We start from the raw sequence: 57,671 nt of genomic DNA on the forward strand, positions 1-57,671 counted from the left end.
GACTCTGAACGCCAACGACGCGTACGAGTATCCAACACAATGACTTTGGGTGAGGTATCTATTGTGTAATGCCACTCTTCAAAGCGACTCAGCATTTCAATAAAGGCTTGATGCTTGTCTGGCTCGATATTGCTAACAGAGTGAGTAGTCACTGCATTGCCGGCTTCATTATGCGCTTGTTTAGTAATGAGCGGCTGTTTAGTAATGAGCGGTTGAGCGACAAAAAGCTGTTTTGCTTGCTCGATAAACGTTTCGTCGAAGCTCTCCGGTTTGTTACCCCAACCCTGACACATCCAGTAAGCCGCGAGGCCGTTACCAATGACTTGAGTGGCGAACTGGTTTTGGTCGACAGCATGTTCCCAACCCACGGTAAGGTTCCAATCATCGGTAACATCGTGATCATCGAAGATCATGTAAGTCGGAATATGAGCGAACAGACGCTGCACTTGCGGTAAGCCTGCAATGAAATCATCCATGATGACGTTTTCATCACGCCACTGTTGCTGCTCAGTCGGTGTTAATTGGCGTCCACCTTGAGTGAAGTTATTCTCAATTAAACGCTCTCGATTGACGCATTGCCACAGTGTCGGAGACCAAACCAATAAGTACATCGCGATAAACTCAGACAGCGTGACCAAGTGGTTTTCACAATCGGTAGAGCTAAAAATCGGCACGCCACGGTTCGGGAATAACTTATCGATCATCGATTCTGAAGCTGTGTGGTGCGGCAAATAGTGATGACGCTGGTATAAGTGGTATTCACTGTTATACAGAGCGTCACTGTTGTTGATTTGTTTAATTTGCGAGTCAGTCGGTAAGCTTTCGCCTACAAGGCCAAGCAGGTGAATCACTTGTTGAATAGCATCAAGTGTTGGGCCTGCCACATGGTCGGCGTAGATCTGATCGCCGCTCATCATCAGCATGTCGGGTCTTTCAGCGACGGTTTGATCGGCCATCTTGTTATCGGCTGCAACTAGGCTGTCTTTGCTTGGATGATGCGGGTTGCGGCAAGAGCCATGAAGAATGTAATCAGCTGAGGTCGATATCTTAAACTCAACGCGAGATTTACCGTTGTAAACAAGGTGAGGGGCGAGCTCTTTTAGTGAACCTGACTCTGTGTGAATGTCATATTCAAGCAGCGTATTAGTCGGAAACTCACCTTGTAAGCGAATTAGCGTTATCCACGCATGTGTACCGATTTGAATCGAATCATGTTCTTCAAGCGATGAGGTATAAAACGGCTGGTCTTGTGCTGCTTCAGAATCGTCTATTTCTTGAGTATGAAGCTCGGCTCTGCCTGTAAGAGGCGAGCTGGTGGCTAACCAAAGTACCACTTCAGTCGCGGTGGTTTTTCTTAAAATGGGTCCGGCGAGTAACAGGGGAAGAGATGATGTCGTAGAGGGTTTCAATACGGTACCTAAAATCGTTGGTGGCTAGTCGTCGTGGTGTTCTTTTGTTTCGATCTTATTTGTGTCTGGCTTTGTGGTTTCAAGCGTTGATGCTTCAAGTTCTACTGAGTCAGATTCTGTTGTTTTAAACTCTGCAATCTCAGGCTCTGCCATTTCAGATTCTGTTGATTCAAGAACTTCGATAACTTCTGAGCTAGAAAGTTCATGGCCCATTAGAAATATTGCCAAAAGGGCATCGGCTTTGGTCTTGGTATCGGAAGGCTCGTCTAATAACAGTTCGAGCTTTTCTCGAATCATAGCAATCTCGTGCTCAACAAAGCCACGGCCTTCTTCATCCCCTTGATTGTCTTCAGGGGCATTATCGAATTCAAGAAATAGCATGTCACCGTCTAGGTTGGTATCCACCAAACGCTCAGGCAACCACGCCTCACCCATAACAATATCTGGATCGGAATCTTTGGGTAAGTGATCTATAATGTTTTGTAATTCGGAGACTTTCACAATACTTTCATTTAACCGAGAATATTCTACATTGTAACGGTCAATGCCGAGCAAACCTAAAAATAGTTAGCCGTCATGGTTAATAAATGTCTAATCAGTAACACAATATTTTTTCAAAGAGTAATTACACAAGAATGAAGCTCAAATATTTACCGACTCTTCCTTCATCTGGATTGGTTTTACTAGGTAGCGCTTTCCTAAGTGGCATTTTCGTAAGTGCTAATGCGTGGGCCGCTGAAGAGCAAGAGTGGGGCATCGCTGCAATGTTCCGTACAGCAAGCATCCCTTATGACACGTCTGGTGGCGACCAATCGGTTAGCTCATTCGTACCGATGCTGTTTTTCAAGAACGATTATGTGTTTATTGACGGTACTGAGATGGGGGCATACCTCTATCAAACTGACGATGAGAAGTGGTCTTTCAATGCTATCTCTCGCATGCGCTTTATTGATATTCCTGCATCTGAGCAGAACGCGATTGAAGGCGATACGGCGGACTTTGGTGCTCAACTGACCTACCAACTTGATGATTCTTGGTCTGTCGAGACGGAGTTAATGAGCGACAGTGAATACAACTTCCACGGTAACTTACGAGCTAAAGCCAAGTATGAAACTGGAGATTGGGAGTTTTACCCGAGCGCGACGCTGCGTTATAAAAGTGCTGATTTCAACAGTGAGTATTACTCCGCATCTAATGAAACCATTGGTGCTGGTGTTGACTTAAATGTTGGTGTTGAAACGCGTTACCATGTGGTTTCTAACTTGTACTTATTGGGTTCAACCAGTGTGACTCGATTGGACGATAACGCTTACGATTCTTCGATTGTTGAAGACCGTTATCAGGGGGAATTGTACCTTGGCTTTGGTTTCTTTAACGACAAAGAGAAAGCGCCAAAACCTAAACTGAGCAATGCGCCGTACTTACGTGTCGCACACGGCTGGGGAACGCCATCCAATATTGGCGACATCATGAAGTTCAATCGAGAGAAAGACGAATACAACAACCAGTTGACCTCGTTCTTCTATGGACACCCATTAACTGATGAGATCTTCGGCTTGCCATTGGATATCTATTTGACCCCAGGTATTGCCCACCACTGGAGCTCAGACGTTCAATCAAGCAGCACCGAATACATTATCGCAATCAAGGCGTACTACACCTTTGATTGGCCAACTCAGTGGCGTTTTGGTGTGGCAGAAGGTATGTCTTACATCGATTCGATTACCTATATCGAAGGCTCTGAGATGGACCGTAAAGGTTACACCGCAAGCCATCTATTGAACTACTTAGACTTCTCATTCGATGTCAACGTTGGCGACTTGATTGGCAAGAATGACTTGAACAACTTATGGTTCGGTTATTCATTGCATCACCGTTCTGCAATCTTTGAAAAATCCTCTCAGTATGGTCGTATCAAAGGCGGTAGTAACTACAACACGGTTTACTTCCAATATGAGTTTTAAGCGCAGTTTTTAACGTTAGCTTTAAACCAGAGTTGACTAAGTACGACTTACATTTGACCGCGCTTTCATAGCTCCTGCGAGTGTTAGCGAGATTAATCAGCCTGATAGCTAAAGGTTTTCCCTTTGCTGTCAGGCTTTTTTGTTTGAGACTTGTGATATAATCGCGCGAGTTTAATAAGTACAAGAATAGGACACGCTTTGACTTCGTCTCCGGAAAAAGCAGATAACAACAAGAATGCAGCACAGCCAAGTTCTTCACAGAGCAAAGCCAAGCCAAACCAAGCGGCATCGAAAAAGTCTGCTGAACAATCAAATACCAAAAAAGCTGATCAATCAGCGACAAACAACAAATCATCTCAGAATAGCCCAGCCTCTCTTCGTAAAGCGCTCAACGAATGTATGATGCGCGATCGCTTCCGTTTGAGTAAGCGAATTGCTGGTGCGAGCAAAATTAAGAACGAACAAGCTAAGCACGCTGTCTTTGATGAGATTGCGTTAGACATTGCTAAGTCGATGATGACGGCAACTCAGCGTGCGGCACAGAAACCAACGATTGAATACCCAGAAATTCTCCCGGTTAGCCAAAAGCGCGAAGACATCGCGAAAGCCATCGCTGAAAACCAAGTGGTTATCGTGGCGGGTGAAACGGGTTCGGGTAAAACCACTCAGTTACCGAAAATCTGTTCTGAGCTTGGCCGCGGCCGCTTTGGCTTAATTGGTCACACTCAGCCTCGTCGTCTTGCGGCACGTTCGGTTGCGAACCGTATTGCTGAAGAGATGGAAACGCAGCTGGGTGAGTTTGTTGGTTATAAGGTTCGATTCAACGACCAAATTTCTGACAACACCCAAATCAAATTGATGACCGACGGTATTCTACTGGCGGAAATTCAACACGACCGATTCTTAAATCAGTACGACACCATCATCATCGATGAAGCGCACGAACGTAGCCTGAACATCGATTTCATCATGGGTTACCTGAAAGAGTTACTGCCAAAGCGTCCTGATCTGAAAGTGATCATCACGTCGGCAACCATCGATCCAGAGCGTTTCTCTAAGCACTTTAACAATGCACCGATCATTGAAGTGTCTGGTCGTACTTACCCAGTTGATACGCGTTACCGCCCATTAGGTGGTGATGAAAGTGATTCAGACCGCGACCAAATCGAAGGCATCTTTGAAGCCGTTGATGAGCTGTGTGATGAAGGCCTTGGCGATATCTTGATCTTCATGAACGGTGAGCGAGAAATTCGTGATACCGCAGATGCATTGAGTAAACGTAACCTTCGCGATACTGAAATTGTTCCGCTTTACGCGCGTCTATCGGCGGGTGAGCAGAACCGTATCTTCCAGTCTCATACTGGTCGACGCATCGTGCTGGCAACTAACGTGGCAGAAACCTCGTTAACCGTACCGGGCATCAAGTATGTTATCGACCCGGGTACGGCGCGTATCAGCCGCTACAGCTACCGTACTAAAGTACAACGTCTACCGATTGAGCCAGTGTCTCAAGCGAGTGCAAACCAGCGTAAAGGTCGTTGTGGTCGTGTTGCAGAAGGTATCTGTATTCGTTTGTACTCTGAGGAAGATTTCGAGTCACGCCCAGAGTTTACTGACCCAGAGATTCTTCGTACTAACCTAGCATCGGTTATCCTTCAGATGACAGCGCTAGGCCTAGGCGATATTCAAGCGTTCCCATTTGTTGAAGCGCCCGATAAGCGCAACATTCAAGACGGTGTAAGGCTGCTTGAAGAGCTTGGTGCGATCGCCACCGTTGAACCGTCAGCGAACAAAAACAAGAACCACGGCGACGACAAGAAGAAGCTAACCGCGATTGGTCGTAAGCTGGCAAAACTGCCTATCGATCCACGTTTAGCGCGTATGGTAATTGAAGCGCCACGTAACCGATGCCTACACGAAGTGATGGTGATCGCGTCTGCGTTGTCGATTCAAGATCCGCGTGAGCGTCCATCAGATAAGCAACAATCGTCTGATGACAAGCACAAGCGTTTCTTCGATAAAGAGTCTGACTTCATCACGTTTGTGAACTTATGGGATTACATCAAGCAGCAGCAAAAAGCATTGTCGAGTAACCAGTTCCGCAAACAGTGTAAGCAAGATTACCTCAACTATTTACGTATCCGTGAATGGCAAGATGTGTACTTCCAAATTCACCAAGCAATGCGTGAGCTAGATACTAAGTTGAATACAGAACCGGGCAGCTACGATGGCATTCACATGTCACTGCTATCAGGTCTGCTTTCGCACATCGGTATGAAAGACCAAGAGAAGAATGAGTATCAAGGTGCACGTAATGCACGCTTCCACATCTTCCCTGCGTCTGGCCTATTTAAGAAACAGCCTAAGTGGATCATGTCTGCGGAGCTGGTAGAAACCTCAAAACTTTGGGGCCGTGTTATCGCGAAGATTCAACCTGAATGGATTGAACCGCTAGCGAAACACCTGATTAAACGCAGTTACAGCGAACCACATTGGTCGAAGAAACAAGCAGCGGTAATGGCACACGAAAAAGTGATGCTTTACGGAATCCCAATCGTACCTAAGCGCCTTGTGAACTACGGCGCGATTGATGCCACCGTCAGCCGTGAGTTGTTTGTACGTAGTGCATTAGTAGAAGGTGAGTGGGAAACCAAACACGCTTTCTTCAAGCAGAACCGTAAGCTTCTACAAGAAGTCGAAGAGCTAGAGCATAAATCGCGTCGTCGTGACATCTTGATCGACGATGATGAACTGTTCGATTTCTATGACCAGCGTGTTGGTGAAGAGGCGGTTTCTGGCCGTCACTTTGATACATGGTGGAAGAAGACCAGTCAGAAAACCCCTGAGCTGCTTAACTTTGAAAAATCGATGCTGTTCCGCGGTGATGCTAGCCACGTTACCGATCTGGATTACCCGAACTTCTGGCACCAAAACGGTATCAAGCTCAAGCTGAGTTACCAATTTGAGCCGGGCGACGATAACGATGGTGTAACGGTACACATTCCGCTGCCTATCTTGAACCAGATCGACCAGAACGGTTTTGATTGGCAGATCCCGGGTCTACGTCAAGAGCTAGTAATTAGCTTGATTAAGTCGTTACCTAAAACGCTACGCCGTAACTTTGTACCTGCGCCAAACTACGCAGATGCATTCTTGGCACGTGTGACACCGCTTGAAGCACCGTTACTGGATTCTCTTGAGAAAGAGCTACGCCGCATGACGGGTGTGGAAGTGGTACGTGATGACTGGAAGTTAGACCAGATTCCAGAGCACTTAAAGGTAACATTCCGCGCTGTAGATCATCGCAAGCGTAAGCTGAAAGAACAGAAAAACCTGCATGAGCTAAAAGAAAGTCTGAAAGACAAGGTTCAAGAAACGCTTTCTAAGGTTGCTGACGACGATATTGAACAACAGAACCTGCATACCTGGAGCTTTGGTGAGTTACCAAAAGTGTATCAGCAGAAACGCGGCGGCTACGATGTTAAAGCCTTCCCAGCGCTGGTGGATTCTAAAGACAGCGTAGAGATCAAACTGTTCGAAACCGAGCAAGAGCAAATCTCGGCAATGAAATCGGGTCAGCGTCGTTTAATCTTGTTGAACGTGCCATCACCGATCAAATACTTGCACTCGAACCTGCCGAACAAATCGAAACTTGGCTTGTACTTCAACCCATACGGACAGGTACTCGATCTTATCGATGACTGTATCGCTTGTGGTATTGATAAGCTGATTGAAGAGAAGGGCGGTTTGGTTTGGGAACCAGAGCAGTTTGAAGCTATGAAAGAACACGTACGTGCAGAGCTGGGTGATACCGTAGTAGAGATTGCTCAACAGGTTGAAACCATCCTAACCACGGCATTCAGCATCAGTAAAAAGCTGAAAGGACGCGTGGATCTTTCTATGGCATTCGCACTTTCTGACATAAAAGCTCAAGTAGAAGGTTTGATTTTTAAGGGTTTTGCCACAGAATGTGGGTGGAAACGCTTGCCGGATATTCTACGCTATATGAGAGCGATTGAACGCCGCATGGAAAAACTGCCAATTGACCCGAACAAAGATCGTCTTCACATGATCAAAGTTGAGTCAGTAATGAATGATTACAAAGAACTGCTGAATAAAATTCCAAAAGGGATCGCGGTTCCAGAAAATGTAAAAGAGGTGCGTTGGATGATAGAAGAGCTTCGTGTAAGCTTCTTCGCACAGCAGCTCGGTACGCCTTACCCAGTATCAGATAAGCGTGTTAAAAACGCGATTGATGCTTGCTAAAGGAATAAAGCTAGACGCAATGGCAAGGTTTGGGTATAAATCTTGCTTATTGCATTACTAATTGAATAGTTATTACATACAGGGCGACTTGGTGGCAATTTATTACCACTCAAGGCCTGCCACTAGGACGAAAAAGGTCGAATATGAAAAAAACGTTATTGGCACTAGCACTACTAGGTGCATCTTCAACAGCAATGGCTGACTCTTGGTTGTACGGCGGTGTAATGGGTGGTCAAAACTCATTCGCTGGTGAAGATGAAAACGCGGTGGGCATCCACGTAGGTACAGGTATCCTTCCACTAATCGGTGTTGAAGCGGGTTACTGGGATCTAGGTTCTTTCGACAACGTTAGCTACGGCAACCGTGCTAAACAAGGTGTTGACGTAAGCACTGCTTACCTAGCGATCAAACCAAGCATCGACTTCGGTCCTCTTCACGTATACGCGAAGGGTGGTCTTCACTCATACGAAGTGAAAGGCGATAACTTCAAGCAAGACGATGTAGACGTAATGTACGCTGTAGGCGCTGAATACTTTATCTTTGGTCCACTATCTGTAGGCGCTAGCTACCAAAACTTCAAAATGAAAGATGACGACTCTGGCGTTTTCTCTCTAAACGCAACTATCCACCTACTGTAATTAATCAGTAAGGCGATCGTAAATAACGGTCGGATAGTCGTTAAAGAGTTCGTTAGAATTCATAAAAAATGCCAGCTTGATAGCTGGCATTTTTGTATCTGTTAACCGTGTAATCGCTACTCTGTTTTCTTATAACAGATAGCAAGCGGATGGTTATTTTTTACTGTTCAGAATACGCTGAATTCTTGGGTTAATCGCTTTACCGTGCTGGCTTTCGTACTCTTCACGTTTTAAATCGTTTAGGTTTTTCACTGAGTTAGCGGCAAGCAGGAATTGCGGCAACTCCGTTTCCAGCAGGCCTTTCTCATCTAAACGTTTTGCTTCCAAGTAGTACTTCTTAAACAGACCATCCAGCTTGTTTTCAGCCGTACGCTTCAAGTCATACAGTTTGTTCTGAATCAGCCATTTTTCAATTTTGTTGGCAGCGGTGCGAGACAACACACGGATACGGCTATCCAGCAACTCTTCTTCAGTTAAAGAATCTTTCAGGATCCACAGCTCACCCATTTGCGGCGGCCAGCTGTTGCCAAGCTGAATACGTTCGTGGCAGTGCATTAAAACGCGGTTAAGGCCGTCTGAATCAACAGAGTTGGCAAACTCAATGAACTTACCGCTTGGCTCACTACCGTACTGATATTCCCACTGCGTTTCGTACACGCTCAAGAAAGAGCCGAACACGTGAATACACCAATCGGTTAGTTCCAGCTCTGCAGGATCTTGATCAACAACAGGTACTTGTTGAGACGCACCAGAATCCGCAGCTTGTGCAGCCGCTACTTTCACTTCGGTACTTTGCGCTTCAATCACTTCAGGTACTAATGGACCTGTAGCGTCAGGTACAACAGGTTGAGCTGGCTCAGAAGGTTGGCTTTTTGCCTTTTTGAATGAGCTGCTGCCTGAAGCGTTCAGATGGGCTAAGCTTTTGTCTATACCCATTTCCTTGAGCTTGTCCTGCATTTCCTGAATATTGAGAGGTCTTCTGCTGTTGTTGTCTTTCATTTTGCTTCTCGTTAACTAGCCAGTACTGCAGCTTGGATTCAATCCGAGATAATGGCATTAATTCATTGGCTTTGGCTTTATACCAGAGGACAAATTTCTTCCATACTAAACTATGGTCACCGGTCAAACCGGAGAATTTAAACGCACGTTCTGCCCATGATGGTATCTCTTCTTCGTTGAGATCATGAGTAGAGACGGTGTTGCTGTTCATTGAGCCTCGACCTTGTGGGCGAGGGGCCTGCTGCATGTGTTGCATTGGTGCCGGAGCAGGCTGAAACTTAGGTGCAGGTGCAGGTGCAGGTGCAGGTGCAGGTGCAGGTGCAGGTGCCGTAGAGTAGACCGGAATACTATTGGTCGGTTGAACCTCAACGTGCGCCGCAGTTTGCTCTTGCTCAATGAGCATTTTGAAAACGTGAATCTCTTTTTTATCCCGATAATCTACTTTTACCTTATCGAGAAAACCTTGGTCGACTAAACACTTAAGACAGTCGGCTAAACCAAACGTAGAGAGAGCACAAAGTTGACCTGCTGTTTGTAGGCACACATTGGTGTAGCCGAATTCGTCAGCACCGTCTGCAAGCATCAATAAAACCAGCTTTTCTGCAGGGCTAGAAGTATTCACTTGCCAAGCTAAATAAGAATATTTGGCGCTCAATATCGTGTTCTCAAAAAAGGTAAGTCGTTGTCACTATTGTAAGTCACCCCTTACCGAATTTATAGCAACTTAACAGAAAACGGCATTAGTAAGCCAAATATTGACCATAAGGAGACGTCTGCCCCATAAAGTAAGCCTACAGTCATTCATTCTTGTGGTTTAAGCTAGGAATCATTGGGCATGAATACGCATAGCAGCTTAAAGTGCCTACATTCTTTGTTAGGTTAAGAATGCCCAATTCGCGTCCACATTCTGTTGGTCACAATACAGGTCTTCTTTTAAAGTCTTCTCTTTAGGTCAACTATTGATGATTTTCTTAGCTATATCCCATTTATTCTCTTTCCATTCACAAAATGTATTTAATTTATAAAACCCCTTGATATGATCAATACTTGCGCTATTATGACGATAAGTCAGAAATGACGAAGCGTCACAAAATGGTTAACTACATGAATTTACTATTCGTGTTAATATATTGGATAGGAGTGTTTTAAATACTGGCGAAGCTTAGATAACGGCTAAGCTCATATACGGACTAAAAAATTATGTTTGGCTTTGGTTGTAAAGGCGATAAACAAGGTATCTTTGGTTGCAAAGGCGTGTTGTCTAAAAAGCAGCAGTCTATTGCAGACCGAGAAGTAGAGTTGATGTTGTTAGCAAAAGATCTGGTTCGAGAACAAGGGTTCGGAAACCTCACGATGGACAAGCTAACGGCAGCGAGCTCTTATTCTAAAGGTACGATATACAATCACTTTTGCAGCAAAGAAGACGTCGTTTTAGCGTTATGTATTCACTCTCTCAAGACAGAAGCAATGATGTTTGCTCGCTCTGGAGAGTTTGAAGGCAACACACGTGAAAAGATCGTCGCATTGCACGTTGCTTACCGAATCTATGCTCGCATGGAACCGGTACTATCAACCTGTGCGATCATGGCTAAAAGCCCGTGGGTACTAGAGAAAGCGTCTAGTGCACGCGTCGCCGAGATGAATGAACTGGAAGAGTTGGTGATTGAACAATGCGACTCTATGGTTAACCAAGCGGTAGAAGCGGGTGACCTAAAGTTCTCTTCTGGCGTTGGCTCAGATGCCATCGTTTTTGCTAACTGGTCAATCGCATTTGGTTCAAATGCCTTGTCACAGAACGCATCAAACAGTCATTGTATTAAGCGGTTACAAGACCCGTATTCAGTATTACACAACGCGAACATGATTCTAGACGGCCTCAATTGGCAGCCCCTTTCTAGTGACTGGGATTACCGCAAAACTTGGCGTCGTGTAGAACAAGAACTGTTCAGTGAAGAGATCGCTTACTTAGAGTCTGTAGGTCGATAGCTTCCGTTAAGCCCACACATGTGGGTTTATTAATAACCATTTTTGACGATTTGTCACAAACTTGAGACTGACCGACTGTGGTTGCTGTTTTCTTGAGTGTTTGACTAAGCATTGTGTCTTTTGTCAGCTTCGGCTGGCTTTTTATGACACAAATATGACGAATCGTCACAAATGGAGACTGTGATGAAACATGACAGCCAGAAGCCCACGTTCGATCAGCAAAACCGAGATAACCCTAATGCTGATAGCGCAAACACAGATCTAAACAGTTGGCACTCAATACCTACCAAGCGTTCGTTTATCGTTCTGCTGGTGGTGTTTTCAATCATCATTTTCTCTGCATTAGGGGCTAAGAACCTCTACTTTAGAGGGGACTACAACATCTTCTTCGAAGGCACCAACAAGCAGTTGATGGCGTTCGATGAAATCCAAACCACCTTTGCAAAAACCGACAACCTTGCGATTGTTGTCGCACCTGAAGATGGCAATGTCTTCACCCCTGAAACTCTCACCCTGATTCAAAATCTCACGGTTGATGCGTGGCAGATCCCGTATTCAAGCCGTGTCGATTCCCTTGCTAATTATCAGCACACCGAAGCCATTGAAGATGATCTTTTGGTAGAAGACTTGCTGTATGAAGAGTACGAACACACACCAGAACGCATCGCCAAAGTAAAACAGATCGCCCTTAACGAGCCGTTGCTCAAGAATGCCTTGGTGTCGGCCTCTGGCGATGTGACGATTGTGAACGTCACCGTGCAACTGCCAGAAGTGGACAAAACCGCAGAAGTGCAAGAGGTGATTGCGGCAATCAATACCATGATCGGCAAGTACCAAGCTCAGTATCCTAATGTCGAATTCCATAAAGCGGGCATCATAGCCATGAACAACGCATTTATGACTTCGGCTCAAGAAGACAGCTCAACGCTCGTTCCCTTAATGCTGTTGGTGGTACTGGTGTTCCTGACCTTTATGCTGCGCTCGTTCTTTAGTGTGGTGGCGACGCTCATTGTGATCATCTCTTCGATTGTTGCCACCATGGGATTGTCTGGTTGGGCAGGGATGTTCTTGAGTACCGCAACCGTGAATGTGCCAACCTTGGTTTTAACTTTGGCGGTGGCTGATTGTGTTCACGTGATTGTGACCATGAGACAAGCGATGCAGCGCGGTATGGAGAAAGCACAAGCCATTCAATACAGCATCAAGCTCAATGCGATGCCGATTCTGATCACCTCGGTGACCACTGCGATTGGTTTCCTGATGATGAACATGTCGGACTCACCAGTGCTGCGTGATTTCGGTAACTTATCGGCACTGGGTGTACTTATTGCGTGCTTCTTGTCTGTGACTATGTTGCCAGCGTTGCTAAAACTGCTGCCAGTCAAACGTCTACCTGCCAACCCTAAGGCGGCAGACAAAGTCACCTTCATGGATAAGCTGGGCGATTTTGTCGTAACTAACCGTAAAGCACTGCTGCCGATTTCTACGCTAGTGATTGTTGGCGCTGCCGCGTTAATTCCGCTCAACAAAGTCAACGATGAATCGGTGAAGTATTTCGATACCTCAAGTGAATTCAGACAAGCGGCTGACTTCATGGAAGAGACCGTAAGCGGCATGACAACCCTCAGTATCGCAGTGAAAACTAACGAGTCTCAAGCGATTGCTGATCCTGTGTTCTTGCAAGCAATTGGTGACTTTACTAAGTGGCTACGCGTTCAACCAGAAACTGACCATGTCGCCACGCTTTCTGATGTTTACATGCGTTTGAACAAGAATATGCATGCCGACGACGACAGCTACTACAAGCTACCGCTGAACCGTGAACTTGCCGCGCAATATCTGCTGCTTTACGAAATGTCTCTGCCGTACGGCTTGGACTTGAACAACCAGATCAACGTCGATAAATCATCGATCAAAATGGTACTCACCGTCGATAACCTTGGCAGCGTTGAGCTAGTCGAACTCGAAGAGCGCATTTACTCATGGTTTGCAGCCAATGCACCGCAATATGAAGTGGTGGCTTCGAGCCCGTCACTGATGTTTGCTCATATTGGCGAAACCAACATGGCGAGCATGCTATCAACTTTGCCTATCACCCTAGTGCTTATCTCTGGCTTGATGATCTTTGCATTGCGCTCGGTTCGCTTAGGCATGATCAGCCTAGTGCCCAACATTGCGCCTGCGATCATTGGCTTTGGTTTATGGGCGCTTATCTCAGGTGAAATCAACCTAGGTTTGTCAGTCGTGGTCACGCTCACGTTGGGTATCGTGGTTGATGATGCGGTGCACTTCTTGAGTAAATACCAGCGCGCAAGAATCGAAGGGAAATCAGCAGAAGAAGCGGTTCGATACGCTTTCCACACCGTTGGACGCGCCTTGTGGATCACCACTGTTGTGCTAGTGGCCGGTTTCTCTGTACTGGCGATGTCGAGCTTCAGACTCAACTCCGACATGGGCTTACTCAGCGCGATTGTGATTTTCATTGCGCTGGTGGTCGATTTCATCTTGCTACCAAGCTTACTGATGATCTTCGACAAACAGACCCACTATTCAGCTAAAACTCAGCACGAATCAAAGCCAGATACCAAGTCGCAGCCTAGATCGACAGCCGAACTGACTACTTCGACCAAATAAGGAAACGTCGGCCTGCTGCGGTGGGCTGACTCAAGGAGATATTTATGAAAAGCGTTAAACAAACATTCGCTACTACATTACTTACTGTTAGCTCGTTGGCACTGAGCACATTCGCCGCTTTCCCAGCGTTAGCAGACCCTGCGAAAGGCTTAGAAATTGCCGAGCAACGTAAAGCGGTCGATGTCGGGTGGGGCGATTCTGTCGCAACCATGGAAATGCTACTTCGCAACAAACAAGGCGAAAGCAGCTCGCGCCTAATGCGATTGAAGTCGTTAGAAGTGGATGATGATGGCGACAAAGGGCTGACCATTTTTGATGAGCCGCGTGACGTAAAAGGCACGGCTTTCTTGAACCATTCGCACATCACCAAATCCGATGACCAGTGGTTGTATCTTCCTGCACTCAAGCGTGTAAAACGCATCTCTTCACGCAACAAATCTGGCCCGTTTATGGGCAGTGAATTTGCGTATGAGGACTTAAGCTCGTTTGAACTTGAAAAGTACACCTTCAACTACATTGAAGACGCGAAACTGGAAGGCGTAGACACCTTTGTTTTAGAGCAAGTACCGACCGATAAAAACTCAGGCTACACCATGCAAAAGGTATGGCTAGACCAACAGCACTACCGCCCAATGAAAGTCGAGTTTTACGACCGCAAAGGCGCACTGCTTAAAACTCTATCGTTCCAAGATTACAAACAGTACCTAAACCAATACTGGCGCGCACACACCATGGCGATGCAAAACCATCAAACAGGCAAAAGCACCGTATTAACCACGACAGATTTAGTGTTCCAGACCGGTCTTAAAGACAAGGATTTCCAAAAGAACACACTAAAACGTGCGAAATAAGGCAGGAATATGAAAAGGATTGTGGCAACAGGAACCCAATTATCCTTAACCTTGGCGGCGACCGTCGGGCTTATGCAGGTGTCGTTGCCTTGTGTGGCGGCAGGCTTTAGTCCTGATATCGCAGGGCAGGTTAACCTTGAACATAGGCAGTTCTTTAGCGACGGCTTACAAGGGCAAGACAAAGGACAAAGCTCACTGGTGTTGCAGCCAGAGTTTTACTGGGAGCAACAAGAGGGCAACGGCAGCATTACCTTCACCCCGTTTTATCGCCTAGACAGTGAAGACGATGAACGAACTCATGGTGATATTCGCGAAGCCTTGTATTTAACCTATTGGGATGATTACGAACTGCGAGCGGGTGTTGGAAAGGTATTTTGGGGCGTAACCGAATCGGCGCATTTAGTGGATGTGGTAAACCAGACCGATGCCATTGAATCGGTCGATGGCGAATCCAAGTTAGGTCAGCCTATGGTGCACTTCACCTCGATAAAAGAGTGGGGCACCATAGACGCCATGTTACTGCCGTATTTTCGTGAGCGTACCTTCGCAGGCGAAGACGGTCGATTAAGGCCAACCGTGCCAGTATCGGACGATGCGCTTTACGAATCTTCACGAGAAGAAAAACACGTTGATGTGGCATTGCGTTACAGCCAAATGTACGGTGATTGGGATGTCGGTTTAAGTTATTTAGGTGGTACGAACCGTGACCCTTATTACCGTGTAGAAGGCAATCAACTTAAGCCATACTACGCCCAAATGCAACACTTCGGATTGGATGTTCAAGGCATTATCGGTGACTGGTTATGGAAGCTGGAAAGCATTTATCGCGACAGCTACGACAACCATACCGGCGTGGCGACAGGCTTTGAATACACTTGGGTAGGGGCGCTTGAATCGTACTGGGACATCGGCTTCATCGCTGAATACCTGTATGACAGCCGAGGCAACAATGCCCAAACCATCGGCCAAAATGATGTGTTCCTTGGGGCACGTTTCGCTTTGAACGATGAAGACGGCACCGAAGTGCTTACTGGTATCACTCAAGACTTAGATAACAGTGATGTCTACAGTGCCAAGCTAGAGGCATCGAGCCGTATTAACAACAATCTCAAGTGGCGACTGAATGCTTGGTTGTTTGAGAACGAAACCCCAGAGGACTTGTTGTTCTTCGCACGCAAGGATGACTTTGTTGAGATGGCGTTGGAATATTATTTCTAATGTTAGCTTCGTGGGGCGTTCCTGTTGGGGGGGACGTCTCAAATTTAAGATGAGCCATATTTAGAATGTTCAAAGTCGTCTTTTTATAAAGTGGATCAAACAATCGAATAAACCTACAGGTAAAATGGTTATATTTTTTCAGTATCTATAACCTCCGAATATGCATGTAAATCGTGCTGGTGGTATCGGCCTTAAGGGATTTATGAATTCATTTAATTGGGATAAAAACTTTGAAACAGGCATTGGTGTTGTAGATGAACAGCATCAATATCTTGTTGGTATTATCAACCACTACGGAAATCTGTTGTCAGAGAACACTATCTCTATCGACGACATAAACGTCGCTTTACTCGATCTCACATGCTATGCCGAATTTCACTTTAAAGAAGAAGAATCTTTGATGAGAGATTGCGGTGTGTATGAGCGACACATTGAAGAGCATATCAAAGTGCATCGTGTATTTATGCAAGATATCTACAGTATGCAAGCTTTCATCATGGAAGAAGATCAGTCGTCAGCACGGCAGTTACTTGATTTATTGATCCACTGGCTTGCTTACCACATCCTCGGCATCGACCAAAACATGGCGCGACAAATGACGGCGATAGAAGAGGGCGCGACACCTCTGCAAGCCTTTGAAGCGGAAGAAAAGCAGCAAGATTCTGCGACTGTCCCGCTGTTGGCTGCGCTTAACGGCCTGTTTGAACAAGTCTCTGAACGAAACAAACAGTTGTTACGCTTCAACCAGTTACTCGAAGATAAAGTTGAGGAACGTACGGCAGAATTAAAACGAGCGAATAAGAGACTTGAAGAACTGTCATTAACCGACTCTCTTACTAATTTGCATAACCGTCGTAGTGCTTTTAAACAGTTAGCGCTGCATTGGCAAGACTCCAAAGAACTGGGCATGCCTTTAGTGTGTATTATGATTGATGCCGACCACTTCAAGCGCATTAATGACACCAGCGGCCATGATGCAGGCGACTTGGTGCTACAAACCCTCTCGCGTGAACTGAAAAACACGTTCCGTAATGATGATATTGTTTGCCGGTTAGGTGGCGATGAGTTCTTGGTTATTTGCCCAAACACCGACCTTAAAGGTGGGATGTACATCGCGGAAACCGCTCGACAGAAAGTGTCTGAATTAGAGGTTGAAACCAGTCATCAAGTTTGGATTGGCAGTATTAGTGTCGGTGTCGCTGAAATGACCCAAGAATTCGAAACCATGAACGAATTGATTAAAGCGGCGGATGAGTCCGTCTATTTAGCAAAAAACGCAGGGAAGAACAGCGTTTGTTCTATTCAGATCTAGCCTTCAGGTCATTTCCAAATTAAGAAGTGGAACCTGTAATTGTTCCACTTCTTCCTACTCCTCATTAATATCCTGTTAAATTTGCCGTGTTTTTAGGCAATAACTTGTTCTTTTAGCGATTCAATTTGGCATTGGTTGCGTGTTTGATTACTATGTGTAGCTATCTAAAAAAACTAATCATCCGATACGGACACTACCAACTGGTAGATGAGGAAATGATGCAACATCTAGAAGAGATCATTGCTAATGCAACGACTGCTATTGATACAGCAGATTCGTTAGTCGCACTTGATGAAGTGCGAGTTCAGTATTTAGGTAAGAAGGGTGAATTAACTCTTCAACTACAAAGCCTAGGTAAACTTCCACCTGAAGAGCGTCGCACTGCTGGTCAAGAGATCAACAAAGCGAAAGGTGCTGTTCAACAAGCGATCGCAGCTCGCAAAGACGCACTACAACGTGCAGAGCTTGAAGCGAAACTAGCTGAAGAAACTATCGATGTGAGCCTACCAGGTCGTCGCATTGAGAACGGTGGTCTTCACCCAGTTACTCGCACTGTTGAGCGTATCGAACAGTTCTTTGGTGAGCTTGGCTTTAGCACTGAGTCTGGCCCTGAGATCGAAGATGCATTCCACAACTTTGATGCACTAAACATCGCAGACGATCACCCAGCTCGTACTGATCACGATACTTTCTTCTTCAACCCTGATCTAATGCTACGTACGCACACTTCTGGTGTTCAAATCCGTACGATGGAAAACGGCAAACCGCCATTCCGCTTCATTGCTCCGGGTCGTGTTTACCGTAACGACTACGATCAAACTCACACGCCAATGTTCCACCAAGTGGAAGGTATGTTAGTGGATGAGAACGTAAACTTCGCACAACTTAAAGGCATTCTTAACGATTTCCTTTGTAACTTCTTTGAAGAAGAAGTTGAAGTGCGTTTCCGTCCTTCATTCTTCCCGTTCACAGAGCCTTCAGCTGAAGTTGACGTGAAACGTAAAGATGGCAAATGGCTAGAAGTTCTAGGCTGTGGCATGGTTCACCCTAACGTACTTCGCTCTGTTGGCATCGACCCTGAGAAATACTCTGGTTTTGCATTCGGTATGGGTGTAGAGCGTCTAACGATGCTTCGTTACGGCGTAAATGACCTTCGTGCGTTCTTCGAGAACGACCTTCGTTTCCTTAAACAATTCAAGTAATCCGGGGCAGTCAAAACTATGAAATTCAGTGAATCTTGGCTACGCGAGTGGGTTAAACCTGCAATTAACAGCGAAGAGCTAGCTCACCAAATCACTATGGCTGGTTTGGAAGTTGACGATGTAGAACCTGTTGCTGGTGAATTCACCGGCGTTAAAGTAGGTAAAGTGGTTGAGTGCGGTCAGCACCCAGACGCAGACAAACTACAAGTTACAAAAATTGATATCGGCGAAGAAGAACTTTTAGACATCGTTTGTGGTGCATCTAACTGTCGTCTTGGCCTAACTGTAGCAGTAGCAACAGTTGGCGCAGTACTTCCTGGTGACTTCAAAATCAAGAAAGCAAAACTACGTGGCGTTCCATCGCACGGCATGCTTTGTTCTTTCTCTGAGCTAGGTATCGACGTAGAGTCTGACGGCATCCTTGAGCTGCCAGAAGGCACAACGTTAGGTATGGACGTACGTGAGCTTCTAGAGCTTAACGACGTAACTATCGACGTAGACCTAACAGCAAACCGCGCAGACTGCTTCAGCATCCGTGGCCTTGCTCGTGAAGTTGGCGTACTAAACCGCGCAGACGTTACAGAGCCAACAGTTGAAGCTGTTGCAACAAGCATTGAAGACACAGTATCTGTTGAAATCAAAGCAACTGATGCTTGTCCACGTTACCTTGGCCGTGTGGTTAAGAACGTAAACGTGAAAGCGGAATCTCCAATCTGGATGCAAGAAAAACTGCGCCGTTGTGGTATCCGTTCAATCGACCCAGTTGTAGACATCACAAACTACGTGATGCTAGAGCAAGGCCAACCAATGCACGCATTTGATCTAGCTAAGATCGAAGGCGGTATCGTGGTTCGTCTAGCAGAGCAGGGCGAAAAGCTAACACTTCTAGATGGCAACGAAGCTGAACTAAACAGCAACACGCTTGTTATCGCTGACCACAACAAAGCACTAGCAATCGCTGGCATCTTTGGCGGTCAAGATTCAGGTGTTACTACTGAAACAACAGACGTACTTCTTGAAGCAGCATTCTTCGCACCGGATCACATCCGTGGTCGCGCGCGTGCTTACGGCCTTCACACTGATTCTTCTCTACGTTTCGAACGTGGTGTTGATTCAACACTACAAGCAGCAGCAATGGAGCGTGCTACACAGCTTCTAGTTGAAATCTGCGGCGGTGAAGTTGCGCCAGTAAACGGCAGCGAATCTGAATCTGATCTTCCTAAAGCAAACGTAGTAGTTCTACGTCGCGCTAAGCTAGACAGCCTACTAGGTCACGAAATCCCATCTACAGACGTAGTGGAAATTCTTACTCGCCTAGGTTGTGAAGTTGAAACGACTGATGCTGGTTGGACGGCAACGTCTCCATCTTGGCGTTTTGATATCGCAATCGAGCAAGACCTAATTGAAGAAGTAGGTCGTATCTACGGTTACGATAACATTCCAAACCAAGCGCCTAAAGCGGCACTTAAAATGAATGACCACAAAGAAGCTGACCAACCGCTTAAGCGCGTTCGTGACCTTCTTGTAGACCGTGGCTACCACGAAGCAATCACATACAGCTTCGTAGAACCAGAACAGCAAAAACTTGTTGTACCTGGTGTTGAGCCGCTAATCCTGCCATTCCCAATCTCTGCGGACATGTCAGCAATGCGTCTTGGCCTAATCCAAGGTCTACTAAACACAGTTGTTCACAACCAGAAGCGTCAACAGTCTCGCGTTCGTCTATTCGAATCAGGCCTACGTTTCATCCCTGAAGCAACGGCTGAAAACGGCATGCGCCAAGAAATGATGCTTGCGGGCGTTATCTCTGGTACTCGTGGCGAAGAGCACTGGGACATTGCAACTAACACTGTAGATTTCTTCGATCTTAAAGGTGACCTAGAAGCAGTTCTTGAGCTTTCTGCAAACGAAATCGCATACAGCTTCAAAGCAGCTAAGCACCCAGCACTTCACCCAGGTCAAACTGCGGCTATCGTAGTAGACGGCAAAGAAGTGGGTATCATTGGTACTGTTCACCCAGAACTAGAGCGTAAGTTTGGTCTTAACGGCCGTACTATCGTATTCGAAATCGAATGGGCAGCTATCAACACTCGCGTGCTTCCAGAAGCAGTAGCAGTATCTAAGTTCCCTGCAAACCGTCGTGATATCGCCGTTGTTGTTGATGAAGCAGTTGCTTCTGGCGACATCGTAGAAGCGTGTATCGCTGCTGGTGGTGAATTCCTAACAGGCGCTAAACTGTTCGACGTATACGTTGGTCAAGGCGTTGAAGAAGGTAAGAAGAGCCTAGCAATCGCACTTAGCCTACAGTCTGTAGAGCGCACACTTGAAGATGCAGACATCGCTGGTTCAGTAGATGCTATCGTAGCTTCAATCTCAGAGAAATTCGGCGCAGCACTTCGCGACTAATCTCTTCTGATAGATAGAAAACCAAAGGCCTCGCATTGCGAGGCCTTTTTTGTTGGGGAGTGTTGAGTGAACTACCTTTAAAATAAGTACAACTGTCTATGCTGTCTCTAAAGCATTGAGCTTTCTTGTTGCTCTTTATCTTTTTTCTCACTCTCAGTTTGAGTATTAAAGGCTCTCAAAAGGTCAGAGTGGATATAATTCATAGATAGTTGAAAGCTCATATGCGGCGCCTCCAAAGTAATTTCAGTCTCACCATCTTTGTATGTTGCTGATTTATTACCAACGAAAGGGATCTTTTGGTTTACCAGTTGGTATTTTTTCGCAAGAGCACCATTTAAGTAATCGAATTTGTTTTTTGGTAATTCTGCTAAAACTGCAACCAGTTTGTTCGACTTACTAAAGATGGCTGTCACATCATTAATTCCTTCAAATTGGATTTGGCTTTGAGGGATCTTGAACATATCACCTTGGCTGTACTTGTTAATACCTTGATGAGATATATTGTATTTGCTTTTTAGTTGTTGAACCGTAGTTTCGCCAATCGTTAATCCAAATACCGTAGGGTTGGCGAGTGCCGATTGACATATAAAAAATAGCGCAAAGATAAAATTTTTCATTTTAAAATCCATTTCAGTAAAGGTGAGTGTTGTTTAAGTAGCCAATAGTGTGATTCTTGGGGATATAAACTTCAGTCCAGTTACTTCCAGAGGACAAAACATAAACACGCTGACCTTGTGGCAATGCCAGCAGTTCTTGACTGTCAAAATTACCTTCTTTATAAACTGAAGCTTTTTTGATCTGAACGGTTTTGGTTCCAAGCTTATTGAGTATGTCACTTAGGTTTGATTGTGCTTGTTTGTAATTTTGTTGTGCCGACTTTGCGTACCAGAACGCAGCTAGTTGATTACTTTTCCGTACACCTTTGCCGAATTCATACCGAATGCCTAAGTTACTTTGAGCAACATCATCACCTTGCTTTGCTGCTTTTTGATACCACTTAAACGCTTGATAGTCATCCTTTTCTACTCCATTGCCCTCTGCATACATAACACCAAGGTTGTTCTGAGCAACGGTATAACCTTGTTCGGCTGCCTTCTTATACCATTTGAATGCCTGTCTTGAATTTGCAGTAACCCCTTCGCCATTACTTAACATCCAGCCCAGCCTGAATTGAGCGTCAACATCTCCTTTCTCAGCAGATTGAAGATACCATTTATAAGCTTGTGTTAGATTCTTATCTCTACCTAACCCTTTATAATAGTGTTGAGCAATAAAATAATCTGATGCAGCAGAATCTGATTTACTTGCTATAGAGTACCAGTCAAATGATTTCTGATAGTCCTGCTTTACCCCATTGCCATTAAAATACATCCCAGCTAAATGATATGCAGCGTTCTTACTCTCATTCGCAACCTTCGATAGTAGTTTAAATGCTTTATCTGTGTCTTTTTCAGTACCAATTCCGTACAAATAATACCTTCCTAACTCGGAAGTTGGGGTTGTCCAACCTGAAGAAGCTGCTTTTGACATCCAATAGAAGGCAGATTCCTTGTCTATATTCGTACCTTGTCCATTCTCATATAACCACGCTAGATTTCTGGCTGAGTCCTTGTTTCCGCCTTTTGCTGATTTAGAGTACCAATGAATCGCTTTCTGATAATCCTGAGTTACACCATATCCATTATTAAAAGCAAGTCCCATATAGAAAGAGCAATACGTATCGCTATCAACACATTGTTCATACCATTTTAGGGATTGCTTATATTCTTTTTTCGCCCAATATAGCTTACCTAGCTTCTTTATTGAGTCAGCGTCACTTTTTTCAGCTTTTAGCCATAGTGGGAACAGCTTTTTGTTCTTTTCTAGAACTCTGGATGCTCGGTCTAATTTGCTCTCTGATGCTTTAGTTAAGTATGTGTGTGCGTCTTGATATTTTTCTTGTTCAAGTGCATACATGCCATAATCATATTGAGCATCTATCAAATTAGAATCTGCTGCTTTTTTTAGCCAATCAATATCTTCCTTTGACGGACGATTTGTTGATGTGTAAAGACGATGCATAGAACGGCTATCACCTTCTAAAGCCAGTTTCTGCCAAGATTCTCTTGCTTCAACATGCTCACCATCTTGAAAGGCTTTTTCTGCCGATTCATATGTCGCTGCACAACCTGACAATATCAATGCGACCAAAGCAATAGCCAACTGCTTACGTTTTAACATTATCCCTAACCTCAAATTATTGTAAGAAATTATAATTACCAAGAGGCATGCTATAAATATTTAACATATGTTTCAACGTGTTAAACTCATAATGCTGCAGTGATCACTGCTTTTTTGTAGCAGATAAACAGTACATAAAGTAACAAATAATATGTTTTGTTGTGTATTTATAGTAAAAGCCACTGTTAATTTGTGGTTATTTCGATTTTATGTGCTGTAAAATAATAATTAGTCAAAATTTTCAAACTTAATATTGTAATCACTCGGTTCAATTAATAGCTTCACCACTTTATAGTGGCTATATTGATTGAGAGGTACGCTTTCTGTGTTCCCTCCAAAGTAAGTAAAGAGACACTATGAAACGTTTAATTCTGAACATCACGCTCTTGGTATTGATGGCTCATGATTCAACGGTTAAGTCAGTGAAGTAGGGCGGTTGTAACTTTTCGACGGATAAAACTAAGGCCTCGCAATTGCGAGGCCTTTTTGTTTCTTGGGATATCTCAACCTGAAAAGGTTATATGGTCGCATCTGTCTTAAACAGTAATACCTTATTATCCGAGTAGCGGTAAAGATATGGGTAAGGTGATGTATTCATTGCCTCTACATCGGCCTTGAATTTTTCAGGATTAGCTTCGTATGTTTTTTGTTTAGCTGAGTTCATCCAACCGAAGTAAGGTACGTAACGATAGAAGTGGCTTTGCTCTTCGTATGTCGCCATCATTTCATCAGAGATAGAATACACGAGGTAACGTTTTGTTTTGGGCACGCCCTCAATGAAATCAATCTCACCTTCTACAATTTTCTTGAAGTAGTTTGGTTTGCGTGTTGAAAGAAAGCAGTGGTCTAATTCATCTTCAACAAAAGTGGTATCAGGCGTAAATTCGGCAGATTGTCTAAACTCGGCACATTCTGGTTTGGTAATATCCATTGCGCTGACACTTGTATTTCTAACATTGAGAAAATCTTGCTCAAACTCAAAAATTTCCGCATTCGGATATTTTTGCTTCATCATTTGTTTTAAGCGATCTAAGTCTTCGCGATAGATTGAGTCGTAAGTGACATCATCGCCAATAGGCTCGATAGCAATATTGTGCTGACGTTTGAAGGCGTAAGGAAGTTTGTCTGCTGTTTGCGTGCCCAAAAAGAACGTCGCTATATCGAGGTTTGATGCCAGGTTGCCAATTAACATGGCTGCGGTTGCGGTGGTACTGACCGTGTTTTTGATTGCTACTTTATCGTAGTAATCTTTCGCCAGAACATCGGCATTACCTAGCTTAGTCGGCTCACGCTCTGTGTAAACATACATGATTTGCATTGCTTGGCTGTACTGATCGTAATTGTCATGCTGATAAATATCGAGATCTGAAGCCTGTTCAGTGTTGTCTACCATTGCTTCTCTATCGTGTCTCACCGTACAACCAGTGAGTAATAATGCAGTCACTGATGCTGCGAGTATCGTTTTATTCATTTTCTAGACCACTAACTATATAAATAAGATAATTATTCGATGTTAATTATTTGCTTTAGTTATTGAGTGTTAAAGAATTCTATTGAAAATAGATACTTAGCAAGAGGTATAAATGTGACTTGGCACGTTGTTATTGAACATTGAGCAAGGTCTAAAGCGAATACAATTGAAGACTCAGGCCACTTCCCAATGCTTGAGCAACCAAAGCAGTTCAACGCAACGTTGATGAAAGCGGTGAAGTCAGTGAAGTAGGGCAGTTGCACGCGAAAATAGGCTGACAATCCCCTCCTAACCTCCCCTTGGTTTACATCTCCAGTCTCTTGTTGGTAATGGGAAAGGGGAGGAACTGAATACCGATCGTGAAAAGTGCAGCTATATGTTCAGCGCCAAAGAATGTTCTCCCCCTCGATCGTTAATCTAAAGAGATCGGGTCACTCCATTCGAGGGGGAGCTAGAGGGGGAGGTTTTGGTCTACTAGAACTATTCAACGCAACGTTGACGAAAGCGGTTAAGTCAGTGAAGTAGGGCGTTGTAGTTGTTAAAAGATGGATGTAATCGGTGATAGATAAAACTAAGGCCTCGCGATTGCGGGGCCTTTTTGTGAGTTGGAGGTTTTGCTAGCTACATTCTTTCAATTTGCGAGTGATGATCGCATCGCTCACTCGTTTATGGTCCTTAAACGACGGCCTCATAGTTATATAAATGCTCTATCAACCACCTCTAGATGCGTAATTAGCGCCACTGTTATTAGCAAGGGCTGACCGAATCTAGGAGGTGCTTTCTGCTGATAATCACTTTAACTATGTGTTTAGGACGTCCTGCTATGGCTAAGAAAATCATATTCATTCATGGTCGCGCTCAAAAGCCCGATAAAGCTTCCCTTCAAGCACTCTGGTACGAGGCTATAGAACATGGCTTGCAGCGAGATTGTGGAGACTCAAGTTCATTACAAGCTTTTAAAGATGTCGATAAACGGTTTGTCTATTACGGTGAGCTATCAAATACATTGTTAGACAAACCAACGGAAGACCCTGCAAGTCGTCAGCAAGCGTTGTCTGAACTCAAAAAGTACAAGACAAGCCAGTTCAATAAAACAACGTATAACAAGGTATCTAAAATTGGTTTTCTGAAAGAGGCGCTAGCAGATACTTTTTCATCGCTATTTGGAACGCTAGGTGTGGCTGAGACACTCATAACGAAGGTCGCACCGGACATGGCGCATTATTGGAATGAAGATACCTATTTTGGCAGTGATGTCAGGCATAGGCTAATGGTTGAACTTAAGGAAGCGCTTGATAATCAAGATGATGTGATGATTGTATCTCATAGCCTTGGGTCGATGATCAGTTATGACGTGCTGTGGAAGTTGTCTCATTACGGAGAGTATAGACACGACTATGGTGCAGACAAGAAGGTCAACTTATTGCTGACGCTCGGGTCCCCGTTAGGCGATGAAAACGTAAAAGATAGGCTAAAAGGGAGCCGCTTGAAAGATGAGAAGAAGTACCCGTTAAACATTCAGCAATGGATAAACATATCGGCAGAAGATGATTTTATCTCTCATGACAGCAAAATTAAAAATGACTTCAAGGATATGCTCAAACTGGATCTAATACCCGGTGGAATGAAAGATATCCACCCGATTTATAACCTCAATATTCGCAACGGGAAAAGCAATCCACATGCTTCCATCGGTTATCTCATTAATCCTAAATTCATCAAAGTACTGGATGAATGGCTCTCGAGTTGATGTGGTTTACCATCACCAATTACTTCGGTGCTCGTTCATTGAAACTTAGATAAAACAAGGCCTCGCGATTGCGAGGCCTTTTTGCGTTCTTACTAAAACTAAATATTAATCGAGCTTAACGAAAACTCGGGATAATCGCTGGTATGCCCGGTAGAAGGCCAACCAGCGCCATTACGCCACTTAGCACAATAAACATAGTGCCAGGCAACACCCAGCGGCTCATTTTACTCAGTTCACTACTACGTTCTTTACAACCGACTAAGCCTAAGTTATCTAACAGCATGGTGAGAGCCCAGCCAAATGCAGGGTTAACGAGCGCTGAAGAGAACACAACAATCGCTGCCGACTGTGTGGTTTTTCCTTCACGCGTCATTTCCATTCCAGCTTCTAGCAATGGAACAAATACCCCAACAATCAGCGCCACACACAGTACAGGTTGCCAGATAGCTAAATCCATCGGGTAACCCCAAACTGCGGCGATGATACAGAACAGAGCTGTGAGCAGCGCGCCAGCAGGAATAGGGCGTTTAGCTATCGCCGCTGGTACGATGTAAGTACCCCATGAAGATGTAAAGTTAGTACCACCGAGCAGAGAACCGAACGTTTGACGAATTGAAGCCGTGGTCATGGTGTCGTCGATGTTCATATGTACTTTTTCGGTACGCTCTGGGTAGCTGATCTTTTGGAATACTTGATGGCCTAAGAAATCTGGCGACCACATCGCCACGGCTAGAATCGCAAACGGCAATACCACCATGAAGTGTTCAATCGTCGGCAGGCCTAGCATCCAACCTGTATCTTCGCCCCACCAATACATAGGGTTCATGTTAGGCAAGCCTGGCTCAGTGTGGAAAGCAAATGGGGCGCCCATGGCAAATGCAATCGTACCACCCAGCAAGCAGCTAAGAGGGACAGCTAGCCAACGCTTACGGAAATGTTCCAATAATGCGTACAAAATAATGGTGCAAAAGATCACGACAAAAGCAATGTGGCTCATACCGATTCCTTCAGCCCAAGCGAAAAGCTTTTTCACTTGAGAGGCGGTTCCAACAAAGCCGAGGTAGAGCAATAAGCCGCCACACACGCCTTTACTGGTGAGGTTGGCCAACATGCTGCCACCTTTACTGATGGCTAAGATGAGGCCAAAAGCGCCAATCAACAGGCCAAACGCCATCGGGTGTCCACCTGCTGCAACCACAATCGGAATCAAAGGGATAAGTGGGCCGTGGGTCCCTGCGAGGTTTGCAGTCGGCAATAAAAAGCCAGAGAAAATAATAATGAAAACAGAGGCGATGAGCAGTTCATAACGAACGTTTTCTAGAATGAAGTCTTCATTTAATCCGAGAGCCCCAGCAAAGGTGGCTGCAATCGCGCCCACCATAACCACTTTACCAATGGTCGCCGCCATCGCTGGGATGGTGTCTTCTATCTCAAATCGATAATCTTTAAACGGCAAATTTGGACGCCAGCGCTTAGGCGACATGATTTGCAATTCGTGTTCTAGATACTGTTCTCGGGATTCAAACTCTGAGCTTGGTTTATGTTGTTGTTCATAGGTGAGTTCATCCTCATTGGCTTGAGGCTTCTCTGTTTGTATATGTGCGGACTCTAAAGTAGTGCTCATTTTGATTCCTTTCGTTCACACTCTTAGGTGTGTTATTCCAACAAACGTTGTTGACTCACGGTATGAAGCGCAAACAATGCGTCAACTTATAATTAAAAACTCATTAACATTTAGTTGTTAGTACCTTATACCAAACCAAAAAAAACAAATAGACTCAGTCGGTTAGACATTAGTCGTAGAGTCGGACGACTAGTATTAGACCCTGTAGATAGTATGTGTCTGGTTATTTGTAGTCCCTTAATTTCTCCCACGTTCTGCACTTGATAGTGATAGAATCTCCGCATTAGAGTTATCGAGAAACTAGGTATTTATAAACAATGTTTATCCATCACGTAAATGGCATCGACTGGCTGGTAATTACAGCCTTTGAAGAACTGAAAACTATGTTTATCGAAGATGCAGGCCCAATCCCAGCTTGCTTTTCTACCGCCAGCGAGTTGAGCCTGATTGATCAAGCCAAACGCAGTTATGGATTTTTGCCTAAACTCCGCGGTGTGATCACCGATACCGGCACGTATCAAAGTGAAAATCTTGAAGAAGATTTGAACCCACAGCTAGCGTGTATAGTGGAAGGGCGTGGTCGGGTGTTTATCTATCACGGCGACTATGTGGCTTTTGTGGATGACGAGCAAACCTTCATTACCCGTATGGACTGAGAGTGGTTCGGTGAGTTGAGATCTGCGAATTGGTAAATCGGCGAGTTAGCTCCCCTAGAATTAAAAACTAAAGGATTAATACGATGGCAAAAACGGTCTCATTAGTACTTGGCAGTGGTGGCGCAAGAGGCTTGGTTCACGTTGGAATCATCCGTTGGTTAATTGAGCATGGCTATCAGATCAAATCTATCTCTGGCTGTTCAATTGGCGCACTTATCGGTGGTGTCTACGCGGCGGGCAAGTTGGATGAATTTGAAGAGTGGGTCACCAGTATCGACCAATCGGATATGGCTATGATGTTGGACTTTTCATGGCAATCGAGTGGTATGTTCAAAGGGGACAAGATCATCGACACTCTGCGTGGACTGATCGGCGAGATTTCAATTGAAGATCTGCCCATCCCTTATACCGCAGTTGCCGCTAACGTCGCCGATGAAAAAGAGGTTTGGCTGCAATCAGGTTCTCTGTTTGACGCCATTCGCGCCTCCATCTCTTTGCCACTGTTCTTCACTCCACATGTCATTAATGGTGAAGTGCTGATTGATGGAGGAGTGCTCAATCCCGTACCGATTGCGCCTACCTTTAGTGATAAGACAGACTTTACGCTGGCTGTGAACTTAGGTGGTGAACCTGAGATGCTTCAACAGGAAACGATACCGGTTTCCCTACCTACAAAAGAGAGCAATCTGCATGAGAAGGTTGTTCACTTTATCGATAATCTCGGTAGCAGTGTAAAAAGTAAAATGAGCTTCAACTTTGCTGCTTACGACATTGCCAACCAAGCGTTTGATGCGATGCAATCGACCATTGCTCGCCAAAAGTTGGCCGCTTACCCCGCCGATATCACGCTTGAGATCCCACGCAATGCTTGTGGCACCCTAGAGTTTGATCGCTCACAAGAGATGATCGACAGAGGCTACCACTTAGCACAGGCTAAACTGGGCAATCGACTTTAATGTATTTGCTGCTGAATGAGGGTAACTATGGAAACTGAACTCAAACTATCTGAACTCAAAGAATTGGTCACAACAAAAGATGTCATCGTGCTCACCAGCATAGAAGAGCCTGCTGTATCTTGGTTGATAGATTGCTATCAAGAGAATGCTGATATCCAAATTATCGAGAACGCACACCAACTAGATACTGAAGCGATTTTGTCGCAATGCAGAAGCAGCCTTAACGAAAGTAAAAAGGTCATCCTTACAGCGCAGTTTCGTAGCCAACTGCCTATCATCAATATCGCTTCACTGTGTAATGAGCAGCGCAAATCATTGATCAATATTGAGCTATCAGGCTGGGATGAAGACAAACGCGTTCCTCATTCTTACAGTAGTTTCTAGCTTATATTTGTTGCTAGCTTATATTTGTTGCTAGGTAACTGCAGTTTTTAGGTAACCGACAGCGTCTCTATAACCAGAGCAGTTCAACACAAGGTTGATCAAAGCGGTTAAGTCAGTGTCCGGAATTTGTTGACCACTACAGGGTGGTTGTATCGAATCAGGAGTAGAAAAGTCTCTTGAGATTTTACTTGTCTAAATTGTGCTTAATTATTTGTTCCACCACACCATTCATCGTCCTTGAGCTAATCTCCGGTTTCAAATACAAGGAATGATACTCAACTCCTGTTCGGTCTATATAGGCTGCTTGTAAGCCAGCGGATAGCGCACCATGAGTGTCCCAATCATGAGTAGCGACAAGACGAAGGTTTTCTACAGGCTCTTTTAAAGTTTCGGCTGCAAAGTTATACACATCTGAATTGGGTTTGAAACTGCCTGTTTCTTCAACGGAAATGACGGTGTCGAAATAATCTTCTAAGCCTGAGTTCTTGATTTGAGAAGTGATGAGATCGAGGGATGAGTTGGAAAAAGCGACGGTTTTAAACCCGTTCTCGCGCAATTTGAGCAAAGACGCTTTGATATCTGTGTGCGGTGGTAGATTGGCAAAAGAAGTTAACAAGGCACCTTTGCTTTCCGCCGTTAAATCACACTTGTACCGTTGTGCAATAGCGTTGAGCGCTGCATTCGCTAATTCAGAAAAAGTAGATTTTACGTTTGTTGCGATGCAAACCGTTGAAGAGTGTAAAAGCTTTGAAAACCAAAGTGATAATGCATCCTCCTTTCCAAACACCGCTTTAAATTTAGGCTGTAATGACTCCAAATTTAAAACCGTTTCGTTTATATCAAAAAGTATCACTTCTTTTTTCATGCAAAGCCCCCAGATTTAATTGAATTTTATGCTTACATAATCTGCTCTGACGATATGGTTTTCAACCTCCATTCAAGTAACTAAAGCTTTGCTCTCTAATTTGAAAAGAAGCTGGAATGCGTCAACGACAACCCGCCAACTCAAATCTGGCGTTGCTTTATGAGTATCATGCAACGCCAAATCTGAAACGATTTAGCTTAATTTGCGGCTTCGATGGTGCCTTTGAAAGTGCTGTCTAAAAAGTCATTGATCTCTTGTGAGTGGTAAATTGAGATAATCTTTTTATACGTTTCATTATTTTTGTCTTCTTCTCGCGCCGCAACAACCATCACTGCTAAAGGTGCGTCTTTTTTCTCTAAGTAAATGCCTTGTTTCTTAGGGTCGAGTCCAGCCGACATTACATAGTTCATGGTGATTGCAGCAGCATCTACATCGTCAAGAGAGCGGGGTAGCTGCGCGGCATCCACTTCAACAAATCGAATGTTCTTCGGGTTGCTAACAATATCGTTTAAAGACGCGTTGAAACCAGCGTTGTCTTTTAATGAGATCAGCCCTGCATCTTCAAGCAGTAATAGTCCACGCCCGCCATTCGTTGGATCGTTTGGAATCGCGATTCGAGCGTTTTCGGGAATAGAATCAAGCGAAGTGTACTTGTTCGAGTAAACGCCCATACGCATCAAAATTGAACGTCCGATAGAAACTAACTGGCTATCGTGATTGGCATTAAAGTTATCGAGGAATGGCTGATGCTGGTAACTGTTCAGTTGGATACTTCCATCATCTAATGCTGCGTTAGGGGTGATATAGTCTGAGAACTCGACGAGTTCAATGTTTATCCCTTGCTTTGCTGCTTCTTTGGCAACAGCTTGTACAACTTGTGCATGTGGGCCAACTGTCGCCCCAATCTTGATGACAGCCTCGTCTTTTTTTCCACATCCTGTTACACCGAATACGAAAGCTAATGCCAACAGGGATGCTGTGATTTTTTTGTAGCTGTTCATGATAACTCCATTTAATAAATAAAAGACATGTAGACGTCTAGCTATCTATATTATCTATTTGCGCGATCGGGTCAATAGGTTTGTTTGAAGCGAAGTTACATTGATGAGCGGTTAAGTCAGTGAATCAACGAGGCTTCTGTACGTGAGACTCGACCGACAATCCCCTTCTAACCCCCTTGGTTTACATCTCAAACCTATTGTTGGTAATGGGAAAAGGGAGGAACTGATTACCGACCAACAAAGGCCTCGCGAGTGCGAGGCCTTTTGGGTTTTGTAGGGAATAGGGCAGTCACTCGGAATCTAAAGAAAACGGGTTCAGTAAAGCTAACTATTAAGAAAGCTTTTGGTTAAAGAACTCAAGTGTACGTTTCCAAGCTAACTCTGCTTCTTCTTCAGCATAGCGGCCTGTTGAATCGTTATGGAAGCCATGGTTCACGCCGTCATAGATGTAAGCTGTGTAGTCTGCTTCGTTCTCTTTGAGTTCGGCTTCATAATCTGGCCAAGTCGCATTCACGCGTTTATCGATTCCCGCAAATTGGATGAGCAAGGGGCCTTTTACATTTTTTCTTAAATCTGGTGCGGCAGGAGTACCATAAAATGGAACGCCTGCATCGAGTTGCTCTGGCATGACAGCGGCCAACATATTCACGATATAGCCACCGAAGCAGAAACCGACTGCGCCTAGCTTACCGTTACTTTTTTCATGGGACTTCAAGAAGTTTGCCGCTGCGATAAAGTCTTCTTCGATTTTCTCTTTTGATAGCGACTTCTGCATCGTTCGACCTTCATCATCATTACCTGGATACCCGCCAAGCGAATAGAGTGCATCAGGTGCAAACGCAATAAACCCCGCCGCTGCGAGTCGTCTTGCCACATCCTTTATGTATGGATTGAGGCCTCTATTTTCATGAATGACCAATACAACAGGCGCATTGCCCTCTAACTCTTTGGGTACAACCAAGTAACCATAGCCTTCGCCGTGTCCTTTAGGTGAAGGAAACTTCTCGTAGGTTGCTTTGATGGAAGGGTCATTGAAAGAGACTTGCTCTGCCTGCGCATAATTAGGAATCAGTGCAGAAGTTAGCGTCGTCATGGTTAAGCCAAGTACAGCTAGCCCAGATAGACGAGCCATAAACTCTCTGCGATCAATCAGGCCGTGTGCATATTCGTCGTACCAATCAAATGCTTCTTGAGGGATAGATCGAGTCGGCGTTGATTGAGATTCGGTATTTGGATTCATAACTTTTCCTTGTTGTGAGTTGTTTGACCAATCAACTATAGTGGAAAATTTGATATAATTGAACGATCGCTCAATAATTTTTGAGCTATTTGTTATATCAAAGTACAAAAATTAGATGACAGTCCGATAAAACGATCACTTCGAATCGATTTCCATCGCTTTGGTTTGTTTTACGGAGCAATTCAATACAAGGTTGATTTGAGGGTTAAGTCAGTGAAGTCGGGTGTGATGATTGTTTGTTTTTAGGGAGGCTCTAAATCGAAGTTGGGCACATTAGAGCTAGGCTTATTTTCCGCAGACATGGACAAGTAAGTTTCAATGCAAAACGCTTGATTTTACTCTGGTATAATCTTTCCTTATAAGGGAAGCCATAGCGTTATTAGAACCGTTTTGATGAGAGATAAAAAATAGATGTTAAGACTTTTGCGTCAGATAGAAAAATGGAAACTTGCATCGTTTAGTTTACTCATGCTCATTGCCGCATTTTTTATCTACAACCAGATCGGTAATCGTATTTCCCGTGTCGATGAGGCAACATTTTTGATCGGGCAACTGAATACTGTCTTGGATGCAGCGGAGCAATATTCTCATGACAATGGCTCTCTGCCTCCTATTACTTCCGATACCGACACGAACTTCGGCTACTTAAACATCAATCACTTAATTGAAAATCCGGGCTTATCAACATGGCGAGGACCATATCTACCTTATGGCGATACATGGATAGGTGGTGATCAGTACATCGATCACCCAGATTACATAGCAACGCAATTACTGCTTAAGGAAAAGGGCAGCCAATGGGCACGAGGAAGCTCCGAGACAGGTTGTGAATCGTCATCATCCACTTGCTCTGTTGCAGCTTGTATATGGTTGGTACCAACAAAAGTGGCACAAGAAATTAATCAGATTGTGGACGGCAACACGGATATAGAAAGTTCGAATACGACCGGAAAAGTACGTTACGACAAAGCTTTTGGCGGCGCACTTATCTGTATGATTGGAGATGATTATCCAATGCCTTCAGCACAGACAAATTAAGTCGTTTCTAATTATCTCACTGGCAGCTTGGTCTTAGTTTTTACTTGACCAAAGGAGAAGCTCGATTCTATAGAAGCGATATTGGGTAGGCGAGTTAATTGCTTACGGATGAACTGCTCGTAGCTTTTGAGTGATTCACTGACTACATGCTATAGGTAGTCGTAATTGCCCGTCATTAGAAAGCACTCTAACACCTCGTCAATCACTTCGATGTGCTGTTCAAAGTCTCGCATGTTCTCTTCTGTCGGCTTTTCAAGTTTCACCAACACAAACACATTCACAGGTAAGCCACATGCTTCTTGGTCGACACTGGCGTGATAGCCGCGAATCATCCCTTGTTTCTCTAATGCTCGAACTCGACGTAAGCAAGGAGAGGGCGACAGAGCCACTCGATCGGCCAACTCTTGATTGGTGAGCCGAGCGTTGCTTTGCAGTTCAGCCAGTATTTTCTTGTCGATCTCGTCCATTGGCATATTCCATCAATATTGAGTTTAGTTTGGCAATATTATTGCTCAAAGTGTATGTCTTACTTCGCAAATAGCAATTTTTAACATCAGCACAAAACTAAAATTAAAGGAGGAACAACAAGCATGGAATGACTTAGGAATTATGAATACTTCAACTCAACTTAGCCCGCTGCGTAAAACCACCAAACACGAACAAGCAGAAGCCCTTGCGATTGAGCAAGCAAAGCACTTTGGTATCGATCCAAACAGTGATTACGGCGTCACGCTTATCGAACTGGCGACGACGCTGTACAAAGCCAATACCAAGACTCACGACCTTTGGGCATTGACCGTTGATGGACTTTCAGAACTCGACAAGAGTGACCGAATCGCCTGGTTTAACGCCAAACGTTTCCTGTCATTCCAGATCGCTAAGATCCTCGATAACCTGCAAAACCCGATGCGTGCCACTTACCAATCCATTGCCACCAATAATGGCAACTTTGCGTCTAAAGGCGCGTATCCTATCTTCGATAATGTGGCGGCTATCTTCTCGGCAAGCCCGGTTATTACGCGCACTGCGACCTATTTATTTGCCTGTACAGAATGGATTGAAGATGCGTTCAACGGTAAAGAACCGCTGCACGATATTTATTCTCGACTGCTTAACCCAACCTCGATTTCACTGGCTAACCATATGGTTGATATTGAGGCAGGCTCTAGAGCCAACGAATACCTCGCATGGAACTTTAATTCGGGTATGGCGGCCATTGATGGATTGTTGAGCCATTTACTTGGACATGAAGACATAGTCTTGGCTTCACGTAATATCTATGGCGGTTCTTACCAGTTGTTGGAAGATTGGTTTGGGAAACCGTCTAACCTAAATGTCGCGGTGGAGTGGGTGGATGGTTACTCCGGTGATGAGTTTGCGACGCGCCTTGATGAGGTTGCTCATAAATACGCAGATCGCATCGCTGCGGGTAAGAAAATCTACGTTTACCTAGAGTCACCGTGTAACCCGCATGGATACGTGTTGGATGTTGCTAGCATTAGTAAAGCTGGTCACTCTCGTGGTTGACTCGACAGTGGGGACTCCATTGCTGCATCCAGTACTAAAACGCGACGATGTGGCTGAAAGACCCGATTATGTGATTCACTCCTACACCAAAGAACTGGCGGGTTCTGGCACCACAACCGCTGGAGTTGTGATTGGCCGCAACGAGACCATGTTTATTCCAAAAGGAGAGGAGGTCACTTTCACCAAGCCCAACGGTGATGAGGCCAAAATCCTATGGAACGAAACGCTGTTTTGGAATGTGTACTACATTAAGGGTGCATTCCTAGATGCAGATAAAGCGTTTGAAGTGCTCAATGGTATGAAAACGTATGAGATGCGAGTGGTGCAAAAAACGATTAATACACTGACTCTCGCGAAGATCTTTGATGCTCACCCAGACATCAATGTGTCGTGTCCTGCTTTGCCAGATAGTGATAACTATGAACACTGCCAGAACAACATGTACTTGGGGCTACCAGCGGCGCTTTTCACTATCGATATGGAAGGCAATGGCGACCGTGCGCCAATCAATCGAGATGGCTTCAAACAGTTCTTCGACATGCTTGAGCCCGCTATCGGCATGCAAGTAAGTTTAGGGCAAACCAATACAGTGGCGCTGTGTCCAGCACTGACTACGCACTCAGAACTCAGTGATGAAGCGCTCAATGAAGCCGGTATCAAACCGACGACAATGCGTATCTCTATTGGCTTGGAAGATCCTCGAATGTTCATTGCTCATATTGTCGAGGCGGCTAAATTGTCGATTGACCGCAACCACGTAGATTTCTCATCCAGCTTCCCGAGTGGTGACAATATCGATGAAATCTATATGCAAACTTATATGGATGTACACCAGAGGTTTGTGAAAAGCTTGCCGAAGTTCAGTGAGCTGAGTCAGTAACTTAGGTCAGTTAACAAGATTAGTCAGTTAAAGGCCGTCAATAAAAAAGCACCCAGCTGACTCAATAGTCGGTAGGGTGCTTTCTCGATGATCATATTGGTTTACCAAGTCACTTACTATTTAGGCTGGTGGCCTGTCTTCTTCGCAAGTTCTTGCATAGCCTCGGCAAACGTAGTTGTTCCGCCTTTCGCTTTAACCTGAACCACCTTATATCCTTGGCTTTCCAGCGCTTGGCGCTCTTCTAAAACGGCTTTGTCATCTGGTTGACTGCCTTGCACAGGCTGATGAATGTAATACCCTTCTAATTGACCATCTTCGACCAGTTGGTGGTGTTTCAGTGCATTGATATCAAAATTCATAGTAAGTCTTTTCGCTTTAAATGGAGAGTCTCTGTGGCAAAGGCCGCGAGTCTTTATAATTTTATGGTTTGTACAATAGGCATTTTAACCATAAGAAGCTAGCGAAAATTAAGCAATCCAATGGAATGAAGTCGGGTGGTCTTACTTCTTCAATCTCTTATTGAACGCTGGGAAGGAAAGGGGAGGAACTGAATGCGAACGTTTCAATACACCCTTATCTGACCTTTTCGTTCAACCATTGAGCGAAATCGGTACAAATCATCAACCTTTCCAAATGTGGAATCCTCACTTCTTTTATTGGCTCTGTTTTCCATTTGTGAATGGTTATAACCTAGTTTTCGTAGAAAAGAGAATCGAATAAGCCGTGAGCGCGGCGCTTTATAACGAATGAAAACTAGGTACAAGCATGAACGAAAACTTTTATAGATACGCGATTTACACTGTTTTTTCAGCGGCAGCATTGTTCTCCGCTTTTTTAGTCACCTCAGATAATGTTTCCCCTTTTACCACTCAAGCGACTTTGTATCGTAACGTCGCGACCATTGCGCCAGAAGTGTCCGGCGTAATTACCGACGTCATGGTTAGTAATGGCGAGTTGGTTGAAAAAGGTCAACCATTATTTGCTATCGATGCCAGTAGCTACCAATTGAAAGTGGCACAAGCGCAAGCCGAACTGCATCAAGCGCGTGATTCTGACTCAGCGAAATGGCAGCAATTAGCAGCAGCGAAACAAACACAAAGCCAACGAGAATTCGAATATCACAACGCGAAACAGAAACTCGCACGTAACCAAAAACTGCGTAACAAAGGGCTCGCGACGGAACAAGATCTTGATGATGCAATCACCAATACACAAGTTGCGAGTAGTGCGGTTGAAGCTGCGAACGCGGAAGTGAAACGCATTGAGGTTGAGTTATCGACCCAAGACCGCACAGCGGCCATTGAATTGGCAGAAGCAAAACTTGCCAGTGCGGAACTGGATTTAGGCCACACTCAAGTCGTCGCGCAAACGGAAGGCGTCGTGACCAACTTGCAATTGCAATCGGGTAGTTATATCACTCAAGGTACTTCATCATTGCTGCTGGTGGACGAAGCTCATGCGTGGATCAGTGCGGACTTCAATGAGAAAGGCATTGATAAGCTAACTAATGGCCGCGAAGTTTTGGTCTCTTTTGATGCGCTACCAGGCAAAAGTCTTTACGGGGGAAGTGAGTAGCCAAGAGCGTGCGATTTACGACACCAATAACACCAATGGCAAACTGTCTAGCGTGACCAATGATACGCGTTGGATCCGTGAGCAACAGAAAGTACGTACCCGCATTACCGTTAACGAACTGGATCCTTCGATGATCTCAGGTTCACGAGCGAGTGTGATTGTTGAAAGCGGTAACCCAATAATGCACGTTATTGGCTCGGCTTGGATTCACTTGGTTTCAACATTTCGCTACATCTATTAGTAGGAGATGACTATGTGGACATTCGAAAACACTGCAAAGGGTCAGTCTCAACGTAATGAAGCGCTGCGCGTCGCACTTACTGTGACGATTTGTATGGTGTTGGGAAAGCTACTAAACCTAGACTCTCCCGTTTATCTGGCGTTGTATCCAACCATCATCATGACCAAGAATAAAGATTACTCTTGGCTTGGCCTGAACCGTACTTTGTCACCCACTTTATTGGCTGCAAGTACAGCGCTGGTAGTGACTGAGGTATTTTCACAGCATCCGTTTGTGGTGTGGACCATTAGCCTGTTCTTCTTCGATTTTATGCGTCGTCGAGCTACTACGCCAGCGAAGAAAGGTAAAATGTTGATGCCAACTTTCAACTGGATTTTGATTGTCGTGTTTGCTCAGCACACCACCATGGATATGCCGATGCGTATTCATGAAATTTTGTTATCCATGTTGATTACCATGGTAGTAGCAAAAACCATGGTGGCTCTGTTCCCTGTTGAGCAAGGAAGCAAGCCTCCTGTATTTAAAGAACAGCCTGTCACATTTGAGAACAGAGCAATTTCACTCGCGTTGATTGGTCTTGGTTTGGCATTCTTGATGATTGTCGACATCATCTCTGCAACGTTCTGCATGGTGCCAGTGATTGCTGCTGCAACCCAAACCACACACAAAAGCTTTATCGACGTGGTTGACCGCCGTTTTCAAACTCAAGTAGGCGGCTGTGCAGTAGCCGCGGTGTTCACCTTGTTGATGGCAGGGCATCAGTCTACATTCGGTTACTACACCATAGTGTTGGGTTTATTTGCCTTTATGATCACCGCATCAATGGCCAAAGCGAAAGGTTCAGCCAGGGACGTTCATGCCGATGCGTTATTAGCGACCATGCTGCCGATTCAGTTGTACATGACCAGTAGTAATTTGGGGTTGGAAAGTACCTTCCTACGCGCTTGGGAGCTGACTGTGACTTTGTTTGTGCTGTGGGCTTTGTGTCATTTTGTTCGTAAGCCTAATGGTGAAGAGCCGGCACTCGTTCTCTAATAATCAAATCCGGCCAACCGATTATGGTCTGATTTGATTGCGCCTTTCATAAAATTAAAAAATGCTTTTACTTTGGCTGAATCTTCTAAATCTTTATGAGTCATCATCCATAGGTCTGTATTTTGGTGCATCACTTCCATATCTACTCTTTGCAGAGTTCCCTTACTGTTACCTAAAAAGCAGGGTAAGTAGGCTAACCCCATCTGATTTTCAGCCGCGATGATCAGGGGCTCAAAAGAGTCGGCTTTCATGACAATTTTGTCTTCCGAAATCAGTTCAGAAACCTGTAGCGAAGCACTGCCTCTATGCATCATTAACCAAGATGCAGACTTTAAGGGGTGCTTACTCTTAAGGCCATTTATATATTGTGGCGATCCGTAAACACCAAAGGCAATTTTACTTAACTTGGTCCCAACTCATTTGCCGGGCGAATCGCGATATCTGCATCTAGGTGTGAAATATCCAATTGACGAGATGTGAGGCTGAGTTCTAACTGAATTTTTGGATAAAGCCGATGAAAAGCAGCCAAATGAGTACCCAGAATGAGGCGAGATAACGCATCGGTCGTCGTTATTCTTAGCGTACCTTCTAGCTTCAATTCCTGTCCAAAAACCTTGTGCTCCAATTCTCTTACTGTGGATTCGATAGCGAGAGCTGACTCCAGAAGCTTTTGCCCTTCAACCGTTAGTTTGTATCCGGTAGGAAGTTTATGGAAAATTCGTAATTTGTGACGATACTCAAAGGTGTCAATACGACGTAAAACGGTGCTGTGGTTTACACCAAGTGCTCTTGCCGCGGCCGACAGGGATCCTTCATTCGCCACTGTTAGAACATATTGCAGGTCATCCCATCTTATGTTGTGCATTTGCGCATATCCAACGTGTTCAATTAGTGAGTTTACCAAAAATTTAGCACAGCTATAGTTATCTCAACAAGGCAACAAACAGAACTGAAGTTCAAAGCATGCACTGATGGCACTTTTAATCTCCCACGCATTGAGCTTCAAAATTGACAATCAGGAGAAAGAAAATGTTAAAGAAAAATCTACTTATCGGTCTAGCGAGTCTTCTGGCTTTCTTTCAATTCACTCCAGCCCTTGCAGATGAAACAAAAGCAGTCGATTCAGCAAAGACACTAGAAACGGCTCAAGCATTCTTATGGGCGGCAGGCTCAGGTGATATGGCAAAACTCGAGTCATTAATGGCCGATGATTTTGTCTGGCACAACGAAGGTGACGCCGACATCCCTTGGATCGGTAACTGGGAGTCAAAAGAAAAAGTGCTCAACACTTTCTTTCCTCTATTTGGCGCAGGTTTGAAAGTCACAAGCTGGTCAACAGACTATAGTTTTGTAAACGGCGACCAAGCAGTATTCATGGGCAGCATGAGTGCCATTGCGAATGAATCTGGTGTAGACACGGGTAAATTCAGCTGGGCGGTTCGAGTTCAGGTTGAAGATGGCAAAGTGAAGAGTTGGAACTGGTTTGAGGATAGCTACGCAGTATCTAAAGCTTATCACGCCAAACAGTAACCACAGTGACCAATTAGGTTGTAAAGGCTCGATATGCTGTAGACGTATATCGAGCTTAACTTGGTTTTGAATAGCGACGCGAAGAGCCTATTCAACAATCCGACAGTTAAAAGGACACCTGAGACAATCTAGTTCTGAGTTTCAGTGTACGAGCCAAATAACGTACTTTGGCACTATTAAGTTTGGAGAAACTATCTATGAGCAATAAGCTAGCGAATGCGACTAATCTGTATATGGAAGGTATCCGAGATGGTCATGCATTAGAGGCGGTAACGAAGTACACCGGTCAACGTTATACTCAACATAGCACTGGGGTTCGCAACGGTATTGATGGTTTTGTTGAGTTCTTCGAACCGTTCTTAAAACGCTGCCCTGTTAGAGACATAAAGATCATACGTTCAATCGTCGATGGCCAATTCGTGTTTGTTCAAGCATTCCAAGATATTAATAATGGCGAATATAAGTGGGTGACTACGGATCTATTCGATACCGATAATGACGATAAAATTATTGAACATTGGGATGTGATTTCTGCCTTCGAAGCTCAACCGACGGAAGGGGAAGGTCGACTGCAAGGGCCAATCAATCATACTGACTTAGATAAAACAGAGGAGAATAAGAACCTTATCCGTGATTTTTTATGTGATGTCATGGTACTAGGGCAGAAAGACAAGCTATCAAAGTATCTCCAGCACGAAGAGCTAGCCGTTTATCAAGCCTCAGATGTGAGCCCTTTAGATAGCTATATTGGTGGCTATGACCAAGTGTTCAAGATTGTCGGTCAAGGTAACTTCGTAGCAGCTTACAGCCGAGTTATTGATAATGGTCTCGAGGTTGCGCGTTTTGATCTATTCCGAGTTGAGGGAGGTCAAATTAAAGAGATATGGGTAAACCAAGAGCCCGTGCCACCAAAAGCAGAATGGGTAAATGGCGGGAAGTTCTAGAGTCGCTTTAAGGGAGTTACGCCAATAATGCTATCGCTAAAACAAACCGAAAAAGCGCATCCTTGCTAACCTTACTGGTTGTGTGTGTTTAACCTCTTGAATCTTAGCCAACATGTTTTGTGATGGAAGAATATTTACACTGTTTTACAACTCGGCTTAACGCTCCACAATGCAATCGCGCCCTTGAGATTTTGCGTCGTATAGGGCGTTATCCGTTCTTTTAATTAATGAATTCCAGTCATCGTTTATGAGGGCTTGAGTCACTCCAATGCTGACAGTATACGTGCCAGAAGAGAGCTCTTGATTGGAGTTGTGTTTTGCGTGGTTTCTTATTCTTTCAGCTATCTGCATTGCTTGAACTTTATTCGCTCTAGGTAACATGACAACAAACTCTTCTCCACCATAGCGAAAACAGAAATCGCTTGTGCGGCATGTATCTTCAAGAATTTGACCAAAGTGCTTAATCACATCATCTCCCTTGTCATGACCATAGGTATCATTAATTTTTTTGAAGTGATCTAGGTCGGCCATCAGTACAGAAATGTCACTCTCTCGGCCTGGTTGAACAAGCTTGGGTATCAGTTCTGCTAGGCCTCTACGGTTATAAAGGCCGGTTTGTTCATCAGTGATCGATGAACGATAGGTCTGCTTCAACAAACGATCAGTTAAGATCCAAAACACTGAAAATGCGAGGCTAACAATTGTGATTGTCATGATAACGAAAGACAATTTATGAATATCTGATATCAGGTAATAGTTCGAATTCGTTCCTTTGGTATGAGCAAGTACGCCCCTAATTGCCATATAGAGAATGTTGATAAACAGGGTCAGATTCAACAGACACTTTGCTTCTCTGTTATCGTGCTTTTCCCCTGAATAGTTTGCACAGAGGGCTAAGATACATATCGTCACAACGAGAATACTTCGAGCCTCGATCCTAGAAGTAACAGAAGGCGCAATTAGGGCGCTATAAAGGAAGAAGCTAATGCCAAGGTGCGAGTTATTCAGGAGCCTAACCTTAGCTTTGTTATACCTTTATTTTAAATTCTCTAAGCCCGATGTATCGACGCCTTTTAAGGTGTCTTTTGCTACTTCATCTAAATCCGTCGTTGTCGATTTTTGAGGATAACTAGCAGCGGCACCTTTACCGATCGCTGTTGCTTCTGCTTGTAGCTTTTTCCCCTCAGACTCACCCGCGATCCAGCCTTGTTTGTAGTCACTGTCTGACTCAAAACGCTTCCCATCTTTTATGTAGTTTTCGAAGCTATTGCCGCTTTCTTGCATGCCGCTATGCCTACCGTCATGAAAGCCCTGTATGTAAGAGGTGTTGTGACCACTCTCAATCAAAGCACTATCACTTGTTCCGCATCCGGACAAAATAAAAACTAATAAGATTAAAAACAGTTTATTCATACTCAAAGCCTCGGAACTCAGTCGTCTAAATGATAAGAATAGACCAAGATCATCTCGCAAAGGCATAACAGCGCTCTAGGTGGGAAAGCTTGTTTGAGAATCATGATATTCAAAACTTGAGAGAGTAGAGTTACTACTGCCTTATTAGATCTAGAACGATAGCAAATCACTGGGTGGTAATTTGCTATCAATTACAGAGTGAATATCCGTTGTGCATATTGGTAAGTTCAAGAATTAAGACGAGGTGACTTATTGCTTATTTGAACGGTTAACGATAAAACTCAATATCACGACTGCAATACTAAAGCCCACAACACCAATCCAACCCCCACGTTCAAATACCTGAATTCCCACAAATGAACCAAACGCACCACCGAGATAGTAGCCAAGCATATAGATTCCGTTGATACGACTTTGAGCTTGTGGGTCAATTGAGAATACGCGTACTTGGTTCGATACTTGAGCGCTAAATACCCCAAGGTCGATGAGAATGATACCGACGATCAATCCAGCCAATGTGTCAGCGAAAAGCCCCGATATAATAAAACCAGCAGTAATAATAACTAACGCCATACTGATCATGTTTCGAGAGCCAAACTTGCTCACCAGTGACCCTGAAACTTTTGCTCCAATGACTCCAGCAAGAGCAATAACACCAAACATTCCTGCCTGTTGTGCATTGTAGTTAAACGGAGATTCACTGACATGCAGAGCTAACGTCGCCCACAGCGCATTGAACGAAGCAAACCAAAGCGCGCCAGTTAAAGCGGAAGTACGCAGTGTCGCATGCTGCTTGATTAACGTGGCCATGCTCGCAACCAGTTTAAGGTAAGGTATTTTCGTTGTCGGCGTGTTCGTCGGTAAAAAGGCATACAGCAACACACCAAAGACCATCGCAATAATTGCTGACATCATAAATACCGCGCGCCACCCAAACTGCTCACCGATGAACCCACTGAGTGTACGCGAAAGCAAGATGCCCACAGTTAGGCCTGTCATTAATGTGCCAATGACTTTTCCTTTCGTTTCTGGAGTACTTAGTGACGCTGCAAATGGAATCAGCTGCTGAGTGATGTTGGCACTCAAACCAATCGCAAAACACGCAACAACCAGAGCCACTAAGCTAGATGCAGTAAACGCGACAAAAGATGACAACACCAACATGACAGACAAGATCGCTATTAGGCGTCTGCGGGGTAACGTGTCTCCTAAGGGCGATAAGAATAGCAATGCCACGGCATAACCAATCTGACCGGCAGCTGGCACTGCGCCTAGCTGTTCGCTTGTTAACCCTAGCTCTGCGCCGATCTTAGGTAAGATGGGTTGGTTATAATAAAGGTTTGCAGCAGTTGCCGAGACTGCGCTCGACATCAGTAATAAACGTCCTGTGCTCAACACTTCTGTAGTCAATTTTGACATGGTGACACCTTAACTTTGGTTCATCGTTTTAATGAATGATTTCGATGAGCTAAGTCTAAGGTTAGCGATTGAATAACAAAAATAACCATTTGATTTAAATTCTATACGAATCTGGTATAGATAACTTTCTAAGCCATGTTTTGTTGAATCGCCTCTATTTCACTCTGTACGACAGCAACAAAGACACTGGCTGTAGGGGATAGAGTATGCGAATGGTGTGTCATCACTAATGGCATTTGTACGTCCACAGATTCAAGATTAACAAATACACATCCCTCACTGCGTAAATCACGAATTGCATGCGGTGCGATAGATACACCTAAGCCAGAAGAGACTTGGGTTAACACGGTTTGCATGTTGTTGGGTTGTTTTTTTATATTTGGAGAGAATCCAGATAGGTCACATTGAGTAATGATGGAGTCAAATAATCCTACCGCTTGTTCACGTTCAAATAAGATGAAAGGGTCTTGCTGCAGTTGTTTCATTTGAATGGTGGAGTATTTAGCCAACTCGTGGGTGACGGGCAAAACAGCAACAAGCTTATCTGTATAAATCGTCACCGAGGTGTAATCATCAACAAGCAGGTTCGGCAGTGGGCGAGAGAAGCTAATATCGATCTCTCGTTTGTCCAGAGCTTCGATCTGTTCAGAAGCCGTCATCTCAACAAGATCAACATCAATATTGGGGTTTTCAGCAATATACTGTCGAACTAAACGAGGCAAAAAGCTCAGAGTTGCGCCTCCAAGATAACCAATAGTTAAAGTACCAATACAACCAGAAGAAGCTCGAATCGCGGACTGTTTTGCTTGTTCCGTTTGTTCGATGAGTCTAATCGCATCTTTAAGTAAGTGCTGCCCTGCGGCGCTAATGACGACTTCGCGAGATGTACGGAAAAATAGGCTCACTCCAAGTTCGTGTTCAAGGCTTGTGATATGGCGGCTAATGGCAGGTTGAACGGTATTTAACTCTTTTGCAGCTTTTGAAAAACTGCAATGTGTCGCGACAGCCACAAAGCTTTTTAGTACTTTGATTTCCATATAGCCTCAATATAAACCTAGGTGATAAAAAAGCGCTAACTTGCGCCTATATTGCTTTTATTATCAATCACAAAGACCTTGCTAGCAAACCTTAGGGTAATAACGTTTGCAAGGCTCTGGTCACTTGTGAGAGTGGGGCGATAATCCTACGTATTCAGCTTTCAAGCTTTCTGTTTTCTAGATAATTCTTTTTCAAACTTTTAGTTTTCGAGCTCTTCGTTTTCGAGATTGCGCCGAACTAAATCGTGCATTTGTTTTACAGTCATCAGTGCTAACCAGGTAATTTCTTCTACTGAACGTTGACCCGTTGTGGAAGTTGGGTTGTGGGCTTCAATCACAGATTGATAAATTGAATCGCCGCAAGCCTCTTCTATTGGCATAGCTCTATATAGTTTGGTTTATTTGAAAGCTAATCTATGAGGTTTAAGACAGTAAGATAGGGTTCAAAAATAGACAGCTTGGTAGTTGATGGAATCAGTACAGAACGAGATTCGACTTAATCCTATCTTCTCGCTGCGATTGTATTCATTGATCGAGTGGTCAAAGCCATAGGCTGTCGACGGGGCCATATATTGAGTTATGCCTTGCTGTGTCGCTGTTATTTCATCATGGCCATGACCGCAGAACACGTCACGAACGCGATATTTTCGAAGCACTTTCATCACATCAGTATCGTTCTCTAGGCGGATCGCTTTCATCCAATCTGCACCGACTGGAATGACAGGGTGGTGAACAACCACGATAGGATCATTGGCCTTTCTCAATTGTTGTTTTAGCTGAGCCATGCCGCGGTTATCAATACGCCCTGAACCAAGTGGGTGGCGGCTGTCTAGCGGCTTGAAGCTTGAGTCTAGGAACACAAACTCTCGTTCACCGATGGTGGCTTTGTCGGTGACATAAATCGTCGAGCCTTTTAGCTCTGTGCGCATTAAGCGAGAGTCATCATGATTACCCGCAATCACGTAAATGGATTGGTCGCTAATGTGTTGCCTAATGAATGCCTCTAATCGAACGTAGTCGCCATACTTTGGGTCACAACAAATATCACCAGTCAGAAAGATGGTCTTGCATGCCGTGTCTTTGTTGACGTATTCCAGTGCTCTGCGCAGGTTCTCATAGCTGGATTCATCGGAAAGGTGGCAATCACTGATTTGGTACACGGTATTCATTGTTATTGTCCGGTAATTCGATACGTAGAATTAAAAGTGATAGAAAAATGCCTGCTAAATCAGCAGGCATTTATTGGTGTTATTTCGCTTTTGATGCGGCGTGGTGTTCAATCATGAAGGCAATGGCTTCATTGCTTAAACAAGATTTACTCACATATTGGCGCTGTTTACCGATATGCAGGATAAAACCAAGATTGGTCTGCTCAAGTTGGTCGATGTCACTCCACGCGATGGTGTTGGTCGCTTTGTGGTTTTTGTAACTTACTCCGTTAGCGTCACCTTGAAAGACAATTTTGCTGCCTGCGCCTGAGCTGATCTTTTGTCGCCATAACCACCAGGTTCTTTTGCAGTACACACTGAATGCTTCAATCACACTCAAAACGATAAAGAACCAGCCAACATAGCCGTTAGGTAATAGTTCAAACTCCAGTAGAACCACACCAAAAATAAGAAACAGTATTCCTTTTAAGTAGGCTTTTGGAAATTGAGTCGGAAGGCTAGTTTGATCATAACACTCCGCGAAAAACGTCTTGTCGAGTTTGTATTCTGTAGTGAAACCGGGTTCTTTAGACATGTGAGGCTACTTTATGGTTCTCTGTGAATGGGCTGTCAGTGGGCAGGTGTCCCACGCTGCAATTTTGCAACTTGATTATTGTATCGCTTCTCACTGTTTTTATTTAGATATTTTGGCTCTGTTTTGTAAATCGATGATACTTAACGGGTCTATTCTAACTTTAGCTATCAGACTAGTGTAGGGGCATCTTTAAAGTCACCTAAAAATTTGGTGATGGGATGGATAGATCTGTGGAGTCACCCGGTTGTTGGGACTACTGGCCTTTTTGGATAAAACTTCGATCTCATTTTGTTGGTTGATGGAGTCTATAGTGATTAGCGTGCTTTATCACTACTGTTGAGGGGCTGGCATAGTCTGCTCTAACAGAATAAACATATGAAGCTTGCAAAGTTCATCACTGTTCACTCTGAGAGGCCATGCCCAAAGCGATACCTTGGGCATGGCCTTATTCTATTTCAGTTTTAGGATCAGTACTCGATGAATAATGACACCTGCTTAACGTTAATGAAGAAACTTCTTTCATAGGGAGAAGAGGTAAGAGCAATATCTAGTTTGTTCAACCCAGACACTCTCTTCTCATTTAATGCTTCTAATAGTTTAGAGTTGGTAAACCTAAGCGTTTGACCGGCTTCTACGTTGTTGAATGTAGTGAGTGGATTACTCCATGCTGCACATATTGTAAAAGACTCACAGAACGTGTCGTAATCCAGTGTGTTTGGAGACCAAGTTTGATTAACGATATGCGCAGTTACATTGTTGAATGGAAATTGAAGAGTTGAATCTCCGAAATCAACAATAAGCGTTGCCTGTTTAATTTTCCCTCGAACCTCACTTAAGTCAAAACTCGCTAGTGTTTCGTAGTCGTATGGGATTGAAGCCCCCGCTCTTAAGTAACCACCGACACGATGTTGCGTGACATGTGTTGCCGGGGTTGCTTGCCAGTTTTCTCTTTCCAAACCGAATAGGTTAGAGGGGAGGGTCACATTCACTGGCGGACTGAAATCAGAGGCTTGGTATGGTGGAGTTTGACCGAGAACTCCTTGTCGATAGGAGTCAACGCCACTGTAGATTAGCAGTGCGTTCAGTTCATAAGGACCATCGGCTTGCTTAAACGTGTCACCAGGAACGGTAAACTTGATGGTGTTTTCGCCAGCCTCAAGCGGTTCTTGGAAACTCACTAGCTCTAAATACTCTCCGGCTGCACCAACGATATTTACCGAACCTGTGTAAGTTCCACTGCGCGTAACATGGATAGGAAACTCAAAACTCAGCGAATCAATGTAGGTTCCATCTTGCGACATAGTCGGTGTGGTGACTAAACTCCCCGTGACTTCAATCGGTTCGCGGCAACGCTCAAAAGATGCTAAATCAATAAATTCTTCAAACTGAATTCGAGGGGCTGAAATTCGTATGTCATCTTGAGTGATTGCGTAGATGATCGTCGGGTTGGAGGTCAAAGTAGACGCTGAATCAAACGCGCCAAAAATATCTTCAGTTGAGTACTGTAGAGTGACGATTTGCTTCGCAGGTTTGAGTTGCAGACGTTTGCTTGTGTTCAGCTCGTCAATTCCATCGGTGAGGTAACCATGAATGGCAAAATCCCCCGCGGATTTAACATCAAGTTCCAAGCGCTGCTCTAAGGCAATAACACAGCCTTCAGAGGAAAACAGTGGAGCGAGTGAGAGGCTGACAAATTCAATGTCAGAGGGTAGTACGTGGATTTTTTTACTTGTCTGGCGAGTGATAGTTGTTCCATATTCTTCAAAAGACGTTATGCCTTCAATTAGATAATCCCCTTCAGCGGGTGGAACGAAAATATTGCTGTAGACACCATCTTTAGCAATAGCATCGAAATTGACACCCTCATCTTTAAGCGTCAGGCGTGTTTTTATTCCAGCTTCATCAATGATCACTGCGCTGGTTTGGGCACCTGTGATTGGATTCCCTTTGTTTGTCAGTAATGCAGAAACGGGAACTGGTTCACCGACCACAAATTGGTTTGCAGCTATCGCCATGCCAAACGCAATAGGGGATTGGATCGCAACCTGAGCAATAATTACTGTGTTGTAACTTGGGTTTGGAAAATCAACGACGATCTTCCATTCGCCAGGTTCAGGGTTAGTTACTTCAGGCAAAAATAAATAGCTGCCCGGTAGCGGCGGACTTTGTGTGTCACCTGAAAGTATGTTCGCTTGCACATCATTGGATGATGTTGCGACTTGCCCGTTAGGCTTGACTAAATATACGGTTGCATCATCCAACGGCACGATGATTTCTGCTTTTAGGGCTTCCGCTTTGTCGATGGTAAATAGCATTGTGACTTCGTTATCGTTACTAGTCACTGGTTGAGATAGTGTCGTGCTTGTACTCATCCCAACGGGTATTGCATTACTGGCGATAGCCGGTGTGATGAAGGTACAGAAAAGACTGAACACCATCACTAATTGCTTGATGAATTTCATTGTGGCCACTCCTTAGCGCATTGAAATAATTTGTTGTAGAAAACGTTCAACGTTTTGTCCCGTTTTCATTGTTGAGTGGTTAGCCAATACGTTACCCAATGCATTGGTATAACTTGGGTTAGCGCTTGCCAAGGTTACAACAACATCATTTTCTTGCGGTACTGTTTGAATGGCTTGGTAACTGACTATGGTGATTGGATGAGCTTGTGGTCCATGCACACTTGGCATTGTGACCGATTGAGTTTGAGTATCGAGGTAGGCCGCAGAACTAAAGCTTCTTAGCGCCTGCCAAGCGGTAACGCCTGCCCAACGCGATCCCCACGGGAATAGGCCAACGATATCAGGATCTTTCTCAATAACACCGTCTTGGTTGAGATCGGCATTTGCCCCAATAGAAAATGTATTTGCAATATTGCCGCGAGTACGCATTTGGATCGCGTTTGATGCTGTATCCGTTGTTAGATCACGGATACCAGGCATTTTAGGACCCGCAAACGGAATATTTGGGAGTTGCATGTACTTGCCAGCGTAATTATTTGGATCGGTACTGACCTTACTGTAGATATCGGCGTAGTGGTCCATTTTTATCACCGACAAATCTGCTGCGACGCTACCAAGGTGAGGTGTGGAGAAAGTAGAAAGGGAGGTTATCTCAAAGGAAGGGCTAAGTGCTTTGAGGTTTTGGGTATCTAGCCCGCCTTTACTGTGTGCAATGACGTGAACTTTGTCGGATTTCAACTCATCGAGAAAACCCTGAATTTTGTTGTTCAAGATATTAGCGTTAGTCGCTGTGGTTCCATTTTTGTCAGCAGAGAAACGAGTATAACGAATGCCATAGTCATCAAGTGTAGAAAGCACGCCTGGAGCCGTATCATCATCCCAAGTGTCTGATTGTGCAGCAATGCCATGAGCAAGAATCACAGGAATGGCAACATCAAACTCGATTGAGACCCAATCGACAGACATACACCAGTTGTCTCCCGTATTGCCTGTATCAATATCGACGCGAATCTCATTGTTTTGGCCGAACTTGACATCACTGATATCGACTTGAAGGTTAGTATCCGTCCAACGGTTATCAGCGCCTTGCAGCGTACCTAAAGACTTTCCGTTAAAAGATACGACATCTATTTCTGGAGCAATATTACTGACGTTGGCATTGGAGTCTATGTCGAAGACCGGCATGCTAATCCTTGCGTTAGAACCGAGAACGCCTTTTTGCTGCATATCGCCCAGTTTACTTGGGGCAATTCTCCCGTCACTTTGTAAAACGTTGGGGCTGACAACCATAGGAACAGGTAAAGAGATAAGTAGAGGTCCGCCAGAAGCATAGGTACAACCGGTATCCAGACCAGGACCAGAATTGACAACATAAACGCCGAGTACTTCTTGCGGTGGGGCTATCCCAGAGCTTTGTGAACGCATCGAGAAATTACGCAATTCGTGTGAATCAGGTATATCTTCGGCACTCGCGAAACTCGGAGAAAGTAACAAAACACTGAGCGTGGCGCTCGGAATGTATAGTTTCATTTGTTTACCTTTGAGTATAGGTTATCCAAGAATTTGGTTGAAGAAAGCTCTATCTGTAGTTGTAAGGTAAAGGCTTGGAGTTTGATGTGAAATTTATTGGGTATAATTTCGGCTTGTTACTCAATTGATAAAACTGCTGCTCTATTTTTTTTCAAAATAGGAAGAGTGCGATCGTAGTTTCTGGATTGCGGAAGTTATGTCCTTATTTTCAAAAGGAGGGGGATAGTGCTCTAATATTGTTAGAACAATCTAAGTTAGTTTATGAAAGAGTAGCTAAGAATAGGAAAATCAAAGTTGGATGTAGGTTTGTTACAGAACTACATAGAGCGCGCTGTTCTGAATGGCTGACTACTAACCTAACTGGCTGTGCAAAGTTAGGTTAGTAGAAATTATGTGGCTGTTAATTCAGATTTGAGATATAAGGGCTAGTGTTTTTTAGTAAAAATGGTAAAGGTCGCAATAAACTGAGGTTTGTTATTACATCGTTCGCTACATAGTGAAAACAGGCGACATACCGCTGTCTTGTCCACTCATTAGCAACAAGCCAATTAAGACAAGTAAAACACCACCGAATAGCTGTAAATAATGACCTGCGGCTTTTAGTGAAGCACTGTTATTCTTGTTACCTGCTGCCAAATAGCGTTTTACCAAGTTCTTGCCTGTTAGTGTCATTATAGCAATCGTCGAGGTTGTGAAAGCAGTACCAATCGCCATGGCAAAAGCACTGACAACACCCATCCAATATAGGCCAACCATGTTTGCGAAAAGCAGTGCCATGATGGCTCCGGTGCACGGTCTTACGCCAATCGTCACTATAATTCCAGCATATTCTTGGAGCGTTGAGGCTTTGTTGATTGCGTCTGCATCGGCTACATGCTGGTGGCCGCACCCACAGTCGGCATGAGAATGATCTGCATGAGTGTTAGCTGCGGCTTGCATTGTGCTAGTAGCGTCGATTATCGGAGAAGGGGCTGATATTGATGAACGAAGTGCCATTGGCGAACGCGCTGAAATTGTCGCAGCTGTGTCTGTTGCGAGTGTAGTGATGGCTTTCACTTTCAGCTTAGGCTTACGCATAGCGGTGTAGATGTTTTTCAAAGCCTTCCAACATATAAGTGCGCCGACGACCGCGACTAAGGCAAAGCTTAATGAAACAAACATATTCGCTTTGTCATTCACTACTCGCATGGAAGCACTAAAGCCCCACAGCAACACGCTTACTAGTAAGATTGCGACCAATGCTTGTAAAAAAGCGGAGACGACCGTAAGCACTAAACTCGCCTTGGCTTTGGTTGGGTGAGTCGCTAAGTAAGTCGACACGATAACTTTGCCGTGCCCAGGCCCCAAAGAATGAAGCATGCCATAGATAAAGCTGAACCCGATAAGGTAACTGCCTGCGCCCCAAGGGTTGGATTTAGCTTCATAGAGCAGGTCTGCAAGTTCTGAATTGACTTCTCTTTGCCATTGAATGCTAGAGATAACTAACGATGGCCACATGGACCACAGTTGATACGCACCAATAGCAATAAGCACGAACGCGCCAGCACCAATGAGGTAGTGATTGATTTTGGATTGATTTTTCTTCATTTAACAAGAACCTATATCTAAAATCTTTCTGTTAATTAGTTGCCATGCTTAATCAGCTAGACGCTGACTTAAAGGCTGAAACGAATCACTGCGACTAAGAAGCGGGAACCGCCGCACAATGAAGCTCAACCGATTGTGTAAACAGTTGGCCTAGCGTGTTATCTGGATCTGCATCGACAGGTAAAGACATTGCATAACTCATTTGCTCTGGCGTCGGGTTAGGATCGATTAATTCTAAATGGCATTGTCTTGCTAGTTCAGGTGACAATGTCACGTCGCTGTTGGATAGCCACGACATGTCGACAAAGTAACTAGGGTCAAAAATCAATACGCGAAGCGAGTTTCGTGTCACAGGCTTAGGTTTAGAAAGTGGTAGGTCAAATGTTAGAACCATCTTGGCTTTATCACGCTCAAACTTTGCGTTCTCAACCACCTGATATTTGATGGGCTCTTCACCATCATAAAAGTACGTGAAGTAGTGCTCGTACATCATGTTTTCGATTACAGACGCAGCGAGCTTTTTGAATGTTTCAGTTTCTGTATCGGCAGAGACGTCTTCTCCATCCAACATGTACATCGAGGTCATTGCATCAAAAGACCACTCCATAGAGAGACCGGTGATCATGCCATTCTCTCCCTCAATATGAGTTTTCATCTCTATCCAAGAGTGAGGGTGGGCATATAGATTTGGCGCAAAACACAATAATGCTAGGCCAACAGTCAAGCCCTTGAGAGAGCGAAAGCATGTCGAGAAACGGCTTACATAGCGTGTGGAGAGGCGATTGATGACATCGATTAGAATAAATGGCTGTTTCATGAGAAATGATGGTAATTTAGTGTGATGTTATATTATAACAACCCGATGCGTTGTTCACTTCAAATTATAAGCTTGTTTACATTGAAGCCGACTGCAATTCTTGATTTTTAATCCAACCTATTTTTCCTATAAACATCTTTGATTGGTCCCTAATTCGACATTATTCAGACTAGTGTGTGACGTTGAATAGTCGATTAAGCTCTCGGTTGTGCGAGGCCTTTTTGTAATGGGTTTGAGCTTGGCTCTTGATAACAGGCATTAACAACGCAAAAAATACCCCCAGTAAAAATACTACCCCCTAGTATATATGGTTATTTGAAAGGTAACTGAGATAGGCTGAAGATGACGGTAAGTTTGGGTGCTTGTGATCTTAGTTATCGATCCAGTAAATCTTATTTTTCACATGATAGTTATTGGCATATGCCAGTAATGGGGCGTATGCTGAACTCCTGATCATCAATAACAGGAAGTTACTATGTTATACGCAGTACCTTGTCGCGACCTTCATGTTGGCAACCACTTTGCTCGTTCCCCACAGATCGCGATTGTCGATGAACAACGACAGATAAAACAGATTGTTCCTTTGATTGACTCCGACACCTCTTGCAATAAAAAGAAGCAATGGATTTCGGTTCTCCGTTCTTACGATGTGAAATCTGTGGTGGTTCGTTATATTGGTAAGAAGATGCTGGCGCACTTGTTCAATAACGATATTCGAGTCTTGGCATCGACAGGTAAGGCAGAAATCGGGGCTTTGGATTTCGACAATCTACGGGAAGTGACCGATCTCGATTATGGTCGCGAGCCGAGAAATAGTGGGTGTGGCAATAAAACGTGCGGCGAAAACGGGCACAAAAAACAAGCTTCGATTCTAATGGTACAGCCTAATCAGCTAGGTGCTATTCGAGGGTTCCGACAATGACCTTTTTGTTGACGCTATTGGGGTTTGTCGGAGTCGTTACATTGATGGCGATAGGCGTGATTTTTTCGCGCAAGCCAATCAAAGGCAGCTGTGGAGGATTGGCGCAGTTAGATATTGAGCGTGAATGCAATTGCAAGGATGTGTGTGAAGGGCAAAGCAAAAAGCTGTATCAGATTACTGAGCCATCAAGCTAAGTATCGAAGTAAGCATCAGAGTTCTCGCTCACTGAGTTAAATAACTTCTGGCTAACACGTTAATTAACTACTTTGAATCACCAACGCGTGACCATTGACGATGCACTTGGCGACTTTAGCTCGTGCACGCTTGATAATGTTGCCGAACGTTTGGCGAGACACCTGCATTTGTTCAGCGGCTTCAAGCTGGCTCAGGCCTTCTTGATCAGCCAAGCGCAAGGCTTCGAGCTCTTCCAATAGCAATTCTTCTTTATGAAGCTCGTCCATAGGAACACCATTGGGCTTAAAACAAGAGTAAGCCGTACGGGTACACAACTGGCGATGTTTTTTTGGTCGAGCCATATCAATCTCTAGCAATCTATGGGTAAAGGTAAGTATGAAGGTTTTCATTCCACACAATCATCGGCGTTGCCAAGTGTGCAGCCAAGGTTTTTTCAACGACAGCGCCATTTATTTTGAAGCTATTGGCGAGCATGACACTTTAACTAAGCATGAGGCAGTAGCTAAATATAAAACCAGAGCCAAGATTGTACCAACAGATAAAGCTGAGGGCTACGATGGCATCATGCAAGGTGGCATTGTCACTACATTGCATGACAGCGCGATGTTGCATTGTCTATTTCAGAATGATATCAAGGCGATGACGGTGAGTTTAACCTCTCGTTTTCATCATCCGATTTTGATTGGTCAAGAACTGGAAGTTCGTGCCCAGTGGGTGAAAAGTAGACGTAATATCTACTTCCTAGAAAGCCAAATTACTCAGTGCGGAAAGTTATGTTCGTCGGCACAAAGTCAGTTTATGTCAGTTTCTAGCTATCAAACTTAAGCTTGGTATAGCGGTGTTGTTTTATCAGTTATAAAAGTCCAACTACGGTTTCATAATCACTGAAAATAACGTGTAAGAAGAAGAGATTAACCGCGCCCTGTTGAAGATTCGTGAGTCACGAAAGTGGCGTAAAATCTTGGTCGATTATTTCGCAGATCAGTAATCGAAATTAGAGGCTTATTCAAAAGCTTTTGGACTTTCGCCGTTACAGTTGATCTGAATCTGAGGCCTTGATCTTTTTGAAGTATTTAAATGCACTCCAAACCGCGTAAGCCGCAACCCCTACAATCAATGCCGAGCGAAGGAGAATAGGCGCATCATGCTCAAGTTGACCAACATGAGGAACAATACTGGCAAACAATCGACTGGTAAAAAGCAGCCCCATTACTAACATAATTACTTTATTCATGTGACCTGCCATACAATTGAGTACGTTGCACAGAACGAGTTTTGGGGCGATTACACGGTTAACACGCCAGACAACGATTCTGCTCGAAATAAAATCATGCGCTTCTCAAACGTAACCGTCAATGCGATATCGGCGTTAAGCCAGTAAGCTAAAATTTCGTTTTTGGAAGGGGGCTGTTCTGGTGCTGGAGTTTCGAGTTCGAGACTGTGGAAGGGCTATGACATCTTCCCGTGAAATTGATTTTCCGGATTTAATATTCTGATTTATGATCGCATGCATTCTAGGGGGGACAAATGTCCTCCTTTTTATTTGGAGAGGCGCAATAAAATAGGTGCCACTAAAACAAATAATAAAGGACACATCTATGGACCTATTCGCTCTACTTGATATCAACAATACTTTAGTCAATATCCCAATAGGGGATGGCTACGCAATGAGCTGGATTGAAGCATTCGGCACCGTGTTTGGTCTGTTGTGTATTTGGTTTGCAAGCCAAGAAAAAACCATTAACTACCTGTTCGGATTGCTGAATGTCACCTTATTTGCGGTTATCTTTTTCCAAATTCAGTTATACGGACTGCTACTTCTTCAATTGTTCTTCTTCTGTGCCAACATTTACGGTTGGTACGCATGGACACGTCCTAATGAGCAAGGTGAAACGCTAGAAGTTCGTTGGTTGAGCCAAAATAAACTAGTAGCAACGGCCGTAGCGTGTGCGATTTCTATTGCTTTGTTAACTATGTACATCGACCCATTCTTTTTTGCGCTAGCAAACATCGCGGTAGATAGCCTGAATCTATTTGGTGCGGATTTAGCGGAGCCAGTGCTTGAACCGGATGCGTTCCCATTCTGGGATGCCACGATGACCATTCTATCTATTGTTGCTCAAGTTCTTATGACACGTAAGTATGTTGAAAACTGGATACTGTGGATTGTGATTAACATTATCAGCGTTGGTATTTATGCGACGCAGGGTGTGTACGCAATGTCTGTTCAATACGCAATCTTAATGTTTATTGCGGCAAACGGTACTCGTGAGTGGGCACGCACATCTAAACGAAACAGTGATAAATCGTTAACTCAAGCAACGGCTTCTTAGGAGTGAAGATGGCAAAGCAACCTCATATCTGCGTTGATGAAACGCAAATTGCTCCGTTAGTTATTGTTTGTGGTGAGCCAGATAGAGCGAATCGAATCGCTAACTTGCTTGAACATGCTGAACTGGTCTCTGAAAACCGTGAATATCGAATCTTCACTGGTCAATATCAAGGTAAAGCGATATCGGTTTGCAGCACGGGCATTGGTGCACCTTCAATGATCATTGCGGTAGAAGAGCTTAAGTTTTGTGGTGTGACTCATATTGTCCGAGTAGGGTCTGCAGGCGCAATGCAGTCACATATCGGGCTTGGTGAGCTAATTATTGCAGAGGGCGCGGTTCGTGATGAGGGGGGATCTGCGGCTTACGTTAAACCGTCGTATCCCGCCTATGC

50 protein-coding genes and 5 pseudogenes (2 of these 55 running past the window's edge) are annotated in these 57,671 nt (G+C 44.4%); 27 read left to right on the plus strand and 28 right to left on the minus strand.

What is annotated here, in order from left to right; all coding sequences use genetic code 11:
• Nucleotides 1-1,409, minus strand: the 5' portion of a protein-coding gene (locus AB4161_RS07725; RefSeq protein WP_136975766.1) for an alkaline phosphatase family protein. Its footprint begins 619 nt before the window's first position; the window shows 1,409 of its 2,028 coding nt (coding positions 1-1,409); its start codon is at nucleotides 1,407-1,409; the stop codon falls past the left edge of the window.
• Between the two features lie 24 nt (nucleotides 1,410-1,433).
• Nucleotides 1,434-1,964: a hypothetical protein gene (locus AB4161_RS07730; protein WP_029235374.1), complete on the minus strand. Its 531-nt coding sequence runs from the start codon at nucleotides 1,962-1,964 to the stop codon at nucleotides 1,434-1,436.
• Between the two features lie 80 nt (nucleotides 1,965-2,044).
• Here AB4161_RS07730 and AB4161_RS07735 point away from each other — a divergent pair, with 80 nt between their 5' ends.
• The 3 genes from AB4161_RS07735 (at nucleotide 2,045) to AB4161_RS07745 (ending at nucleotide 8,277) form a co-directional block, all read left to right on the plus strand.
• Entirely contained in the window at nucleotides 2,045-3,373 is a 1,329-nt protein-coding gene (locus AB4161_RS07735) for a MipA/OmpV family protein (protein WP_372083127.1), read from the plus strand.
• A 198-nt stretch (nucleotides 3,374-3,571) separates the two neighbouring features.
• A complete protein-coding gene (gene hrpA / locus AB4161_RS07740; RefSeq protein ID WP_372083128.1) occupies nucleotides 3,572-7,639 on the plus strand; it encodes an ATP-dependent RNA helicase HrpA in 4,068 nt (1,355 codons plus the stop codon).
• A gap of 143 nt (nucleotides 7,640-7,782) precedes the next feature.
• Complete coding sequence (locus tag AB4161_RS07745; RefSeq protein ID WP_017060444.1) at nucleotides 7,783-8,277, plus strand: outer membrane beta-barrel protein; 495 nt, start codon at nucleotides 7,783-7,785, stop codon at nucleotides 8,275-8,277.
• 153 nt (nucleotides 8,278-8,430) lie between these two features.
• Here the strand turns inward: AB4161_RS07745 and AB4161_RS07750 are convergent, their stop codons facing one another.
• The gene (locus AB4161_RS07750; protein ID WP_372083153.1) at nucleotides 8,431-9,213 is read right to left on the minus strand and encodes a hypothetical protein; all 783 of its coding nucleotides are present in this window, start codon (nucleotides 9,211-9,213) and stop codon (nucleotides 8,431-8,433) included.
• Nucleotides 9,134-9,931: a hypothetical protein gene (locus tag AB4161_RS07755; protein ID WP_102427735.1), complete on the minus strand. Its 798-nt coding sequence runs from the start codon at nucleotides 9,929-9,931 to the stop codon at nucleotides 9,134-9,136. Before AB4161_RS07755 ends, AB4161_RS07750 begins: the two co-directional genes overlap by 80 nt.
• 545 nt (nucleotides 9,932-10,476) lie before the next feature.
• Here AB4161_RS07755 and AB4161_RS07760 point away from each other — a divergent pair.
• From AB4161_RS07760 to pheT, 7 genes are all read left to right on the plus strand, one after another.
• Nucleotides 10,477-11,262: a TetR/AcrR family transcriptional regulator gene (locus AB4161_RS07760; protein WP_004741595.1), complete on the plus strand. Its 786-nt coding sequence runs from the start codon at nucleotides 10,477-10,479 to the stop codon at nucleotides 11,260-11,262.
• A 171-nt stretch (nucleotides 11,263-11,433) separates the two neighbouring features.
• On the plus strand, nucleotides 11,434-13,896 hold the full coding sequence (locus tag AB4161_RS07765) for an RND family transporter (RefSeq protein ID WP_372083129.1): 2,463 nt from the start codon (nucleotides 11,434-11,436) through the stop codon (nucleotides 13,894-13,896).
• A 44-nt stretch (nucleotides 13,897-13,940) separates the two neighbouring features.
• Nucleotides 13,941-14,747, plus strand: coding sequence for an outer membrane lipoprotein-sorting protein (locus AB4161_RS07770; protein WP_372083130.1), 807 nt, complete (start codon nucleotides 13,941-13,943; stop codon nucleotides 14,745-14,747).
• A 9-nt stretch (nucleotides 14,748-14,756) separates the two neighbouring features.
• Complete coding sequence (locus tag AB4161_RS07775; RefSeq protein WP_017060449.1) at nucleotides 14,757-15,965, plus strand: hypothetical protein; 1,209 nt, start codon at nucleotides 14,757-14,759, stop codon at nucleotides 15,963-15,965.
• A 202-nt stretch (nucleotides 15,966-16,167) separates the two neighbouring features.
• Nucleotides 16,168-17,277: a GGDEF domain-containing protein gene (locus AB4161_RS07780; protein ID WP_029235308.1), complete on the plus strand. Its 1,110-nt coding sequence runs from the start codon at nucleotides 16,168-16,170 to the stop codon at nucleotides 17,275-17,277.
• 218 nt (nucleotides 17,278-17,495) lie between these two features.
• Entirely contained in the window at nucleotides 17,496-18,479 is a 984-nt protein-coding gene (gene pheS / locus AB4161_RS07785) for a phenylalanine--tRNA ligase subunit alpha (RefSeq protein WP_004734764.1), read from the plus strand.
• A gap of 18 nt (nucleotides 18,480-18,497) precedes the next feature.
• The gene (gene pheT, locus AB4161_RS07790; protein ID WP_372083131.1) at nucleotides 18,498-20,885 is read left to right on the plus strand and encodes a phenylalanine--tRNA ligase subunit beta; all 2,388 of its coding nucleotides are present in this window, start codon (nucleotides 18,498-18,500) and stop codon (nucleotides 20,883-20,885) included.
• Nucleotides 20,886-20,992: 107 nt separating this feature from the next.
• Here pheT and AB4161_RS07795 read toward each other — a convergent pair whose 3' ends face one another.
• The 3 genes from AB4161_RS07795 to AB4161_RS07805 all read right to left on the minus strand — a co-directional run bounded on the left by AB4161_RS07795 (nucleotide 20,993) and on the right by AB4161_RS07805 (nucleotide 24,576).
• Entirely contained in the window at nucleotides 20,993-21,502 is a 510-nt protein-coding gene (locus AB4161_RS07795; RefSeq protein WP_372083132.1) for a hypothetical protein, read from the minus strand.
• Between the two features lie 13 nt (nucleotides 21,503-21,515).
• Entirely contained in the window at nucleotides 21,516-23,105 is a 1,590-nt protein-coding gene (locus AB4161_RS07800) for a tetratricopeptide repeat protein (protein WP_372083133.1), read from the minus strand.
• Between the two features lie 517 nt (nucleotides 23,106-23,622).
• Nucleotides 23,623-24,576: a hypothetical protein gene (locus AB4161_RS07805; protein WP_372083134.1), complete on the minus strand. Its 954-nt coding sequence runs from the start codon at nucleotides 24,574-24,576 to the stop codon at nucleotides 23,623-23,625.
• A 165-nt stretch (nucleotides 24,577-24,741) separates the two neighbouring features.
• On the opposite strand from AB4161_RS07805, the pseudogene AB4161_RS07810 reads away from it, so the two are divergent.
• Both AB4161_RS07810 and AB4161_RS07815 read left to right on the plus strand, forming a co-directional pair.
• Nucleotides 24,742-24,828: pseudogene (locus AB4161_RS07810) on the plus strand (alpha/beta fold hydrolase); the annotation flags it as partial.
• 571 nt (nucleotides 24,829-25,399) lie between these two features.
• On the plus strand, nucleotides 25,400-26,326 hold the full coding sequence (locus tag AB4161_RS07815; RefSeq protein WP_372083135.1) for a hypothetical protein: 927 nt from the start codon (nucleotides 25,400-25,402) through the stop codon (nucleotides 26,324-26,326).
• A gap of 115 nt (nucleotides 26,327-26,441) precedes the next feature.
• Here the strand turns inward: AB4161_RS07815 and AB4161_RS07820 are convergent, their stop codons facing one another.
• Nucleotides 26,442-27,950: a DUF3360 domain-containing protein gene (locus tag AB4161_RS07820; RefSeq protein ID WP_017059070.1), complete on the minus strand. Its 1,509-nt coding sequence runs from the start codon at nucleotides 27,948-27,950 to the stop codon at nucleotides 26,442-26,444.
• A 317-nt stretch (nucleotides 27,951-28,267) separates the two neighbouring features.
• Here AB4161_RS07820 and AB4161_RS07825 point away from each other — a divergent pair, with 317 nt between their 5' ends.
• The 3 genes from AB4161_RS07825 (at nucleotide 28,268) to AB4161_RS07835 (ending at nucleotide 29,946) form a co-directional block, all read left to right on the plus strand.
• The gene (locus AB4161_RS07825) at nucleotides 28,268-28,606 is read left to right on the plus strand and encodes a cytosolic protein (protein WP_372083136.1); all 339 of its coding nucleotides are present in this window, start codon (nucleotides 28,268-28,270) and stop codon (nucleotides 28,604-28,606) included.
• A gap of 83 nt (nucleotides 28,607-28,689) precedes the next feature.
• A complete protein-coding gene (locus AB4161_RS07830) occupies nucleotides 28,690-29,562 on the plus strand; it encodes a patatin-like phospholipase family protein (RefSeq protein WP_372083137.1) in 873 nt (290 codons plus the stop codon).
• A gap of 15 nt (nucleotides 29,563-29,577) precedes the next feature.
• The gene (locus AB4161_RS07835) at nucleotides 29,578-29,946 is read left to right on the plus strand and encodes a hypothetical protein (RefSeq protein ID WP_032548681.1); all 369 of its coding nucleotides are present in this window, start codon (nucleotides 29,578-29,580) and stop codon (nucleotides 29,944-29,946) included.
• A 184-nt stretch (nucleotides 29,947-30,130) separates the two neighbouring features.
• Here AB4161_RS07835 and AB4161_RS07840 read toward each other — a convergent pair whose 3' ends face one another.
• The 3 genes from AB4161_RS07840 to AB4161_RS07850 all read right to left on the minus strand — a co-directional run bounded on the left by AB4161_RS07840 (nucleotide 30,131) and on the right by AB4161_RS07850 (nucleotide 33,052).
• Nucleotides 30,131-30,811 (minus strand): haloacid dehalogenase type II, encoded by a 681-nt coding sequence (locus AB4161_RS07840; RefSeq protein ID WP_017065459.1) that lies wholly within the window; start codon nucleotides 30,809-30,811, stop codon nucleotides 30,131-30,133.
• Between the two features lie 197 nt (nucleotides 30,812-31,008).
• A complete protein-coding gene (locus AB4161_RS07845) occupies nucleotides 31,009-31,812 on the minus strand; it encodes a MetQ/NlpA family ABC transporter substrate-binding protein (protein ID WP_017059075.1) in 804 nt (267 codons plus the stop codon).
• A gap of 331 nt (nucleotides 31,813-32,143) precedes the next feature.
• Nucleotides 32,144-33,052: a dienelactone hydrolase family protein gene (locus AB4161_RS07850; protein ID WP_017059076.1), complete on the minus strand. Its 909-nt coding sequence runs from the start codon at nucleotides 33,050-33,052 to the stop codon at nucleotides 32,144-32,146.
• A 411-nt stretch (nucleotides 33,053-33,463) separates the two neighbouring features.
• Here AB4161_RS07850 and AB4161_RS07855 point away from each other — a divergent pair, with 411 nt between their 5' ends.
• A complete protein-coding gene (locus AB4161_RS07855) occupies nucleotides 33,464-34,090 on the plus strand; it encodes a type II secretion system protein (protein WP_372083138.1) in 627 nt (208 codons plus the stop codon).
• Between the two features lie 11 nt (nucleotides 34,091-34,101).
• Here the strand turns inward: AB4161_RS07855 and AB4161_RS07860 are convergent.
• Nucleotides 34,102-34,557 (minus strand): annotated as a pseudogene (locus AB4161_RS07860) (Lrp/AsnC family transcriptional regulator).
• Between the two features lie 142 nt (nucleotides 34,558-34,699).
• Here AB4161_RS07860 and AB4161_RS07865 point away from each other — a divergent pair.
• Nucleotides 34,700-36,497, plus strand: a pseudogene (locus AB4161_RS07865) (PLP-dependent transferase).
• Nucleotides 36,498-36,613: 116 nt separating this feature from the next.
• Here the strand turns inward: AB4161_RS07865 and AB4161_RS07870 are convergent.
• The gene (locus AB4161_RS07870; protein WP_017059085.1) at nucleotides 36,614-36,856 is read right to left on the minus strand and encodes a hypothetical protein; all 243 of its coding nucleotides are present in this window, start codon (nucleotides 36,854-36,856) and stop codon (nucleotides 36,614-36,616) included.
• A gap of 406 nt (nucleotides 36,857-37,262) precedes the next feature.
• On the opposite strand from AB4161_RS07870, the pseudogene AB4161_RS07875 reads away from it, so the two are divergent.
• Together AB4161_RS07875 and AB4161_RS07880 are read left to right on the plus strand one after the other, a co-directional pair.
• Nucleotides 37,263-38,313, plus strand: a pseudogene (locus tag AB4161_RS07875) (HlyD family secretion protein).
• Between the two features lie 12 nt (nucleotides 38,314-38,325).
• Nucleotides 38,326-39,348, plus strand: a complete 1,023-nt coding sequence (locus AB4161_RS07880) for a DUF2955 domain-containing protein (protein ID WP_372083139.1) — start codon at nucleotides 38,326-38,328, stop codon at nucleotides 39,346-39,348.
• On the opposite strand, the gene AB4161_RS07885 is transcribed toward AB4161_RS07880, so the two are convergent.
• A complete protein-coding gene (locus AB4161_RS07885) occupies nucleotides 39,345-39,599 on the minus strand; it encodes a hypothetical protein (protein ID WP_372083140.1) in 255 nt (84 codons plus the stop codon). The genes AB4161_RS07880 and AB4161_RS07885 overlap by 4 nt on opposite strands.
• 149 nt (nucleotides 39,600-39,748) lie before the next feature.
• On the minus strand, nucleotides 39,749-40,213 hold the full coding sequence (locus tag AB4161_RS07890) for a LysR family transcriptional regulator (protein ID WP_372083141.1): 465 nt from the start codon (nucleotides 40,211-40,213) through the stop codon (nucleotides 39,749-39,751).
• A 164-nt stretch (nucleotides 40,214-40,377) separates the two neighbouring features.
• Here AB4161_RS07890 and AB4161_RS07895 point away from each other — a divergent pair, with 164 nt between their 5' ends.
• Entirely contained in the window at nucleotides 40,378-40,878 is a 501-nt protein-coding gene (locus AB4161_RS07895) for a nuclear transport factor 2 family protein (RefSeq protein ID WP_017059088.1), read from the plus strand.
• A gap of 197 nt (nucleotides 40,879-41,075) precedes the next feature.
• Nucleotides 41,076-41,822 carry a nuclear transport factor 2 family protein gene (locus tag AB4161_RS07900; RefSeq protein WP_017059089.1) on the plus strand — a complete coding sequence of 249 codons (747 nt, stop codon included), beginning with the start codon at nucleotides 41,076-41,078 and terminating at the stop codon, nucleotides 41,820-41,822.
• A gap of 156 nt (nucleotides 41,823-41,978) precedes the next feature.
• Here AB4161_RS07900 and AB4161_RS07905 read toward each other — a convergent pair whose 3' ends face one another.
• From AB4161_RS07905 to AB4161_RS07955, 11 genes are all read right to left on the minus strand, one after another.
• Nucleotides 41,979-42,659, minus strand: a complete 681-nt coding sequence (locus tag AB4161_RS07905; RefSeq protein WP_372083142.1) for a GGDEF domain-containing protein — start codon at nucleotides 42,657-42,659, stop codon at nucleotides 41,979-41,981.
• Between the two features lie 198 nt (nucleotides 42,660-42,857).
• Nucleotides 42,858-43,235 (minus strand): hypothetical protein, encoded by a 378-nt coding sequence (locus tag AB4161_RS07910; protein WP_240700390.1) that lies wholly within the window; start codon nucleotides 43,233-43,235, stop codon nucleotides 42,858-42,860.
• A 249-nt stretch (nucleotides 43,236-43,484) separates the two neighbouring features.
• Nucleotides 43,485-44,654 (minus strand): MFS transporter, encoded by a 1,170-nt coding sequence (locus AB4161_RS07915; RefSeq protein WP_372083143.1) that lies wholly within the window; start codon nucleotides 44,652-44,654, stop codon nucleotides 43,485-43,487.
• A gap of 128 nt (nucleotides 44,655-44,782) precedes the next feature.
• Entirely contained in the window at nucleotides 44,783-45,691 is a 909-nt protein-coding gene (locus tag AB4161_RS07920; protein ID WP_102333226.1) for a LysR family transcriptional regulator, read from the minus strand.
• 200 nt (nucleotides 45,692-45,891) lie between these two features.
• Nucleotides 45,892-46,071, minus strand: coding sequence for a hypothetical protein (locus AB4161_RS07925; RefSeq protein ID WP_017059095.1), 180 nt, complete (start codon nucleotides 46,069-46,071; stop codon nucleotides 45,892-45,894).
• A 63-nt stretch (nucleotides 46,072-46,134) separates the two neighbouring features.
• Nucleotides 46,135-46,860, minus strand: a complete 726-nt coding sequence (locus AB4161_RS07930) for a metallophosphoesterase (RefSeq protein ID WP_136978213.1) — start codon at nucleotides 46,858-46,860, stop codon at nucleotides 46,135-46,137.
• Nucleotides 46,861-46,939: 79 nt separating this feature from the next.
• Nucleotides 46,940-47,434, minus strand: a complete 495-nt coding sequence (locus AB4161_RS07935; protein ID WP_102320053.1) for a YcxB family protein — start codon at nucleotides 47,432-47,434, stop codon at nucleotides 46,940-46,942.
• Between the two features lie 467 nt (nucleotides 47,435-47,901).
• Nucleotides 47,902-49,896 (minus strand): choice-of-anchor X domain-containing protein, encoded by a 1,995-nt coding sequence (locus tag AB4161_RS07940; RefSeq protein WP_017059098.1) that lies wholly within the window; start codon nucleotides 49,894-49,896, stop codon nucleotides 47,902-47,904.
• A gap of 12 nt (nucleotides 49,897-49,908) precedes the next feature.
• Complete coding sequence (locus AB4161_RS07945; protein ID WP_372083144.1) at nucleotides 49,909-51,426, minus strand: esterase/lipase family protein; 1,518 nt, start codon at nucleotides 51,424-51,426, stop codon at nucleotides 49,909-49,911.
• A 489-nt stretch (nucleotides 51,427-51,915) separates the two neighbouring features.
• Nucleotides 51,916-53,013 (minus strand): nickel/cobalt transporter, encoded by a 1,098-nt coding sequence (locus AB4161_RS07950; RefSeq protein WP_372083145.1) that lies wholly within the window; start codon nucleotides 53,011-53,013, stop codon nucleotides 51,916-51,918.
• Nucleotides 53,014-53,107: 94 nt separating this feature from the next.
• Nucleotides 53,108-53,830, minus strand: coding sequence for a DUF1007 family protein (locus tag AB4161_RS07955; RefSeq protein ID WP_372083146.1), 723 nt, complete (start codon nucleotides 53,828-53,830; stop codon nucleotides 53,108-53,110).
• Between the two features lie 475 nt (nucleotides 53,831-54,305).
• On the opposite strand from AB4161_RS07955, the gene AB4161_RS07960 reads away from it, so the two are divergent.
• On the plus strand, nucleotides 54,306-54,752 hold the full coding sequence (locus AB4161_RS07960) for a NifB/NifX family molybdenum-iron cluster-binding protein (RefSeq protein ID WP_017059102.1): 447 nt from the start codon (nucleotides 54,306-54,308) through the stop codon (nucleotides 54,750-54,752).
• Nucleotides 54,749-54,946 carry a (Na+)-NQR maturation NqrM gene (gene nqrM, locus AB4161_RS07965; RefSeq protein ID WP_017059103.1) on the plus strand — a complete coding sequence of 66 codons (198 nt, stop codon included), beginning with the start codon at nucleotides 54,749-54,751 and terminating at the stop codon, nucleotides 54,944-54,946. Before AB4161_RS07960 ends, nqrM begins: the two co-directional genes overlap by 4 nt.
• 63 nt (nucleotides 54,947-55,009) lie before the next feature.
• Here nqrM and AB4161_RS07970 read toward each other — a convergent pair whose 3' ends face one another.
• On the minus strand, nucleotides 55,010-55,288 hold the full coding sequence (locus tag AB4161_RS07970; RefSeq protein WP_029235478.1) for a DUF134 domain-containing protein: 279 nt from the start codon (nucleotides 55,286-55,288) through the stop codon (nucleotides 55,010-55,012).
• 34 nt (nucleotides 55,289-55,322) lie between these two features.
• On the opposite strand from AB4161_RS07970, the gene AB4161_RS07975 reads away from it, so the two are divergent.
• Together AB4161_RS07975 and AB4161_RS07980 are read left to right on the plus strand one after the other, a co-directional pair.
• On the plus strand, nucleotides 55,323-55,772 hold the full coding sequence (locus AB4161_RS07975) for a PaaI family thioesterase (RefSeq protein ID WP_372083147.1): 450 nt from the start codon (nucleotides 55,323-55,325) through the stop codon (nucleotides 55,770-55,772).
• A 34-nt stretch (nucleotides 55,773-55,806) separates the two neighbouring features.
• A pseudogene (locus AB4161_RS07980) lies at nucleotides 55,807-55,935 on the plus strand (ABC transporter substrate-binding protein); the annotation flags it as partial.
• Nucleotides 55,936-55,977: 42 nt separating this feature from the next.
• On the opposite strand, the gene AB4161_RS07985 reads toward AB4161_RS07980, so the two are convergent.
• On the minus strand, nucleotides 55,978-56,181 hold the full coding sequence (locus AB4161_RS07985) for a hypothetical protein (protein ID WP_017059106.1): 204 nt from the start codon (nucleotides 56,179-56,181) through the stop codon (nucleotides 55,978-55,980).
• Between the two features lie 364 nt (nucleotides 56,182-56,545).
• On the opposite strand from AB4161_RS07985, the gene pnuC reads away from it, so the two are divergent.
• Nucleotides 56,546-57,280, plus strand: a complete 735-nt coding sequence (gene pnuC, locus AB4161_RS07990) for a nicotinamide riboside transporter PnuC (RefSeq protein ID WP_372083148.1) — start codon at nucleotides 56,546-56,548, stop codon at nucleotides 57,278-57,280.
• 8 nt (nucleotides 57,281-57,288) lie between these two features.
• Nucleotides 57,289-57,671, plus strand: the 5' portion of a protein-coding gene (locus tag AB4161_RS07995) for a nucleoside phosphorylase (RefSeq protein WP_372083149.1). 346 nt of this gene lie beyond the right edge of the window; only the first 383 of its 729 coding nucleotides appear in the window; its start codon is at nucleotides 57,289-57,291; the stop codon falls past the right edge of the window.

Source organism: Vibrio sp. 10N.286.51.E5 (assembly GCF_041469125.1).
In the GTDB taxonomy this organism is placed as follows: Bacteria; Pseudomonadota; Gammaproteobacteria; order Enterobacterales; family Vibrionaceae; genus Vibrio; species Vibrio crassostreae_C.

Coding starts and splice junctions, on each gene's coding strand:
- AB4161_RS07945 (WP_372083144.1), bottom strand. CDS start 51,426: ATGAAACTATACATTCCGAGCGCCACGCTCAGTGTTTTGTTACTTTCT.
- AB4161_RS07735 (WP_372083127.1), top strand. CDS start 2,045: ATGAAGCTCAAATATTTACCGACTCTTCCTTCATCTGGATTGGTTTTA.
- AB4161_RS07955 (WP_372083146.1), bottom strand. CDS start 53,830: ATGAAACAGCCATTTATTCTAATCGATGTCATCAATCGCCTCTCCACA.
- AB4161_RS07915 (WP_372083143.1), bottom strand. CDS start 44,654: ATGTCAAAATTGACTACAGAAGTGTTGAGCACAGGACGTTTATTACTG.
- AB4161_RS07805 (WP_372083134.1), bottom strand. CDS start 24,576: ATGAATAAAACGATACTCGCAGCATCAGTGACTGCATTATTACTCACT.
- AB4161_RS07890 (WP_372083141.1), bottom strand. CDS start 40,213: ATGCACAACATAAGATGGGATGACCTGCAATATGTTCTAACAGTGGCG.
- AB4161_RS07775 (WP_017060449.1), top strand. CDS start 14,757: ATGAAAAGGATTGTGGCAACAGGAACCCAATTATCCTTAACCTTGGCG.
- AB4161_RS07795 (WP_372083132.1), bottom strand. CDS start 21,502: ATGAAAAATTTTATCTTTGCGCTATTTTTTATATGTCAATCGGCACTC.
- AB4161_RS07880 (WP_372083139.1), top strand. CDS start 38,326: ATGTGGACATTCGAAAACACTGCAAAGGGTCAGTCTCAACGTAATGAA.
- AB4161_RS07935 (WP_102320053.1), bottom strand. CDS start 47,434: ATGTCTAAAGAACCCGGTTTCACTACAGAATACAAACTCGACAAGACG.
- AB4161_RS07800 (WP_372083133.1), bottom strand. CDS start 23,105: ATGTTAAAACGTAAGCAGTTGGCTATTGCTTTGGTCGCATTGATATTG.
- AB4161_RS07750 (WP_372083153.1), bottom strand. CDS start 9,213: ATGGGTATAGACAAAAGCTTAGCCCATCTGAACGCTTCAGGCAGCAGC.
- AB4161_RS07960 (WP_017059102.1), top strand. CDS start 54,306: ATGTTATACGCAGTACCTTGTCGCGACCTTCATGTTGGCAACCACTTT.
- AB4161_RS07815 (WP_372083135.1), top strand. CDS start 25,400: ATGGCTAAGAAAATCATATTCATTCATGGTCGCGCTCAAAAGCCCGAT.
- AB4161_RS07900 (WP_017059089.1), top strand. CDS start 41,076: ATGAGCAATAAGCTAGCGAATGCGACTAATCTGTATATGGAAGGTATC.
- pheT (WP_372083131.1), top strand. CDS start 18,498: ATGAAATTCAGTGAATCTTGGCTACGCGAGTGGGTTAAACCTGCAATT.
- AB4161_RS07845 (WP_017059075.1), bottom strand. CDS start 31,812: ATGAACAGCTACAAAAAAATCACAGCATCCCTGTTGGCATTAGCTTTC.
- AB4161_RS07770 (WP_372083130.1), top strand. CDS start 13,941: ATGAAAAGCGTTAAACAAACATTCGCTACTACATTACTTACTGTTAGC.
- AB4161_RS07910 (WP_240700390.1), bottom strand. CDS start 43,235: ATGAATAAACTGTTTTTAATCTTATTAGTTTTTATTTTGTCCGGATGC.
- AB4161_RS07745 (WP_017060444.1), top strand. CDS start 7,783: ATGAAAAAAACGTTATTGGCACTAGCACTACTAGGTGCATCTTCAACA.
- AB4161_RS07855 (WP_372083138.1), top strand. CDS start 33,464: ATGTTAAGACTTTTGCGTCAGATAGAAAAATGGAAACTTGCATCGTTT.
- AB4161_RS07850 (WP_017059076.1), bottom strand. CDS start 33,052: ATGAATCCAAATACCGAATCTCAATCAACGCCGACTCGATCTATCCCT.
- AB4161_RS07885 (WP_372083140.1), bottom strand. CDS start 39,599: ATGAAAGCCGACTCTTTTGAGCCCCTGATCATCGCGGCTGAAAATCAG.
- AB4161_RS07930 (WP_136978213.1), bottom strand. CDS start 46,860: ATGAATACCGTGTACCAAATCAGTGATTGCCACCTTTCCGATGAATCC.
- nqrM (WP_017059103.1), top strand. CDS start 54,749: ATGACCTTTTTGTTGACGCTATTGGGGTTTGTCGGAGTCGTTACATTG.
- pheS (WP_004734764.1), top strand. CDS start 17,496: ATGCAACATCTAGAAGAGATCATTGCTAATGCAACGACTGCTATTGAT.
- AB4161_RS07950 (WP_372083145.1), bottom strand. CDS start 53,013: ATGAAGAAAAATCAATCCAAAATCAATCACTACCTCATTGGTGCTGGC.
- AB4161_RS07840 (WP_017065459.1), bottom strand. CDS start 30,811: ATGAAAAAAGAAGTGATACTTTTTGATATAAACGAAACGGTTTTAAAT.
- AB4161_RS07970 (WP_029235478.1), bottom strand. CDS start 55,288: ATGGCTCGACCAAAAAAACATCGCCAGTTGTGTACCCGTACGGCTTAC.
- AB4161_RS07825 (WP_372083136.1), top strand. CDS start 28,268: ATGTTTATCCATCACGTAAATGGCATCGACTGGCTGGTAATTACAGCC.
- AB4161_RS07920 (WP_102333226.1), bottom strand. CDS start 45,691: ATGGAAATCAAAGTACTAAAAAGCTTTGTGGCTGTCGCGACACATTGC.
- AB4161_RS07830 (WP_372083137.1), top strand. CDS start 28,690: ATGGCAAAAACGGTCTCATTAGTACTTGGCAGTGGTGGCGCAAGAGGC.
- AB4161_RS07835 (WP_032548681.1), top strand. CDS start 29,578: ATGAGGGTAACTATGGAAACTGAACTCAAACTATCTGAACTCAAAGAA.
- AB4161_RS07985 (WP_017059106.1), bottom strand. CDS start 56,181: ATGAATAAAGTAATTATGTTAGTAATGGGGCTGCTTTTTACCAGTCGA.
- AB4161_RS07975 (WP_372083147.1), top strand. CDS start 55,323: ATGAAGGTTTTCATTCCACACAATCATCGGCGTTGCCAAGTGTGCAGC.
- AB4161_RS07820 (WP_017059070.1), bottom strand. CDS start 27,950: ATGAGCACTACTTTAGAGTCCGCACATATACAAACAGAGAAGCCTCAA.
- AB4161_RS07780 (WP_029235308.1), top strand. CDS start 16,168: ATGAATTCATTTAATTGGGATAAAAACTTTGAAACAGGCATTGGTGTT.
- AB4161_RS07940 (WP_017059098.1), bottom strand. CDS start 49,896: ATGAAATTCATCAAGCAATTAGTGATGGTGTTCAGTCTTTTCTGTACC.
- AB4161_RS07925 (WP_017059095.1), bottom strand. CDS start 46,071: ATGCCAATAGAAGAGGCTTGCGGCGATTCAATTTATCAATCTGTGATT.
- pnuC (WP_372083148.1), top strand. CDS start 56,546: ATGGACCTATTCGCTCTACTTGATATCAACAATACTTTAGTCAATATC.
- AB4161_RS07760 (WP_004741595.1), top strand. CDS start 10,477: ATGTTTGGCTTTGGTTGTAAAGGCGATAAACAAGGTATCTTTGGTTGC.
- AB4161_RS07895 (WP_017059088.1), top strand. CDS start 40,378: ATGTTAAAGAAAAATCTACTTATCGGTCTAGCGAGTCTTCTGGCTTTC.
- AB4161_RS07765 (WP_372083129.1), top strand. CDS start 11,434: ATGGAGACTGTGATGAAACATGACAGCCAGAAGCCCACGTTCGATCAG.
- AB4161_RS07870 (WP_017059085.1), bottom strand. CDS start 36,856: ATGAATTTTGATATCAATGCACTGAAACACCACCAACTGGTCGAAGAT.